The following is a 56,671-nucleotide window of genomic DNA, read 5'->3' as shown; positions in this document are numbered from 1 at the left end:
GACAGGCTGGCGAACGGGCCCAGGGCAACGCCGCTACGCCGACATCCGCACGAAATCCTGCTTCAAATGCTCCATGCGCTGGGGCCGCTGATACAGATATCCCTGCGCATACTGAATCCCGACCGCATGCAGCGCGCGATGCTGCACTTCGGTCTCCACGCCCTCCGCGATGATCTTCAGATCGTAGTGGTGCGCAACGGACGCGATCCCCTCGATCAACCCTGCGCTGCCGCCGTTCAGTTGCGACACGAACTGGCGATCGATCTTCACGTAGTCGAACGGAAAGCGCGACAGCATGTCGAGATTGCTGTGATGCGTGCCGAAATCGTCGATCGCGAACTGCGCGCCTTTTGCCCGCAGCGCATGGAAGATCGCGGTGGTCCGCGGGTTCTTCTCGAGCAGGATGCGCTCGGTCACTTCGAGCACCAGCGTAAAGCCCGACGGCAGCGCGCGGATCGCGTCCTCGACGACGGACACGAACCGCGTGCGCTCGAGATCCTTCGGCGCGATGTTGACGGCGATGCGCAGCGGTGCGGACGGCGTCAGCGCGGACAGCTCCGACACCGCTGTCCGCAGCACGAACTCGGTGATTTTCGGCAGCACCGTGCTCGATTCGACCTGCGGAATGAACGCGGCCGGGCTGATCGCCCCCCACTTGGGATGCTGCCAGCGCAGCAGCGCCTCGACACCGACGGTCCTGCGCGTGTCGACATCGACGATCGGCTGGTACACGACATGGAGTTCGTCGCGCCTGAGTGCGTTGCGCACGGCTTTCAGCAGCAGGCGGCGCGGCGCCATCGCCAGCAGGTAGGCCGCGATCATGAGGCCGTCCGCCAGCAGTGCGATCGTGATGCCGATCAGCCGATAGCGCTGCCGGACCTGCGACGCATGCTGTGCGGATGCGGCAACCTGCACCGTGAACGGCCAGTGAGGCGACACGATCCTGCTTCCGCCTGCGGGTTCCACGGCTGATTCCGGCGAAAACTTCCCGCGCTGATCGAGATGGCCCGATCCCGCGATCGACAGCGTCGCGGTTTCCGTCCCGTAGCGCGCGCCGTGCGCGAGCGCGTCGGCCACGTAGTCGCCTTCGATCAGGTAGAGCACACCCGCACCGGGCGCGGTGGCGTAGAACACGGGCAGCACCGGGATGCCCTGCTGGAACGGCGTCTGGCGCAGCAGCGTGACGAGCGTCGATCCGGGTTCGGGCTCGTGCGTGTATGCGCCGAGCGGCAAGTCGATCGACCCCAGTGCCGACGAGCACATGACGCGGCCGTCGTGCACCAGCGCGACGGCGCGCAGGTAGCGCAGGCGCGTGGCGATCTCGGCGAGCGTCCGGAAGACTGCCGGGCATGGCTGCCCGACGAGCGCGGTCAGCTCGTCCACATGTCGCAGGCGTGCGCCGTCGAGGATGCGGTCCACCGAGGCGACGATGTCGTCCGCGACGACTCGTTCATGCCGGGTGACGGTATCGCGCGCGTAGCGGTCGGCCAGCACGATCGCGCAGGCGGGCACGAGCACGCAAACGATTACTATGACGAAAAAGACGACTCGCGGCCACGCACCGCTGCGCTGGAAAACTGCCTTCGAGCCTGGCGTGAACGCCGACATTCCCGCGGTTGCCTTTGGTGTTGTGTATAGAAAGAGGCAAGTCGAACCGGTCGACATACGAACGGCGCGCACGCGTGATGCCCGGGTCGGGCGTTGGGCGCGCCGGTATCGCGATACGAGCGATTCTACGGTCGCGACGGGAGGTGCCGCAGCCCCGTTGCGATCGGCCATTCATTTCGGCGGCTTGCCTCCATGAACGTGCGCACACGGCGCAGGCAGGCGTAGCGGACCGAAAAAAACCCCGGCCGCAGGGTCGTGCGGCCGGGATGAAAGAACACCGTCTCTTGGCACGAGGATGGTGCGCCGCAAGTATAAGATGTGACGAGCTATTGCGAAATATTGTTATTCAACGATGCGTGTACTTTTGTGATTGTGTCTCAAAAAGAAACACTCTTGCGCGTCCGGAGCGTCGGGATGGAAAAAAATACCGTGCCCACGGTCACCGTGACCGATGGTGCAGCCGCAGCCGATGGCGGGTCGCTGTGGATCCGGATCGACGTGAACCGGCAGGCCCGTCACTACGTGCTCGACCGCGCGCTCGCTTCGCGCGGTACGCCGCGCTACAACACCGTCAGCGGTGAACACGGGCCGCTTTCGAAAGGTGAGCGAAAGGAATTGCTCGCGCTGCTGCGCAGCATTGCCGACCCTGCGATGTGGGCCGGCATGGTCGGCACGTTCATTCAGGTGCTGCAGGCGTCCGACGGCGAGTGAACGGTACGGCGCCGGCGCGTCGTGGGAGCCGCGATTCAGAAATCGTCGCGCATCTTGCGGAGCAGGTCGCCGCCCGACTGATGGGTGTCCACGGCGGTGAGGACATCGGTCAGGAACCACGGCAGGTTCAGTTGCGTATCGGAATCGCCCACGCATACGCGGATCGGCGGCGCCTTCGACGGCGAGCGGGTGTCGCGCATCGCGTCGCGGGACGGGACGCAGTTTTTCCCGTGCGCCTGAACGGGAGCCGGCCCGGCGCTGCCCGATGGCGCACCGGCGGCGGCCGGCAAGCTGAAGGCGGCCAGCAGGGTCAGGATGGCGGCAGCGGCAATGCGTTTCATGGGATTCTCCGGCGATGCCCGTTCGACCGCGCGGGCGGACGCGAGTTCGTCGGCGGCACGCCTGCGCGTCGCACTCAACCGCGCGCGACGTTCGCTGCCCGCGCCGGTTGCCGGCTGCGCCATTGCTGCGGCGATTCGCCGGTCCAGCGCCGAAAGGCGCGCGTGAATGCGCTGTGTTCCGAATAGCCGAGCAGCCATGCGACTTCCGCGAGCGTCAGCCGCGGATCGTTCAGGTGGTCGATCGCGAGCCGCCGCCGCGTGTCTTCGCGCAGGGTCCGGAAGTTGAGCCCGAGTTCGGCAAGCCGGCGATGCAGCGTGCGCGACGACACGTGCAGATCCGACGCGATCTGTTCGATGCTCGCGTCGCCTTGCGTCAGCAGGCGCGCGACGGCTTCGCGCACCGACTGTTCGAGATCGTTCGTCTGCCGCAGCTCGGCAAGCAGCGCGCCCGCCTGGCGCTCCATCATCTGCAGCAGCGCGTCGTCCGGCTGGCGCAGCGGTTGGGTGAGCAGGTGCAGCGGAAACGCGAGGCGGTTCACCGGTTCGCCGAACCGTACCGGGCAGCCGAAATAGTCGAGGTACGGTTGCGTGTCGCCGGGCGGCGGATGCACGAAGCAGACTTCGTCGGGCCCGTGACGCGTGCCGGTGATGTTGCGCGCGAACTGGACGATGGCCGTGAGCGCGACTTCGTCGACGAGCGGGCCGAGCGGCTCGGGTGCGTCGTGCCATTCGATCGCGACCGACGTCGGCCCGACCCGCACTTCCATGCGCGCGACGTTCGCGATCAGGTGCTCGTATTGCTGCCAGCGCGCGAGTGCGGCGCCGGCATCGCGGCACGCATGCAGCGCGTAGCCGAGCGCGCCGAGGTGGGCGGGCGTGATCCGCTGGCCGACATGCAGGCCGAGCAGCGGATCGTCGAGTGCGCGCACGGCGCTTTCGAGCAGGCGCCGCCAGTGCGCGCTCGCGTACAGCGTGAGCCCGCGGTCGTCCTCGGGCGGCCGCGCCTCGCCGAGCACGCGCGCCGCGTCCTGGCCCTGCTCGGACAGATAGTCGAACAGCAGCCGCACGTAGGTGCTCGAGTAGTAGATGCGCTGCGTCGATAGCGGGGAGGCGGCGGGCATGGCGGAAAGTGTCAAGTAATCGTCGGCAAGTGTCAACGCGGGACGACCCGCGCGCGGCCATACTGCCGGTCGGTTCTTGAGCGAGGCCGCGAACATGCCGACCGAATTGATGACGTGGCTCCATGCGTTCCTGGGTAACGACGTGGACTGGAAGCAGGTGCTGCTGATCGGCATGACGCCGGTCTTCCTGATCGCGTTCGCGATCGAGTATGCGGTGATGACGGGGCGCGGCCGCCGCGAGCCGTTTCGCTGGAAGGAGATCGTCGCGAACCTGTCGCTCGGTGCCGGTTATCAGGTGGCCGAAACGGTGATGGGGCTCCTGTTCACGGGAGCGATCTTCGCGTGGGTCTATCGGCACCGGCTGTTCGACGTGCCGGTGAACGGCGCGACGATCGTGCCGATCGTCGTCGTCGTCGAGTTCTGCTACTACTGGTTTCATCGCACGTCGCACCGCGTGCGCTGGTTCTGGGCCGCGCACGTGCCGCATCACAGCGGTGAAGTGATGAACTTCACGACCGCGATGCGGCAGTCGCTGCTGAACGCGTTCGTCGGCGTGTTCGTGTTCTACCTGCCGCCGGTGTGGCTCGGCATTCCGCCTGCCGTCGTGCTGTTCCTGCTCGCGGTCGATCTCGCGTACCAGTATTTCGTGCATACCGAGGCGATCGGACGGTTGCCGCGCTGGTTCGAGTACGTGTTCGACACGCCGTCGAACCATCGCGCGCACCACGGCCGCAATCCGCGTTACATCGACAGGAACTACGGCGGCGTGCTGATCATCTTCGATCGCTTGTTCGGCACGTACGTCGAGGAAACGGAGCCGGTCGACTACGGGATCACGCAGCAGATTCGTTCGTACAACTTCCTGGTATTGAATCTGCACGAATTCGTCGACATGTGGCGCGACGTGCTCGCGCCCGGGCCGGTCGTGCAGCGGCTGAAACACCTGTGGATGCCGCCCGAGTGGGAGCGGCCGGGGCATCGGCCGATCCACACGTGGAGCGTCGAGCGCAAGGGCGAGGAGTCGGGATGCCCGGTCGAAACGGCCGAGCGCGGGGCGTCAATGCGCATTACCCGTTCTTAGCCGATCCGTGGCGAGCGATTGCGGAAGTAAAGATACGCGAGGCCAAGCGGCGCAATAAAAATGGCCAGGTACCAGCACAGGAACATGGTCATGAACTTGACGGCGAGCATCAGCAATGCGTTCACGATGAACATGTTGCGTCCGACGATGTAGTTCACGACGCTTTCGTAGACGAACCGGGCGTACGGGTAGAGTAGGCAACTGACCGCCATGTAACTCGACACCAGCGCGACCAGCCCGCCCGGCATGGTTGATTTCCCGAAGCTGGACGCGAAGACGAACAGCACGGGAAAGATCAGGCTGAAAAGAAAGTGACGGATATAGTAGGCGCGCGTGAGTCCGCCGAACGAGCGTGTGAGGATTGAGTGCATGTCATTCCCGATCGAAATTCAGGGTAACGACCACGCGCGCCAAAACTTGATAGAGCGCGAACACCTATTTTTATTGACCGCGCGGTGTTCGCGACTGCCGGTTATCGGTATTGAAGCGTTCGTGTCTCGACGGAGTCGTAGTCACGCGTTTTGCATGCGGGCTTGAAGAGCAAGGCCGACGCAACGACGTGGCAACATGGCGCGGGATGGCTTCGGTGCAGTCTCCGGTAATCGGGCGTCACTGATACCCGTAACACTGCTTCAACCCCGTGTAGTCGTAGAAGTGACTGCCCGGTGCGATCTTCGCGCCGTCGCACGCGGCCTGGAAATCCGTCTCGCGCTCGTTGTACAGCATCTTCACGATGAGACGCGAGCCGTTGCGATACACGTCCCACTGCATGTTCGCGGCCATCGGCGACACCTGGTCGCCGCGCCACGGGTTGTTCGCATACGTGTACGTCTGCGCCTGCGGCGTCGGCACGAACACGTTCTTCAGGTTCATGATCGACGCGAACGGAATCACGATCTCCGCATGCGTGAAGCGCAGCTTCGCGGCGCGGGTCAGGTCGCCGCGCGCGATCGCATCGACTTCGCCGAAGAAATCGTCCTGCAGCACCTTCGCCATCCGGTACGTGACGGGGTTCGCTTCCTGGATACCGGGCCCCTTCTGGTAGTAATCCTCGGCATCCTGCAGATACGCGAGATACTGCGCCTGCTCCGCACCGATGTACTTCTCCATCGTGACGCCGCCGGTTTCCGCCGTCATCGCGGGCGCAACCTGCAGCAGGTTGTACAGCACGTTCACCGCGTCGACGGCCGTCGCGATCTTCGTCTTGCCGTCTCCCTTCAGCGTGTTGGTGAACTTGCCGTCCGCCGACGTGAACGCATAGGTCCCCGTGTTCGCGAACGTATAACCGTCGGTGCCGAACTTCGCGATGAACGCGGGCGACACGAGCGCGGACAGCACCGTTTGCGAGACGTCGGTCGCCTGCGGCGCGGCCTTGATCGCGCTAAGCTTCGCGGCGACCGCCGCGTCGTTCGCATAGGCCTGGTACGCCTGGCTTGCCCGGTAGGTCGCGTAGTACGGATCGCCCGTATCGGTCACGAGATCTGTGGCCGGCTTCAGCGCGTGGAAATACAGCAGGAAACGGTTGGTGCCGGCCGGCTGCGCGGCCGGCGCGTTCGCGGGGTAGCCGGACGGCGCGGGCGGCAGCGTGATGGCGGAGGCCAGCGCCGGCTGCGCGGCGACGAGCGACGCGGAGAAAAACGTCGAGCTGTCGACCGCGCGGTCCTGCCCCGAGTTGACGACGACGACCTGCCGGTTGCCGGCCGCGAACAGCGCGGGCAGCCGCTGCGCGAGGCGCACGGCGAGTTGCTGGTGTTCGCGGATGCCGGTTTGCGTGAGGTTGCCGTACCCCGGCGTCGAGATGCCCTGCACGCCATAACCGAGCAGCGCATTGGCCTTCATCATCGCGTACGTATCGGCCTTGAGCTGCGCGCCGAGCGCGGTCAGCGCGCCGTCGGCCTCGGCCTTGACCAGCATCGCGTAGATCGCGCCGTCGTACTTGAAGCCGGACAGCCCGCGCGAGCCGTGGCGCGCGACGAGCTCGGTATAGACGGGCGCGTAGCCGGCGGGCGGCGCTTCGTACGTCGCGGTGTCCTGCTGCGGACGGTACGGCGTCTTCGTCTGGTAGTAAGTCGCGGGTGCCGGCGTGGGCTGCGGTTGCGGCTGCGGCTGCGGTGCGGGCGTCGAGCCGTTGTCGTCGGCCGAGGCCGTGGGCGGTGTCGAATCGTCTCCGCCACAGGCGGCGAGCAGCAGGCAGGTAATCGCGACGGCGGCGGCGGTGCGGATCGGGCGTGTCATCGTGGTGTGCAACGGGCGGGACGATGCGGGTGCGCGTCGTCCCGTCTCCGGGAGGGATCGGTCAAGCCCGGAAGTGTTGCAAGCTACTTTGACAGCAGAATGTCAGGATTCGGTCGGGCGATCGTCGGTTTGCCGCCGGATCGCGCGAGGCCGGCCGCCGCCGGCCCGTGTGCGGCCGTGCTTCAGTGCAGGCCGGCCGATGCGATCGAGCGCACGGTGTCGGTGATGTTCACGCAGCGCGACAGCCCGAAGTGCTCGGCTTCGCGGCGCTCCGGTTCGCTGCTCGCAATCGCCACCGCGCGTTCGGGCGGGACGCCGAGTGCTTGCAGCGCGATGTCGAAAGGATGCTGATTCGATCCGGAGTCCTGCTGATTGGCGTCCGTGACGACGACCGAGAAACGATCGAGGTTCGCGCGGCCGAACTGGCCTTCGAACATGTCGCTGAGCCGGGCGGCCGGCAGCGTCGTGACGAGACCGAGTCGATATCCTTCTTCCGATGCCCGGTCGAGCCACTGGATGATCGCGTCGCGTTGATGGCGCGATTCGTGTGAATCCGGTGTTGCTTCGATTTGCGCGAATGCAGCGTCGAGACGGGTGACGATGGCTTCGATAACCACGGTGATTCCTCTTCAGAAACGTGATGATCCGTTCGCCGACGGGAATGCCACACACCTTAGCGTCGATCCGGAAAACGCGACCAATTAATATTTATATGCGACTCATACGATTCGACTAATGAATCATGGGGTGAACCAACGTGGGCGCGGGATGCGTGTCATGCAGTACGTTCCTCTTGAATTGCATCGCATCGACGGCCTTCGATGCGATGCACCGGCGTGGCGCACGAACTGAATGCATCGGGCATATGCATATGAAAAGACGGCATATCGAGCGATGCACGCCCGATATGCCGTCGTGGGATGCCGCGTGCGAAGCGGCGCGATCAGTGCAGCTTGATCGACGGCTGGTTGCGGCTTTGCAGCCAGTGGCTCAGCGACTGGAACAGCGCGCGCTTCACGCCGACCACGCTGAACAGGTGCTTGCGATACAGGAACTTGTACAGTCCGATCGCGGCGAACCCGTCGACGATCAGCGAGCGCGGACGCACGCCGATGTCGGCCTGGTACACGGCGCCCGCATGCCCGAGCGACACGACGGTGCCCGCATCGCGGAACGTGAAGCCGGCCACCGGCTTGCCGGCGGCGCGGCGCGCGAACGCGTCGACCAGGTACACGGCCTGCTGGTACGCGACCTGCGCGCGCGGCGGCAGGAACCCGCTCGCGCCGGCCGTCGGGCACGCGGCGCAGTCGCCGAACGCATACACGTGCGGATCGTCCGGCGTCTGCAACGTATCGGTCACGATCACCTGATTCGAGCGATTGAGCGCGATGTCGCCGATCTCCCGCAGCATCGCGGGGCCTGCGACGCCGGCCGCCCAGATCGTGATGTCGCTCGCGAGCCGTTCGCCGGTCGCGGTCGTCACGGCGTTTGCGCCGACTTCCGCGACGCGGGTATCGGTCAGCACGTCGACGTTCAGCGCGCGAAGCTGCGCGTGCATCTTGCCGGACAGCCGCGCGTCGAGCGCCGGCAGGATGCGCGGGCCGCCTTCGATCAGCCGGATGTGCACGTCGCGCGCGGACACCAGTGCCTTGAAGCGGTACGTCGTCAGTTGCTGGATCGCATGCCGCAAGGCCGCGGCCAGCTCGACGCCCGTCGCGCCCGCCCCGATCACGTTGATGCAGATCGGCACCGCGCGCCGCGCGGGTTGCTGCTCGGCCGCGTGATTCGCCTTCGTGCAGGCCGCGAGGAACTTCCGGCGGAAATCCTCGGCCTGGTCGAGATTTTCGAGCGGCAGCGCGTGGCGCGCCGCACCCGGCACGTTGAAGAAGTTCGTCACGCTGCCCACGGCTAGCACGAGGTCGTCATAGCCGAGCTCGCGCTGCGGCAGGATTTCCGTGCCGTCCGTGTCGTGCACGGCCGCGATCGTCGCCGTGCGTGCCGCGCGGTCGACCCGTTGCAGCGCGCCCTGCACGAAACGGAAGCCGTGGCGCTTCGCCTGCGCCGCGTATTCGATCGTGTGGGAGGCCGGGTCGCGATGGCCCGATGCGGCTTCGTGCAGCAGCGGCTTCCAGAAGTGCGTCGGATAGCGGTCGACGAGCACGACTTCCGCTTGCCCGCGGCGTCCGACCGTATCGCCGAGACGCGTGGCGAGGTGCAGGCCGCCGGCGCCGCCGCCGACGATCACGATGCGCGGCAGGCGCGGTGCGCGGCCAGTTGCAAGGTTGGGCGTGGTGTTGTCCATGTTGGGCTCCCGCTGAATGACGATTCGGATGACATTGCTCAAGAACCGACGATATAGTTTCGAACCTACGCGAACAATTTAATGTTTATAAGCGACCCATATGTATTCACTTATAGGAAAGACCGCGACGTTCCGGCAGCTGAAGGCGCTGGACATGATTGCGCGGCTCGGCAGCGTGTCGCGGGCGGCCGAGGAGCTGAACCTGACGCAGCCGGCCGTGTCGCTGCAGGTTCGCCTGCTCGAGGAGGCGGTGGGCGCCGCGTTGCTGCAGCGGGTGGGGCGCGGCGTGCAACTGACCGCGGCCGGCGAGATCGTGTCGCGCTATGCGCGCGAGATCCTGCATCTGTGGAGCGAGGCCGGCGATGAAGTGGCCGCGCTGACCGGCGATCTCGGCGGCACGCTGCGGATCGGCGCGATCACGACGGCCGAGTACCTGATTCCGCCGCTGCTCGTGAAATTCACCGCGACGCGTCCGCATGTGAAGACCTATTTCAAGGTCGGCAATCGCGACGACATCATCCGCATGCTCGCGACGCATGAAATCGATCTCGCGGTGATGGGCAGCGCGCCGAAGGAGCTGCGCACGCATGCGGTCGAGTTCGCGAAGCATCCGATGGTGTTCGTCGCGGCGCCCGGCCATCCGCTGATGCAGCGCAAGCGCGTCGCGCTGAAGGATCTCGAATCCGCCCACCTGCTCGTGCGCGAACGCGGCGCGGGGACGCGCTCGACCGTCGAGAGCCTGTTCAAGAACGCCGGTCACCGGTTCCATGTGGGCTCCGAACTGTCGAGCAACGAAGCGATCAAGCAGATGGCCGAAGCGGGGCTCGGGGTTGCGTTCCTGTCGTTGCACGCGTGTGCGCTCGAACTGCGCACCGGGCTGCTCGGGCAACTGCCGTTCCCCGGCAATCCGATCGAGCGCGAATGGTATGTGGTCACGCTCGCCGACCGCCGCATCTCGCAGGTCACGGGGCTGTTCCGCGATTTCCTGATTAAGCAGGGTGCGCCGGTGATCGACGGCGCGACGGTCGCGCCGCACGAGCGGCGCCGCAAGTAGGCAGGCGACGGTGGTCGGGCGGCCGTGCGGCCGGTCAGACGAGCCCGAAGTCGTCGTTGCTGTCGGGGATCGACGCGAGCAGCCGTTCGAGCCGGTACCAGCCGACGATGCGCAGGCACCAGGCGGCGATCGTCGTGCGGGCGGTGCGGGAGCGGGAGCCGGATGACGGGCGGGGGGCGGCGGAAGGCGAGCGCGCGATGAACGCCGCGGATCGAACCACGCATGGATGATGGGGCATGACGGTCTCCGTAGGTGTCGGATGAGGCCATCGTAAGCGCCGCCGCGGCGGCCGGCGCGCACGCAAGGATGGCCCCGAGCAGAAACGGATGATCTTTTTCTGCTCGACCCGGCCGCGCCGCCTGCCGGCCCGGCAAGCGGCCCGAAAACGCGTCACAATGCGCGATCGACACCCCATCCACGGGAGGAAGGCCATGAGCGATGCGATTCTCGCGGCACCGACGGACAACGGCGTCCCGGTCAGCCTGCGCTCCAGCCGCGGGTTCGGCTGGCAGGGCTTCGGCGCGTCGCTGCTGGACATCCGCGCGGGCACGTACCGGATTCCGGCCGCCGATCATCACCGGATCGGCGTGCATATCGGGTCGCCCGTTCGCGCGGATTGCGTGTGCGACGGCGAGCGCGTGTCGCGCATCCAGGCGCATGGCGACGTCGACGTGATTCCGGCCGGCCTGCCCGGCCAATGGACCGACAGCGCCGACTGCCGGATCCTCCATATCGCGCTCAGCGACGCGTTCGTGCGGCGCACGGTCGAGCAGCTCGAGCTGAAGCCGTCGCAGGGGCAGATCCGCCGCCGGCTGCAGGTGCGCGACCCGCGCCTGCAGCACATCGCATGGGCGATGGCCGCCGAACTCGAAGCGGAAGACGCGTCCGATCCGCTCTATGCGGAAAGCCTGTGCACGGCGCTCGTCGCGCGGCTGGTCGACGGCCGGCCGGCGTTCCGCGAGCGCCGCCGTACGCTCGCGCCGAAGGCGGCCGCGCGTGTGATCGACTATGTCGAAGCGAACCTCGAGCGGCGCATGACACTGGCCGAACTCGCGGCGCTCGTGTCGATCAGCGTGCCGCATTTCAAGGTGCTGTTCCGCGAAACGCTCGGGATGCCCGTGCACCAGTACGTCGTGCGGCGCCGGGTCGAGCGCGCGAAGGCGTTGCTGCTCGAAGGCCGGCTCAGCATCAGCCAGATCGCGCTCGAAGCCGGATTTGCACACCAGAGCCACATGGCGAACTGGATGAATCGCGTGCTGGGCGCGACGCCGATGGAGATCGCGCGGTCGGGGGCGCGTGGGGGGCTGCGGCTGGCGTACGACGGTGACGGCGGCGAGAGCGTGGCGTAACGGCGCGACGGCGCCGCGCGGGAGACGACGTGTCGAGTTGGGTTCCGAGGCGATGCTCCAACAGGCTGTCGGGCAATTGCCGCGCGCGCGTTCGGCCGGCGGCAGACCGCACGATGCGAAGCGACAGGCAACGCGCACGGCAACGGCCATCGATCCCCGTCATCTTTTCCTGCTGTATTCATCCTTCCGTGTGCGCCGTGTCGTCCGCGCCACCCGACAATCACCCCACCTTCATTCCCCCAGGAGCGAATCGTGTTCGTGATCTTCGGTGCATCCGGCCATGTCGGCCAGTCGGCCGTAACAACCTTGCGCAACGCCGGTCATCCCGTGCGCGCGGTGTTGCACGACGCCCGCCATCGTGAACGTTTCGCGCGGCTCGGCTGCGACGTCGCGATCGCCGAACTGACGGACGCGAACGCGATCGCGTCGGCCATCGACGGCGCACAGGCCGTGCAGCTACTGTGCCCGGTGCCCGTCGCGGACCCCGATCCGGCCGCGACGAGGACGCGCACGATCGACGTCGCGACCGCCGCGCTCGCGGCCAACCCGCCGCCGGTACTGCTCGCGCTGTCGGACTACGGCGCGGAGCGCGACGGCAATACGGGCATCACGCGCCTGTTTCATGACTTCGAGGCACGGCTGAGGACGATCTCGACGCAGCTGACGCTGCTGCGTTCGGCCGAGCATCTGCAGAACTGGACGCGCGTGCTGCCGGTCGCGCTCGGCACCGGCGTGCTGCCGAGCTTTCATCACCCGGTCGGCAAGGTGTTCCCGACCGTCTGGGCGCCCGATGTGGGCGTCGTGGCGGCGCGGCTGCTGCTCGATGCGCCCGAAGGCGGCAGCGGGCCGCGCATCGTCAGCGTCGAAGGGCCGACGCGGGTGAGCGTGACGGCGATCGCCGAGACGCTCGCGGCGGCGGCCGGCCGGCCCATCGTCGCGCATGAGCTGCCGCGCGACACGTGGACCGCGACGCTGTTGCGCGCGGGGCTGAGCGAACGCCATGCGCAGTTGATCGTCGATCTCTACGACGTGCACAACGCCGGGCAGATCGACGTCGAGGCGGGCGTGTCGGAGCGGCTTTACGGGACGACGACGCTGGCCGACGCGCTCGCGCAACTGGTGCGCGGGCACGCGCGGTAAAAGAAGCGGCGGCGACGCGCGCGGCGCATCACGCCGGCCGCCGCACCTTGTTCAGTACCGCATACGAAAGCGACCCGATCACGATGCCCCAGAACGCGGAGCCGAGCCCGAGCCACGTCATGCCCGACGCGGTCGCGAGGAACGTGATCAGCGACGCTTCGCGGTGATTCTCGTCCTCGAAGATCCCGTGCACGTTCGCGCCGATCGCACCAATCAGCGCGAGCCCCGCGAGGATCGCGACGAATGCTTTCGGCAGCGCGAAGAACACCGTGACGATCGTGCCCGCGAACAGCCCGCCGATCAGGTAGAACGCGCCGTTCGCGAGCCCGGCGACATAGCGGCGGCGCGGGTCTTCATGCGCGTCCTTGCTGGTGCAGAGCGCGGCCGTGATTGCCGCGACGACGATCGTGATCCCGCCGAAGCACGCGACCACGAGCGACATCACGCTGGTTGCCGTGATGATCGGTCGCGCGGGGGTGTGATAGCCGGACACGCGCAGGATCGTCATGCCCGGCAGGAACTGGCCGGTGAGGCTCACGACGACGAGCGGCAGCGCGAGGCTGAGCGTCGTGCCGAGCGTCCACTCGGGCGCGATGAAGATCGGGTGCGCGAGGCTCGCCGACACGCTGCCGAGATGCGTCATCCCGAGCAGCGTCGCGAGCGCGGCGCCCGTGAGCAGGACGAGCACGATGCTGTAGCGCGGCAGCAGGCGCTTGAAGATCACGTAGGCCGCGATCATGCCGAACGCGAGCGCGGGCTGTTGCGACGCTGCCGCGAACGCATGCGTGCCGAACGGCAGCAGGATGCCGGCCATCATCCCGCACGCGATGCCGCGCGGAATGTGGCGCACGAGCCGGTCGAAATAGCCGGTCACGCCGATCAGCAGGATGATCAGCGCGGCCGTGATGTACGCGCCGACGGCCTGGTTGAGCGTCAGTTGCGGAAACAGGCCGACGAGCAGCGCGGTGCCTGGCGCCGACCATGCGGTGACGACCGGCACCTTCAGCTTCCAGCTGGCGTACAGGCCCGACACGCCCGCGCCGATCGAGATCGCCCATACCCACGACGACACCATCACGTCGGATACATGTGCCGCCTGCGCGGCCTGGAAGAAAATCGCGAGCGGGCCCGCGTAGGAAATCAATACCGCGAGAAAGCCCGCGGTCGTCGCGGAAACGGACCAGTCGTTGCCGATCGCGCGGATCGCGCCGGGCGGAGTGTTCGGTTGCATCGTCGTGGGAAAGTGCGGCGCGCGGCCGGGAACGGAGCCGGGGCGAATGATTGTTGGAAGCCCCGGACGAGCCGCCATTCTGCGCATGGCCGCCGTAATTGGCAATGCGCGGGCGCGAGAGACGTTGTCAGATTTTCGTAAGGAAGGTATGGCGGGCGGACGAATCGTCGCCTTCGCCGCACGTCACGTACTGATCTGCAACACCTCGTCGACCACCGCCACCTTCACGCCGCTTCCCGTCGACAACGATGCGGTGCCCTGGTCGAACGGATGCACGGGCGTATCGGTCGGCGTCCACGCGTGGCGCGCCAGCAGCTCGCGATACCCGCCGCGAATCACGAAGCCGCCGCATTTGTGCGCATACGCGTCGCGGCGCATCCGGTAAGCGCGCGGCAGGTCGTACCACGGCAGCTTCGGCAGGTCGTGATGAACGAGGTGATAGTTGTTGTTCAGGTACAGCAGCCGCATCGCGAAGCCGGCTTCGTTGATCGCGATACGCGCCTTCGGATGCGGCGCGGCGCGATGCTCGTACAGCGAGCGGATCATCGCGATCGACAACGCGGGCCACGTGACCGCGAGCAGGTAGTACCACCATGGCACGCCGATCACCCATTGCAGCCACGCGAGCAGTGCGGCCACGCAGGCGACGTGCGTTGCCCACATCGGCAGATAGCGGAAATCGCCGCGACGAAACGATGCGCATGCGTCGACGCCCATCGCGGCGATGCTCAGCGGCGGCCCGGCGACGAAGCGTCCGACGAAGGTCTTGCGGGCGGCAGTCAGCACGCGGCGCCAGCGCGGCAGCTGCGCCCAGCGCTCGCGCGTGACGTAGTTCGTTTCGGGATCGACGCCCGGCACGGTCAGGTCTTCGTCGCGATGATGGTCGAGATGCGTGTCGCGATACAGCGTGTACGGATACCAGACCGTCAGCGGCGGATAGCCGAGCAGCTTGTTCACGCGCGCGGAGCGCGTCGGATGGCCGTGCAGCAGCTCGTGCTGCAGCGACAGATGCCACGCGCCGAGCAGGATCAGCGGCGGTGTCGCGGCCGCGAGCGACAGGGTGCCGTCGCGCACGAGCAGCAGCACGGCGAGCCAGCCGCCGTAGATCGCGACGACCAGCAGCCAGGTCGGCCACTCGGTGCGCGCGGTGAAGCGGGTGTCGAGCGCGGCAATCGCACGCGCGTGGTCGACGTCGAAGTATTCGGCCATGGCGTTGAGGCGGGATTGAACGGGGCAATGCGGGGAACGCGCGGCTGAACCGGTGCGCTCGGCCCGGGTGCGCGGGTGTCTCGCGGATCACGGTCGGCCTGTCCCGGATCGCACGCGGTCGCGATGCGCGGGCAGGCATCCGGACGGTACCGGGATCGCACCGCGCGGCCAACCAATCGATTCGCATTTGCTTATCGTCGCGTGGCCGATAAGCTTCGGGCTCGTCGTGCGGCGTTCGGCCCCCGTTTTGCGGGGATCGAGCCGGGTTTCGCGTCGCGAGCGCCGATGCGTAGAATGCCCGCATGAGCTCATGGATCGCTGCCCTGCCGATGTACAACGTGACGCCGCGCCACGACGCGCTGTGGCGCGCGCTGCTGCGCGACGCGCTCGACGCGTTCGCGAACGCGGGCGGCCCCGCCGATGTCGCGCTGCCCGACGAACCGTTCGACGATCTGCATGCGCTGTGGCGGCGCGACGATCTGCTGCTGTCGCAGACCTGCGGCTATCCGTACCGGATGCTGGGGTTGCGCGATGCCGTGAGACTGATCGCGACGCCCGTGTTCGACGTGGACGGTTGCCGCGGCGCGCACTACAGCAGCGTGCTCGCCGTGTCGGCGCGTGCGCACGCGGACGGCGCGACGACGCTCGCCGCATGCCGGGGGCTGCGGGCCGCATTCAACGGAGAAGATTCACACAGCGGGATGAATGCGCTCCGGCATGCGGTTGCGCCGCATGTGCGCGACGGGCGGTTCTTCGGGTCGGTGACGGCGTTCGGCTCGCACCTGAACGTGCTGCGCGCGCTGGCTTCGGAGGAAGCCGATTGCGCGGCGATCGACTGCGTGACGTTCGCGTACGTGCGCGACGCGCTGCCCGAATTGCTGGCGGACATCCGGATCGTCGGGATGACGGCATCCGCGCCGGGATTGCCGTTCATCGCATCGCGCGCGCTAGAGCCCACGCAGGTCGCCGCTTTGCGGGATGCGCTCGACTTCGCGGTGGCGGCCGATGCGCAACGGGCGCGCGTGCTGAGGCTGAAGGGATTCGAACGGCTCTCGCCGGGCGATTACGACGCGATTGCGCGGTTCGCTGACGACGCGGCCGCGCACGGCTATCCGGAACTGGCGTGATGCGGGGGTAATGCGACGGAATGCAGCGCGGCGCGCAACGGTGCGACCGTCCGCGCCGCTTTCCGTCACTCTTCGTCCATCAACCGGACCTTGACCCGCTTGCCCTTGATCTTCCCCGCGTTGAGCTTGCGCAGCGCGTCGCGCGCGACGCCGCGCTCGATCGCGACGTAGGTCGAGAACTCGGTCACGTTGATCTTGCCGATCTGCTTGCCGTCGAATCCGGCGTCGCCGGTCAGCGCGCCGAGCACGTCGCCCGGGCGGATCTTGTCCTTGCGCCCGCCGAGGATCTGCAGCGTTTCCATCGGCGGCGTCAGCACGCCGTCGTCCGCCGGCTTCAGTTCCGCGAGCGGATGCCATTCGACGTCGCGCTTCTGCGCCTGCTCGATCGCGCCGACGCGGCCCATCTCGTCCATGCTCGCGAGGCTCAGTGCCCAGCCGTCCTGGTCCGCGCGGCCCGTGCGGCCGATGCGGTGCACGTGCACTTCGGGGTCGGGCGTCACGTCGACGTTGATCACCGCTTCGAGCTGCGCGATGTCGAGCCCGCGCGCGGCGACGTCGGTTGCCACCAGCACCGAGCAGCTGCGGTTCGCGAACTGGATCAGCACCTGGTCGCGCTCGCGCTGGTCGAGCTCGCCGTGCAGCGCGAGCGCATGGAAGCCCTGCGCATGCAGCACGTCGAGCAGGTCGCGGCACTGCTGCTTCGTGTTGCAGAACGCGATCGTGCTCACCGGCCGGTAGTGGTTCAGCAGCTGGCCCACCGCATGCAGCCGCTCGTCCTCCGTCACTTCATAGAAGCGCTGGCGGATCTTGCTGTTGTCGTGGCGTTCTTCGAGCTTCACTTCCTTCGGGTTGCGCAGGAACTGCTGGCTCAGCTTCGCGATGCCGTCCGGATAGGTCGCGGAGAACAGCAGCGTCTGGCGCGTGGTCGGGCACATCCGTGCAACTTTCGCGATGTCGTCGAAGAAGCCCATGTCGAGCATCCGGTCGGCTTCGTCGAGCACCAGCGTGTTCAGCGCGTCGAGCTTCAGGTTGCCGCGATCGAGGTGATCCATGATGCGGCCCGGCGTGCCGACGACGATGTGCGCGCCGTGTTCGAGACTCTGCGCCTGCGGGCGCATCGGCGTGCCGCCGCACAGCGTCAGCACCTTCACGTTTTCCTCAGCGCGCGCGAGGCGGCGCACTTCCTGCGCGACCTGGTCGGCGAGTTCGCGCGTCGGGCACAGGATCATCGCCTGCACGTCGAAGCGGCGCGCGTCGAGGCGCGCGAGCAGCGCGAGCGAGAACGCCGCGGTCTTGCCGCTGCCCGTCTTCGCCTGCGCGATCAGGTCCTGTCCGGCCAGCGCGACCGGCAGGCTCGCGGCCTGGATCGGCGTCATGTCGACGTAGCCGAGCTGCGCGAGGTTCGCGAGCGTGGCGGGCGTCAGCGGCAGCGCGCTGAACGGCGTGGCGGTCGGCTGGGTCATTCCACGTCTCCGAGGTAGGGGCGGCCTTCCATCTGCTCGTAGACGACGTTGCCTTCGTCATCTTCGAAGCGTTCGAGGTAGTTGCGCGCGCCGCACAGCGGGCAGCGGAACAGCAGCCCCTGGCCTTCGTCCTTGATGACGACGTCGGACTGTTCCCACTGCGTGCCGCAGCTCTGGTTTCGGCAGGTAAACAAGGTCTTTCTCCAGCTGAATTCGGTTGAGGTGGCGCCCGGGCGGGCGCGGCAACGGCGGGCGGCGCTCGCGCGGTTCGGGCGCGGGCCGCATCGGGCGTCGCTTGGATTGCGTCGATGCGGATGATGGATCGGGCGGCGACGGGGTCGCGCGTGCCGCAATTCTAGCGGAAGCGAGCAGGCGAATGCGGACGATCGGCTGCGGGGGGGGCGGTTGCGGCCGGACGGCTGCGGGCGACCGCCTGCGAGCGCTGCGTGCAAGGACGGCGCGCACTCACCGCCCGTTGTTTCCGGAAAACAGCCCCCGATCGCCGCCCCGATGAAAAACGGCCGCCCCGGAGGGCGGCCGTGTCGTGCGGCGCAACAGCGCGCCGCGGTGCTCCGCGGCACCCGGACGCGTTACAGCGCCATGTCGGCCGCGGCCTTCGCCGGGCGGGCCGGCGCGTTGCCGGTGGCCTGCGACGGCGTGCTGAGATCGATCTTCGGCGGCGGCGCGAGTTGCAGCACGTCGCTCGTGTACGTCCATTCCTCGACGACCTTCGCCGGGCTGTCGTTCAGCTTCGTGCCGTAGCTCGGCACGATCTGGCGGATCTTCTGCTGCCACTCGGGCGTCGCGACCTTGTCCTTGAATACCTTCTTCATCAGGTTCAGCATGATCGGCGCTGCCGTCGACGCGCCCGGCGACGCGCCGAGCAGGCCCGCGATGCTGCCGTCCTGCGACGCGACGATTTCGGTGCCGAGCTTCAGCACGCCGCCCTTCACCGGGTCGCGCTTGATGATCTGCACGCGCTGGCCGGCTTGCCACAGGCGCCAGTCTTCCTTCTTCGCGTTCGGGAAGTATTCCTTCAGCGCGTTGAAGCGGTCGTCGTCGGACAGCATCAGCTGGCCGGCGAGGTACTGAACGAGCGGGAATTCGTCGACGCCCACGCGCATCATCGGTGCGACGTTGTGCAGGTTCGTGCTCTTCGCGAGGTCGAAGTACGAGCCGTTCTTCAGGAACTTGGTCGAGAACGTCGCGAACGGCCCGAACAGGATGATCTTCTTGCCGTCGATGATCCGCGTGTCGAGGTGCGGCACCGACATCGGCGGCGAGCCGACCGACGCCTTGCCGTACGCCTTCGCGAGATGCTGCTTCACCACGTCGGGGTTGTCCGTCACGAGGAACGAGCCGCCGACCGGAAATGCGCCGTAGTCCTTCGCCTCGGGGATGCCCGACGCCTGCAGCAGATGCAGCGCACCGCCGCCCGCGCCGATGAACACGAACTTCGCGTCGACCGACTGCGCCGGTTCATCCGAGTGCAGCTTGACCCACGTCACGTGCCACGTGCCGTCGGCGTTGCGCGTGATCTCGCGCACTTCGCTCGACAGCGACAGCGTGAAGTTGGGCTGCGTCTTCAGGTAGCCGACGAACTGGCGCGTGATCTCGCCGAAGTTCACATCGGTGCCGATCGGCGTCCACGTCGCCGCGACCTTCTGGCCGCGGTCGCGGCCTTCCATCATCAGCGGCACCCACTGCTTGATCTGGTCGTAGTCTTCCGAATACTGCATCCCGCGGAACAGCGGGCTCGCCTGCAGCGCTTCGTAGCGCTTCTTCAGGAAGCGGACGTTGTCGTCGCCCCACACGAAGCTCATGTGCGGCGTCGAGTTGATGAACGAATGCGGGTTCTTCAGCACGCCCTGCCTGACCTGCCACGCCCAGAACTGGCGCGAGATCTGGAACGACTCGTTGATCTCGATCGCCTTCGAGATGTCGATCTTGCCGTCCGCCTTCTCCGGCGTGTAGTTCAGTTCGGCGAGCGCCGAGTGGCCGGTGCCGGCATTGTTCCAGCCGTTCGAGCTTTCCAGCGCGACGCCGTCGAGGCGCTCGACCATCGTCATCGACCAGTCGGGCTGAAGCTCGTGCAGCCACACGCCGAGCGTCGAGCTCATGATGCCGCCGCCCACCAGCAGGACGTCGACCTTCTTCGTATCGGCGGCATGCGCGGACGATGTCGCGACGCACAGCGCGAGCGCCGACAGTATTACCCGTAACGTTTTGATCACAGCAGATCCCTTTTTCAACTTGAATGCATCGGTTTGCCAGGCCGCCCGGCGCGCGCATCGACCGCGAAAAACGCGGGTCCGGAGATCCGGATCGCGAATCCGGAATTCCGGATCGACGCGGCACGCCGTTGCATTTGCGCACACGAAGCCGTCGCGAAGGACACCTTCGGATCGGCTTCCCGCAGGCGGGCAAGCGCCTGCGTCACAGTGGCGCATGACACGCCCGGGCCCTTGCGGCAAGCCTGGGCGGAAGACGCTTCAGGCTGCGTGGAAAGGGGCCGCGCGCGACGCGTTTTTGCGGGGGCGGGACGGCAAGGGGCGCGTAATGTAACCGAACTCGTTTGCTGTGTCACAAACGAAAAAAGCCGTTGTTTTCGTGGGGTTTTCTGCGTGTCCGGGTTTCCGGAACGACGGTCGCCGGAACCGGGAAAGGTGTGGATAACCGCGGGGGATCGGGGAGGTCGGGACGTGGCGTTGCACCGCGTCCCGCTCAGGTCACGTCAGGTTGCGTCACTTCGCGAAATTGTTCCGGCAGAACTGCTCGTACCCCAGCGCCGAATTCGCGAAACCTTTCTGCTTCGCGAGTTCCCACGGGCGCTCGCATTGCTGCGTCTGTTCGCACCACGCATAGCCGGCCGACGGGATGCAGCCGTGCTCGTCGCGATCGCCGCCGACCATCGGTGCGGCGGCGGATGCCGACGACGGGGCCGGCGGCGTGGACGGGGCGGCACAGGCGCTCAGCGCGAGCGCGCAGGCCAGCGTGGCGGCCAATGACACGGAAGGGATGAAACGCTTCATCGGGTAGTGCTCCATGGGATCGGTTTCGGAGAATCGGGGGGGCGCCCCGCACGTTCGTCGCATCGTTCAGTCGCCGGGCACCGGCACCCGCGACGAGAACTTCACTTCGCGCAACGCGAGGCTCGACTGGATCGACGACACCCCGGCCTGCTTGCGCAACACACGCTCGACGAAGTCCGCATACGCGTCGAGATCGGCCGCGACGACCTGCAGCATGTAGTCGGCCGCGCCGGTGATCTTGTGGCAGGACGTCACTTCGTCGTGACGCCGCATCACGTCCTCGAAGCGATCGGAATCGTGGCCGGAATGCATGTTGAACGTCACCTGCACGAATGCGAACACGTTCATGCCGAGCGCGCGCCGGTCGAGGTTCGCCTGGTAGCCGGTGATCACGCGTTCGTCCTCGAGCCGCTTGCGGCGGCGCCAGCAGGGCGTGACGCTCAGCGACAGCTTCTCGCCGAGCGTCGCGTTCGACAGCGCGCCGTCGTCCTGCAGCAAGCGCAGCATGGCGCGGTCGACGCCGTCCAGTTCGACCGAAGCGCGATTTTTGCTCATTTCCGGCATTCCGTAGGCGGTTTTCTCAAAATTGTACGAAACGCGTGCGTGGAAAGCAAAGTTATTGCCGGATGCGGTCAATAAACTGTTGGCACCTTCACGGCAACGGTCAACCATGCTCACGGTCTACAGCAGCGATCACCAACTGCATCGCGGCGTCGAACTGAAGGACGGCGCGATCACCGATTCGTTCGAAAACCCCCTTCGCGCCGAAACGGTGCTCGCGCAGGTGCGTGCCGCCGGCCTCGGCGACGTGATCGCGCCGAAGCCGTTCGACCGTGCGCATTACGCGGCCGCGCACAGCGCGCGCTACGTCGATTTCGTCGCCGGCGCGTGGGACGAGTGGGCCGCGACGGGCCGCACCTGCCAGGCGCTGCCGCTCGTGTGGCCGGTGCGCGCGATGCCGGCTGCCGCGACGCCGCCCGCGTTCATCGACGGCAAGCTCGGCTTCTACGCGATGGACGCCGGCGCGCCGATCAACACCGGCACGTGGGATGCCGTGAGCGCGAGCGCGAACTCGGCGCTCACCGGCGCCGACCTGCTGTCGAGCGGCGCGGTGCGCGCGGCGTTCGCGCTGTGCCGGCCGCCCGGCCATCACGCGGGCCGCGAGTACATGGGCGGCTATTGCTACCTGAACAACGCGGCGATCGCCGCGCAGCACTGCATCGCGCAGGGCGCCGCGCGCGTCGCGGTGCTCGACGTCGACTTCCATCACGGCAACGGCACGCAGGACATCTTCTACGACCGCGCGGACGTGCTGTTCGCGTCGATCCACGGCGAGCCGCCGGTGTCGTACCCGTACTTCTCCGGCTATGCGCAGGAGCGCGGCATCGGCGCGGGCGAAGGCTTCAACCTGAACCTGCCGCTGCCGAAGGGCACGCTGTGGGACACCTACTCGGCGGCGCTCGACCACGCGGCCGCCGCGATCGCCGCGCATGCGCCCGACGCGCTCGTCGTGTCGCTCGGCGTCGATACGTTCGAGCACGACCCGATCAGCCACTTCCGGCTGCGCTCGCCCGATTACCTGCGCATCGGCGCCGCGCTCGCGCGGCTGCACCTGCCGACGCTGTTCGTGATGGAGGGCGGCTACATGGTCGACGAGATCGGCATCAACGCGGTGAACGTATTGCTGGGATTCGAAGGGCGTGCGTGAGCGCGCGGCACGACTTTTGACGCATGATGATTCGGAACACGAACGAAGCACGACACGGACGGAGACAACCATGAATCGACATCACAAGACGGCACTCGCGGCCGCGGCCTTGGCCGCACTGGCGTGCTCGTTGCCCGCGGCGCCCGCGCACGCGGACGAGATCGTGCGCATCGGCCACGTCGCGCCGCTGACCGGAGCGATCGCGCATCTCGGCAAGGACAGCGAGAATGGCGCGCGCCTCGCGATCGAGGAAATCAACGCGAAGGGGCTGACGATCGGCGGCAAGCCGGTCACGCTGCGGCTCGATGCGCAGGACGATGCGGGCGATCCGCGCACCGCGACGCAGGTCGCGCAGCGGCTCGTCGACGACAAGGTCGTCGGCGTCGTCGGCCATCACAATTCGGGCACGTCGATTCCGGCGTCGCGCGTCTATCGCGACGGCGGCGTCGTGCAGATCTCGCAGGCCGCGACCAACCCGACGTACACGCAGCAGGGCTTCAAGACGACCTATCGCGTCGTCGCGACCGACGCGCAGCAGGGGCCGGCGCTCGCGACGTATGCGGCGAAGAACCTGGGCGTGAAGACGGTGGCCGTGGTCGACGATTCGACTGCGTACGGCCAGGGGCTCGCGACCGAGTTCGAGAAGGCCGCGAAGGCGGCGGGGATGGCGGTCGTGTCGCGCGACGCGACCAACGACAAGGCGATCGACTTCCGCGCGATCCTGACGAAGATCAAGGGCGTGAACCCCGACGCGATCATGTACGGCGGAATGGACGCGACGGGCGGCCCGCTCGCGAAGCAGGCGCGCCAGCTCGGCATGCGCGCGAAGATCCTCGCCGGCGACGGCGTGTGCTCGACCGACCTGCCGAAGCTCGCGGGCCCGGCGTCGGACAACGTCGTGTGCTCCGAAGCCGGCATCGCGCTCGAGAAGATGCCGGGCGGCGCGGCGTTCGCGAAGCGCTACGAAGCGCGATACCACCAGCCGATGCAGGTGTATGCGCCGTTCTCGTACGACGCCGTCTACATCATCGTCGACGCGATGAAACGCGCGAACTCGACGGACCCGGCGAAGGTGCTGGCCGCGATGCCGGCCACCGACTATCGCGGCGTGATCGGCGAGACGCAATTCACGCCGCAGGGCGACCTGAAGCACGGTGCGATCTCGGTGTTCACCTACCGCAGCGGCAAGAAGGCGCTGCTCGATATCGTGAAGATGTAGCGACGAAGCCGGGGCGCGGCGCACCGCATGCGCGGTGCCATGCCTCGTCGCATTCAGGACGCCGCGGCGCGCGGGGCCGCGCGGGTCGATTCGGCATCGTGCACGATGTGCAGCTCGCGCGTGCGGATCGGCAGCGCGCAGTTCGCGTCGGCGAGCGTCTTGCGCACCTGGCGCGCGAGGCGCCAGCGCATCGCCCAGAACTGGTCGGTGTGCGTCCAGACGCGCATGTTCGCGACGACCGTGCTGTCGTCGAAGCGCATCACCATCACGTCCGGCGCGGGATCCTGCAGCACGTCGGGATCGGCCGCGGCCAGCGCGCGCAGCGCGTCGAGTGCGCGATCGATGTCGTCGTGCACCGATACTTCCACTTCGAGGTCGAGGCGGCGTGTCGGGTTGCGCGTGTAGTTGCGGATCGCGCTGCCCCACAGTGCGCTGTTCGGCACGTATTCGCAGATGCCGTCGGGCTTCGTCAGCCGCGTCATGAAGAGCCCCACTTCGTCGACGGTGCCCGCGACGCCCGTGCCGCCGTCGATATAGTCGCCGACCTTGAACGGCCGCAGCAGCAGAAGCATGATGCCGGCCGCAATGTTCTGCATCGTGCCCTGCAACGCGAGCCCGATCGCGAGGCCGGCCGCGCCGAGCACCGCGACGATGCTCGCGGTCTCGATGCCGAGCTGCGACAGCGCGCCGACGATCGCGACGATGCGCACGCCCCACACGGCGACGTCGCAGAGGATCGGCCGCAGCGTGCCGTCGACGCGCTCCTTGTTCGAAAGCACGCGGTTCAGCCAGTTGCCGATGCGTCTGGACAGCCACCAGCCGGCGACGAGCAGTGCCAGGGCGGTGCACAGCTTCAGAGAAAGGGTGGACAGTGCGTTCCACAGGAACGTCCAGCGTTCCGGGTGCAGTTGATCGAGCGACATGAAGAAATTCCGGGTTGAAGAAACGGTGCGCGACGCGCGGCGTGCCGGCTGTGGCCCGACAGGCTTGTACTCACGCGGGCAGCGTTCGACCGTACACGGGGCGCGATGGTTCGCGCGAATGGGTGGGGTCGAATGCCGCATGGCCGAAAAACCGAGATTTCGGTTTAGTACGAAGCGGCTTTTTCGGCAAATGAGACTAGTCCTATTCAGACGCGTCGATCATGCCGATACACTCGCTTTCACGTTGCCGGGTCGCGACGATCGGTCCTCCGCGATACCCGGTTCTTTCCCGATTTTTCATCGACAGACAGCGAGTGACGACGTCATGCGGTTAGACCTGCGTTTCCGTCTCGCACGCGAACAAGGTCAACCCGCGCGGCGCGGCGTTTGGGGTTTCCCGATGCGTCGCACGCTGCTGCGCGGTGTCGTCGCGGCGGCCTGTGTGGCCGGCGCAGCGGGGGCGGTGGCACACGCGGCTCACGATGCCGCGCCGCTTTCGCCCGCGACGGCCGACCTTGTCCACGTGCCTTTTTTCAATGCCGCGCGCACGACGTGGGGCGGCCTGCACGCATCGACGGCCGCGCCGCTCGACGTGGCCTACGCGTCGTATCTGCCGAGCGTGTCGTCGGCCGGCGACCGCGACGACCCCGTGGCGCGCTTCGGCGCATGCGTGGCCTACCGCGTGCTGTGCGACGCGGCGCGCGCTGCGGTCGAACGCGCGTATGCGTCGAGATTCCATTACGGTCTGGCGTCGGCGTTGCCCGCGACGGGCGAGCCGGCCGCGTTCGAGCGGCGCTCCGTCGATCTCGCCGCCGCCGAACCGTTCGCGTTCGCGCCAGCCGAATACGGCGCGCGTAGCGGTGCGATCGTCGGCAGCCTGACGGCGTCGCTGGCGCGCGCCGAGCTGCCGGCCGGCGTGGCCGCGCAGGTCGCGCGCATCGTCGCCGCGCGTATCGACCTGACGCAGCGCGGCGCACCCGGCGACACGTTCCACATCGCATACGAACCCGACGCCGGCGCCCGGCTGCCGGGCGGCGTGCGCGTGACGGCGCTCGAGGTTCGCCTGCGCGGCCAGCGCGTCGCTGGCGTGTGGTTTGCGCCGGATGCCGGTTCGCCGGGCGCCTACTACGACCTCGACGGCGCGCCGCTCGTCGGGGCGCGGTTTGCGATGCCGGTCAGCGCCACGCGGATCAGTTCGCACTACGGTGCGCGCGTGCATCCGGTCACCGGCGCGCGCCATGTGCATTCCGGCGTCGATCTCGCGGCGCCGTCCGGGCGTGCGGTTCACGCGTCGGAGCGCGGCGTCGTGACGTTCGTCGGCACCGAGCCGCGCGGCTACGGCAAGTACGTAGTGATCCGCCATGACGGCGGCTATGCGTCGTACTACGCGCACCTGTCCGCATTCGAGCCGACGCTGCGAACCGGCATGCGGGTCGTGCGCGGGCAGCGCATCGGCGCGGTCGGTCAAACGGGCACGGCCACGGGGCCGCATCTGCACTTCGAGGTTCGGCGGCACGACCGTCTCGTCGATCCGGTCGCGCTGGTCCGCGCGGGCGACGCGGCGAAGCTGCAAGGCGAGCGGCGCGTGGCGTTCAATCGCGTGGCGCGCGACGCGCGCACGCGCCTGGCGTCGGCTGCATGGTCGGAGCCGGTCGCGATGTCGACGCCGGCCGGATCGCAGGCCGGCTGAAGGTGCGCGACGGGCCGCCCGCCGTCGCGGGCGGCCTTCCGGATAACCGCTCGTCATGCGTAGCAACATCGCGTAAAGCGTACGCGGCCATTGCACGACCTATTGTGCAATCGAATGGCGTCAAATTTGCCGATTATTTTGAATTCCTTCCTGCGCCGCATTCGCGGTCTGCCCGAAAGCCGGTAAATTCAACCGTTTTACTTTCCTGCTTGCTTTGGACTGCTGTCGTTGGCGTTTGCCGCGATGCAGCAGCGCCGCGCAGTCCGTTGTTTCTTATTGCTGAATAAATCCGAAGCTGATTTCCTATATCACCTGTTCGCATCTTGCGATTATTTCGAGACAGGTGATATAACCCGTTTCGAGCACCGATTTGCAGCGATAACGTCACCAATAAATGCGAGCGGAAAAATGAAAAGAACGAGGCGCAACCTGGGTTTGGGCGGAGTGGCGATCCTGACCGGTGCGATGCCGGCAGGGGCTTATGCGGCATGTTCGGCCACCGCGCCGGGCAGCGGTGCGACGGTCACCTGTTCCGGTGCGAACATCCCGTCGGTCGTGGCCGCGACCGGCAGCACCGGCGTGACGATCAACATCGATGCGGGCGCGACGGGCAATTACGTGCTGACGTCCGCGCCGACACCGTTTTCCGTCGACACGTCGAGCGCGATCACCAACAACGGCAACCTGTCGATGTCCGGCAACGGCACGGGCGTCGCGAACCGCGGCGCGGTGCTGCTCGGCGTGAACAACGGCAACACGCTCACCAACGGCGCGACCGGCACGATCTCGACGACCGGCACCTACAACGACGGGATGGCCGCGAACGGCAACAACAATACGCTCGTCAACAACGGCACGATCACGACCACCGGCAACAATTCGTACGGGATGACGGCCGCGTGGGGGCAGAGCAACCCCGGCGCGTCGGGCAACCAGATCGTCAACACGGGCACCGTGACGACCTCGGGCAACAACGCGCGCGCGGCGTCGCTGCTCGGCGGCAACGGCACGATCACCAATAGCGGCACGCTGACGTCGAACGGCCGCGATGCGCCGGCCGTGTACATGCAGGGCAACAACGACACGCTGGTCAACAGCGGCACGATCCAGACCACCGGCACCGCGACGAGCGGCGGCAGCGTCGATGCGGTCGTGTCGAACACGCTCGGCAGTTCGTTCACCGCGACGATCACGAACCAGGCGGGCGGCAGGATCATCAGCAACAACGGGATCGGCGTGCGCTCGACCAACGGCGCGACGACGATCACCAACGCGGGGCTGATCCAGGGCGGCGGCGGCACCGCGATCCAGGGCGGCAACGGCAACGTGACGCTGATCCTGCAGACCGGCTCGCAGATCGTCGGCACTGCGAACGGCGGTGCCGGCACCAATACCGTGACGCTGCAGGGCACCGGTACGGCGTCGAATGCGTTCACGAACTTCCAGAGCCTGACGATGGCCGGCACCGACTGGACGTGGGCCGGCACCGGCACGTTCTCGACCGCGCTCGTGCAGAGCGGCACGCTGAACCTCACGGGCACGCTCGGCACGACGACGGCGTCGGTCGTCGCCACGGTCAACGCGGGCGCGACGCTGCAGGCGAACGCGGCGAACCTGCCTTTGTCGGTGACGGACAACGGGCTCGTGCGGTTCCAGCAGGATGGTGCCGGCACCTATACCGGTACGATCGGCGGGAGCGGCGCGGTGGAAAAAACCGGCGCGGGCACGCTGACGCTCGCGCCTTCCGCCGCGGGCGGCAACACGTATTCCGGCGGCACGACGATCACGCAGGGCACGTTGTCGGTTGCGGCCGACAATGCGCTCGGTGCTTCGTCAGGAAGCCTGACTTTGAACGGCGGCACGCTGCAGCTCGGCAGTGCGTTCGACCTGGCGTCGAGCCGCGCGGTGTCGATCACGTCGAACAACGGCACGATCGATACGCAAGGCTTCAACTCGACGATCGCGCAGAACATCACGGGCGCGGGTTCGCTGACGAAGCTCGGCAGCGGCACGCTGACGTTGAACGGTGCGAGCACTTATGCGGGCGGCACGAACGTGAACGCCGGCACCGTGATCGTCGGCGACGGCACGAGCGCGTCGGCGGCGCTGGGCGGCGGCGGGCCGGTGACGGTCGCATCGGGCGCGACGCTCGGCGGCTATGGCAGCGTGACGGGCGACGTGACGAACCACGGCACGATCTCGGTCGCGAACGCGCTCGCGAGCCTCGCAAGCGGCGCGACCGGCAATTTCGGGATCAACGGTAACCTGACCAATGCCGGCCTCGTGCAGCTCGGCGGCAGCGGCGTGGGCAACACGCTGACGGTGGCCGGCAACTACGTGGGGCAAAACGCGACGATCGCGCTGAATACGACGCTTGCCGGCGACGGTGCGCCGTCGGACAAGCTGATCGTCAGCGGCGGTACGGCGAGCGGCACGAGCACGCTGAAGGTGACGAACGTCGGCGGCGCCGGCGCGCAGACGGTGGCCGACGGCATCCAGGTCGTGCAGGCCACCAACGGCGCGACGACGAACGCGGGCGCGTTTTCGTTGTCCGGCGGGTCCGTGAGCGCCGGTGCGTACACGTACTTCCTCGCGAAAGGCGGCGAGGCGAGCGGCACCGGCAGCAACTGGTACCTGCGCAACACGGTGCCGCCGAAGCCACAGCCGTCGGTCGTCGAGCCCGGCCAGCCGACGCCGCCGGCCGAGCCGCCGATCACGCCGGCCGAAGGCACACCGGAATCGATCGTCGACGCGGTCGACCATGCGGGCACCGGCGGCAATCCGGAGCCGGTCTACCGCCCCGAGGTGCCGCTGTACGCAGAAGCGCCGGCCGTGGCGCGCCAGCTCGGGCTGCTGCAGATCGACACGTTCCATGATCGGCAGGGCGAACAGGGCCTGCTGGCCGAGAACGGTTCGGTGCCGGCATCGTGGGCGCGCATCTGGGGCGGCCACAGCGACATCAAGCAGAAAGGCGACGTGACGCCGTCATACGACGGCACGGTGTGGGGGATGCAGGTCGGTCAGGACCTGTACGCGGACACCACCGCGAGCGGCCATCGCAACCACTACGGCTTCTTCGTCGGCTTCTCGCGGGCGGTGGGCGACGTGAAGGGCTTCGCGCTCGCGCAGCCGGACATGGGCGTCGGCTCGCTGCAGGTCAATGCGTACAACCTCGGCGGTTACTGGACGCATATCGGCCCGGGCGGCTGGTACACCGATGCGGTGCTGATGGGCAGCGCGCTCACGGTGCGCACGCACTCGAGCGACAACGTGAACGGCTCGACGAACGGCAACGCGTTCACGGGCTCGGTCGAGGCCGGGCTGCCGATTGCGCTCGGCAATGGGCTGACGCTGGAGCCGCAGGCGCAGCTCGTATGGCAATGGCTGTCGCTCGACCGGTTCAACGACGGGGTGTCGAGCGTGGGCTGGAACAACGGCAACACGTTCCTCGGCCGGATCGGCGCGCGGCTTCAATACGCGTTCGATGCGAACGGCGTGAGCTGGAAGCCGTACCTGCGCGTGAACGTACTGCGCGCGTTCGGTGCCGACGACAAGACCACCTTCGGCGGCTCGACGACGATCGGCACGCAGATCGGGCAGACGGCCGGACAGATCGGTGCGGGGCTCGTTGCACAGCTGACGAAGCGCGGGAGTGTATATGCGACGGTCAGCTATCTGACGAATCTCGGCGGCGAGCACCAGCGCACCATCACCGGGAATGCGGGCGTGCGGTGGGCGTGGTAGCGCATCACCGGCCGGCCGGTGTTCATCGAGAACAGCCGCGAGAAGCCGCAGCGCGTGAAGTCGCCATCGGCGGAAATCCTGTGGAGCGTCAGTTCTCGGTCTAGTTCGGTTTCGATAAACCTGGGTGCTCGGCCCGCCGGATTCATGTCGGGCCCATGAGCGTGTCGGGCGAACGATCGCGTATCGGTGGCGGGGCATTGGATCGTTCTTGCCGGTCCGGCGTGCGTGAGCGAATCGCCACGCCGGGCAGCGTGGCGACAGAGCAGCGTTGCGCGGCTTAGCCGAGCGGCCAGTTCAGGATCGCGATACCGTCGTTGTAGTCACCGTCCGTCCCGTCTTCCGACCCGACCAGACCGAAGTAGGTCTTCTTGAAGATGTCGACCTGGCGCGAGCCGATTTTCGACGGCTTGCCGTTCGCCGTCACGACCACGCGCACCTTCCCCTTGCCGGAATTCACGATCTGCGTGTTCAGGTTCGCGTCCTGCGTGCCGGCGCCCTGGAACGTCGCGGCCGGTTTCGGGTTGTCGTCGACGAAGACCTCGATCGTCTGCTGTGCAGACGAATTGACCAGCGCGGTCACGCCGAACGCGATGTTCGGCGGCAGGTTGAAGAGGCCGTCGCGCTCGCCGCCGCCGGTCGTGGTGCCCGGCTGTCCGGGCTGCGGCTGAGGCGTCGCTTTCGAGAAGTAGTTGACCACCGCGCCGACACCGAACTTCGCGGCGGCGCCGGGCAGCACGCCGGGCGCACCGGCCCACGTCACCGTGCAGGCGACCACCTGCCCGGCCGCATCGGTCTTCACCTTGTTCTGCCAGCTGCCGACGTCGAAGCTGTACGGGATCGTCGCGATGTCGACGAACACGTCGTATTGCGGCAGCTTTTCGGCGAGCTGCGCGGTCATGAACTGGCGCATCCGGTCGAGCACTGCCTGATCGCCGTTGGCCTGTACGGCGGTTGCGTCGTTGCCGGCGAGTTGCAGCAGCGCGTACAGATCGTCATGGGTAAACGGTTGTGACATGTCGTCCTCGTCTCGATGAAAGGTCTCGCGTCGCGCGGCCGGCGAACGGATTTCGCCGCTGCCGCGCGCGGAGTACAGCAAGGGAACTGCAACTGACTGCTCGAATGAATGGATTCGCAATGTGTGGCCGGCCCCGTCGCCTTCGCAGGTTCGACAACGACGCGCGAGCTCTGCCGTGCCGCCTGGTGGTCAGCCGAGCGGCCAGTTCAGGAACACGATGCCGTCGTTGTAGTCGTCGTCGGTGCCGTCTTCCGAGCCGACGATCCCGAAGTACGACTTCTTGAACAGATCGACTTGCCGCGACCCGAGCCGCGACGGCTTGCCGTTCACCGTCACGATCACGCGCACGCGTCCGTTGCCGGAGTCGAGCACCTTGGTGCCGAGGTTCTGGTCCTGCTCGCCCGCGCCCTTGAACGTGGCGGCCGGTTTCGGGTTGTCGCCGATGTAGATGTCGATGGTCTGGTCGTTCGCCGCGTTGGTGAGCGCGGTGACGCCGAACTTGATGTTCGGCGGCAGGTTGAAGACACCGTCGCGCTCGCCGCCGCCGCTGCCGATGTTGCCCGGGGCCGGACCCGAACCGGTGCCGCCGCCTTCGCTGCCCGGGGTGCCCGGGTTGCCCGAAGTGCCGCCGCCCTGCGACGACGACTGCTCGGCCGTGCAGCAACCCATCGCGGAAATGCTCGCATACGACGTGATATGCATCGCGCTGCCGCGCACGCTTCTCCACTGGCCCTTCACGAACGTGACGCCGGGCCCGACTTCGATCGTCGCCACCAGCGTGAACGGCATGCGGCCGGTATTTTCCGGCACCTTCGACGAATAGGTGAAGGTGCCGTCCGCGACGACGCCGTTGTCGGTCGTGATCGCGAAATTGATGCCGGGAAAGTTGTTGCCGGTCGCATACGGCGTCGGCACGTTGAGGATGACCAGAAGTTTGCCGTCGCGAATGTCGGCATTCGCGATGTCGATGTGCAGGCCGGGAATGTCGACGTAGGTTTCGGACGTCACCACAGGCGCGCTGAGGATCGACGCTGAAAGAAGAGGCATGGATGTCTCCGGTGATCGGTGATGATGGGGTGACGCGGATGCGCCGCCCGTCGCCGAGCGACGCACCGGCTCGCCGGCCGGCCGGGCGATAGCCGCCCGGCGCGGCGAGCCGGCTGCCGATCGCGCGTCAGGTCAGCCGATCGGCCACTGGAGCACGACGATGCCGTCGTTGTAGTCGCTGTCGTGGCCGTCTTCCGACACGACGATCCCGAAGTTGACCGTGTACGGCGAGCCGTCCGCTTTCTTCCCGTTGATCGGCGCGAGGCGCGCGTCGGTGGCCGACGTCTTGCCGTTCACCGTCACCTCGAAGCGGAGCTTGCCGTTGCCGGAATTCAGCTTGGCTTCACGCGGGCCGTCGCGCGTGGTCAGCTTGTGATACGCGGCGGGCTCGTTGCTGTCGCCGATAAACAGCTTGATGTGCTGCTGCTCGGCGGCATTCGCGAAGAAAATCGCGCGGAAATCGGTATTCGGCGGAATCGAAAACTCGCCGGCGCGATTGGAAGACGTTTGAGAGTCGGCCATGCTTTCCTCCTGATGATTGGTGCATAAGGAATCGTGTCCCGTCGCGCAAACGTTTGCCGTTTGAAACGCGACGTGTCGAGCATGCCGAAAAATAAATAAAAAAATATTCGCCCGTGAATGGCAATTGTTCAGTAAATAGAAAATCAGGGTTAATCGATTTAATGAAGTGTGTGTAATTGACGATATTTCGATATATTCTCGAAACTATATCGGCGTGCGTATCGATTCTCTGAATGATGCGCGATTGCGCAGGGGCTGCGGGGAGAGGGCAATCGGGCTTCGGAGCAGGCGCTCGACGTTCGCATATGGCAGCGTGTCGTTTCAACATCAGCATCTCTGTCGTGGCCGCGCCCACCGGCCACCGTCGAACGCCCACACCGAAGCCCGATCGCAAGGGGGGCAGGGGTGCGGCACCGGTGAAGAGGATGGACCGACTCACTCCGAACATGAATAGGGCCTCACCGGCACCGCACCCGTGAAGCATATCGATCGGGAAAACCGCCGCCTATCGGACTAGACTGATTTTGCAGACGGCGCGATCGGATGATCGTGCGCGTTGCCATTGACACCGCCCATCCGTCTGTGATTTGATTTCGGCCATGCAAGCCGCCCAGTCCCTCTTCTCGCTACGACTACTAGCCCGTTTCTCCGGGCTGGGTCTGCGGCTGCGCGCTTTCCATCTGCTTCTTTCCTGAAGCGCCAGATTTCCCCCGCATCACCGACCTGGCCCCGGTTGTCGACCGGCGTCTGAGTTCGTCCTGCTTCCGAATCGCTCCGTCCCGGTCGTCAACCGTCAAGGCTGTCGTTCGCCGTACCGCTTTGCCGTTTTGCTGCGTTCTACCGTTTTCACCGCTGCGCGCGCAGCCAGTCACCACGACTGATGGCTGCCGCGCGGCGGTTTCCCGACAAACCGACCGAGGACCGAACATCATGATGCTGAAGAACCCCGCGACGAAGTACCGACCGTTCACGCCCGTCAACCTGCCGAACCGCGTATGGCCGACCCGCACGATCACGCAGGCGCCGATCTGGATGAGCACCGACCTGCGCGACGGCAACCAGTCGCTGTTCGAGCCGATGGACGCGACGCGCAAGATGCGGATGTTCAAGATGCTGGTCGCGATCGGCTTCAAGGAGATCGAGGTCGCGTTCCCGTCGGCGTCCGAGACCGATTTCAACTTCGTGCGCGAGCTGATCGAGGGCGGCCACATTCCCGACGACGTGACGATCGAGGTGCTCACGCAGGCGCGCGACGACCTGATCGAGCGCACCTTCGAATCGCTGCGCGGCGCGAAGCGCGCGATCGTCCACCTGTACAACGCGACCGCGCCGGAATTCCGCAAGATCGTGTTCGGCCTCGAGCGCGACGGCGTGAAGGAACTCGCGGTGAACGCCGCGCGCACGATCAAGCGCTTCGCCGATGCCGCGACCGACACGCATTTCACGCTGCAGTACAGCCCGGAAACGTTCACGGCGACCGAGCTCGATTTCGCGAAGGAAGTCTGCGACGCCGTGTTCGACGTGTGGCAGCCGACGCCCGAGCACAAGGCGATCGTGAACCTGCCGGCCACCGTCGAAGTCGGCACGCCGAACTTCTATGCGGACCAGATCGAATGGATGCACCGCAACCTCGCGCGCCGCGATGCGCTGATCGTGTCCGTGCACCCGCACAACGACCGCGGCACCGCGGTCGCGGCGGCCGAACTCGCGGTGATGGCCGGCGCGGACCGGATCGAGGGCTGCCTGTTCGGCAATGGCGAGCGCACCGGTAACGTCGATCTCGTCACGCTCGCGCTGAACCTCTACTCGCAAGGCGTCGATCCGGGCCTCGATTTCTCGCAGATCAACGAGGTCGCGCGCACGGCCGAGGAATGCACGCAGTTGCCGATCCATCCGCGCCATCCGTACGTCGGCGACCTGGTGTTCACCGCGTTCTCTGGCTCGCACCAGGATGCGATCAAGAAGGGCTTCGCGGTGCAGCGTCCCGATGCCGTGTGGGAAATGCCGTACCTGCCGATCGATCCGAGCGACGTCGGCCGCACGTACGACTCGATCATTCGCGTGAACAGCCAGTCGGGCAAGGGCGGTATCGCGTACCTGCTCGAGCAGAGCTATGGCGTCGTGCTGCCGCGCCGGCTGCAGGTCGACTTCAGCGCGGCCGTGCAGCGCCTGACCGACGACAGCGGGCTCGAGGTGACGAGCGCGCAGATCTGGTCGCTGTTCCAGCAGGAATACGTCGAAGGCGATGCGCCGCTGCGTTATGTCGGCCACGAGCTGACCGAGCGCGACGGCCGCGAGACGATCGTGCTGACCGCCGACGTGCACGGCGAGCGCCGCGTACTGCGCGGCGAAGGCAACGGTCCGCTCGACGCGCTGATGCATGCGTTGCGTACGCCGCTGCGCATTCAGCACTACGAGGAGCGCGCGTTGTCGCAGGGCGCCGATGCGAAGGCGATCGCGATCGCCGAACTGTCCGGCACAGGCGTACGAGGCAGCGCGTTCGGCGTGGGCATCGACGCGAACCTGACGACCGCGTCGATCCGCGCGGTGATCGGCGGCATCAACCGCGCGTATGCGCGCGCGGACGAAGCGGCGCAGGCGACGTTTTTTGCCGCGCAGCCGGCGGTGAAGGCCGTCGCGTAAGCGGGGGCCTGGCGGCCGCGCCGGTGGGGTCCGGCGCGGCCGTGTCGTCGTGCGTGCGGGTGCCGCCGCTCGGGTCGCCGAGCGCCGCACGCAGCTCCGCCTTCATGAAATCCACCCACGCGCGTGTCTTCGCATCGAGATGACGGCGCGACGGATACACCAGAAACACGCCCACGTCCTGCGCCCGGTAGTCGGGCAGCACGCGTACCAGCGCGCCTGAACGCAGCCCGTCGTCCGCGACGAATTCCGGCAGCAGGCCGATTCCCGCCCCTTCCCGCACTGCGATCGCAAGCGATGCCGCGACGTCGGCCGTCATCGCCGGCTCGATCACGACCGTCTCCGAATCCGCGCCGCGCGACAGCGTCCATTCGCGCGCCGGGTAGGCCGGCGCGACCAGTTGCAGGCAGCGGTGCCGCACGAGCGCGCGCGGCGTGTCCGGCATCCCGTGCTGCGCGACGTATGCGGGCGAAGCGCACAGCACGCTGCCGAACCGCCCGACGTCGATCGCGACCTGATCGGCGCTCGGCAGGCTCGGCATCGCGATCACCGCGACGTCGTAGCTGTCGCGAATCAGGTCGGGCACCTGCGGCGCCAGCGTCAGGTCGACGCTGACGTCCGGACAGCGCGCCTGGAAGCGCGCGACGAGGGGAATCACGAAGCGGTTCGCGATGCTCGCGCTGCAGTGCGCACGCAGCCGGCCGTGCGGATGCAGCCGTGCGCCGTGCGCTTCGCGTTCGCTCGCGTCGACGGCGAGCGTGATGTCGCGTGCGCGGGCCAGATAGCGTTCGCCGGCTTCGGTCAGGCACATCGAACGCGTCGTGCGGTTCAGCAGCCGGATGCCGAGATGCGCCTCGAGCGACGCGATCGTGCGGCTGACATGCGCGGTCGTGAGATTGAGCCGCTTGCCGGTTTCGGTGAAGGTGCCCGCGTCGGCGAGCGTGACGAAAACCCGCATGCTTTGAATCAGATCCATCGGCGGGGCGGGCGCGTGGCGCCGGTGTCGTGCGATGCCGCTACTGTAGCGAGCGGCCGGTCGCGCCGCGCGCGCAGGGCGGCGCTCGATCGTCGCAAAACGGACAGCGGGACGGTGCGGTTCAGCGCCGCGGGAAGTATTCGCTCGGCGGCACGCCGAGAGCCTTGCGGAACATCGCCGCGAACGCGCTGGGGCTGTCGTAGCCGTGTTCGAGCGCGAGTTCGAGGATCGGCGTGCCGGCCGCCAGACGCGGCAGGCTCAGCAGCAGGCGCGCATGGCGGCACCACGCACCGTGCGTCATGCCCGTTTCGCGCTTGAAGGTGCGAGCGAGCGTGCGTTCGTTCATGTGGGCGTCGCGCGCCCACGACTGCAGCGTCACGGCCGACGACGGTTCGTTGATGAGCCGCGTGCACAGCGTGGCGAGCGCCGGATGGCGCGGCATCGGCACGTGCAGGGACAGCAGCGGCGCGATTTCGATTTCGTCGAGGATCAGCGCGAGCACGCGACCCGCGCGATGCGCGAGGTCGTAGTCGGCCGGCAGTTCGCTCGCGGTCACGATCAGCTCGCGCAGCAGCGTGCCGACCGCGATCACACGGCATTCACGCGGCAGGCTCGGCCGTACCTCGTGCGCGACGAACACGGTGCGCATCTGCACGTCGCCCGCCATCCGGATTTCGTGCTGCGTGCCGCCCGGCACCCAGACCGCGCGCCCGGTCGGCACGACCCAGCTGCCGGCGTCCGCATGCACGAGCATCACGCCGGAGATCGCGTGAATCAGCTGGCCATGCCGGTGCGAATGCGGCGGGTACGCGATGCCGGCCGCCGCATCGGACGCGACGACGGCGATCTGCTTGTGCTTGTCCTTGCGCTCCAGCGCGCTGAAAAATTGATCCACGTGTCCTTTTCTCGACGACGAATGCGCTTTGCGCGCGAGATCGACCGAATGGGTCGAAATTACCATAGGCCCATCGTTTGTTCGACTGCCCTTGCACGATGCCCGCCTCGTCCCGTCCTCCGGTTTTCTTCCGTTCGTCCGCCGCCGCCGCGTTGCTGAGCGCCGCGACGCTCACCGCCTGTTCGGTCGGCGATCCGTATCGTCCGCCCGCAACCGATACGGTGCGTACGGCCCCGTTCGACGCGGCGGCCGATGCGCCCGTCGCGTCCGGCGGCGCGCTGCCCGACCGCTGGTGGCAGCTGTTCGACGATCCGACGCTCGACGCACTCGTGCGCGAAGCGCTCGCGCAGAACCGCGATCTCGCGGTGGCCGCGGCGCGCGTGGCGCGTGCGCGGGCCGTGCTCGACGAAGCGGGCGCCGCGCGGTTGCCCGACACCACCGCCGGCTTCGGCGTCGACTACGGCAAGCACGCGCCCGACCAGATCGTCGCCAGTGCGAAGGGCACCGATGCGCATACGCGCGGGGGTTTCGCGCCGTCGTTCGCGGTGTCGTGGGAAGTCGATCTGTGGGGGCGCGTCGGCCATCTCGTCGATGCCGCGCGCGCCGATTCGGAAGCCGTGCAGGCGGCATCGGATGCGATGCGCGTCGCGGTGGCCGCCGAGACGACGGCCGCGTATGCGCAGGCGTGCGCGTACGGCGAGCGGATCGACGTGGCCGAGCGCTCGGTCGCGATCGCAGACCGCCTCGCCGCGCTGACCGCGCGGCAGCGTGCGCATGGTCTCGTGTCCGATCTGGAGGTCGCGCGATCGCGCGCGTTCGCCGATGATACGCGCGCCGAACTGTTGCCGCTCGCTGGCGCGCGCCGCGCTGCGCTGTACGAACTGGCCGTGCTGACCGGACACGCGCCCGGCGCGATTCCGGACGCGGCTGCGCGTTGCCGCGCGACGCCGACGCTCGCGCGGCCGTTTCCGGTCGGCGACGGCGCCGCGCTGCTCCGGCGCCGGCCCGATCTGCGCGAAACGGAGCGCCGGCTCGCCGCGTCGAACGCGCGGATCGGCGTCGCGACGGCCGAGCTGTATCCGTCGATCGTGCTCGGCGGGTCGGTGAACTGGCTGTCGACGACCGGCGATCCGTCGTCGCTCGGCGACAAGTACGCGATCGCGTGGGGCGTCGGGCCGCTGATCACCTGGCGTTTCCCGAATCTCGCGGCGAGCCGCGCGCAGCTCGCGCAGGCCCGCGCGGACGATGCCGCCGCGCGGGCATCGTTCGATGCGCAGGTGCTGCGCGCGCTGAAGGAAACCGAGCAGGCGCTCGCACGCTATGGCGCCGAGTGGCGCCACAAGGCCGCGCTCGACACCGCGCGCGCCGAGCATGCTCGCGCTTACCGGCTCGCCGAACTGAATTACGACGCGGGCGCGCTGGATTTTCTCGGCGTGCTCGACGCGCAGCGCAGCCTCGTCGCGGTCGATGCGGCGCTGGCCGCGTCGACGCAGCAGGTCGCGCTCGATCAGGTGGCCGTCTTCAAGGCACTGGGGGGCGGCTGGCAGCGCTAGCCGGCCGTTCGTGAATCCGCACGCACTCAACCAATCCGATTCCCATCATGAGCACCACAGCCGTACCCGAGAAATCCGCCCGTTTCGCACGGCGCCACTGGATCGCCGTCGGCGCCTTCGTCACCGTCATCGTGCTTGCCGGGTTCGGCTGGCGCTGGTGGACGGTCGGCCGCTTCATCGAGCACACCGACGACGCCTACGTACGCGCCGACATCGTGACCGTCAGCCCGCGCGTGGCCGGCTATGTCGCACACGTGGCCGTCGACGACAACCAGCCGGTGAAGCGCGGTGACGTGCTGGTCACGCTCGACGATCGCGACTATCGCGCGAAGCTCGACGATGCGCAGGCGGCCGTCGCCGCGGCCGAGGCGACGCTGCAGGCGGAGGAAGCCGCCGCCGCGACGCTCGACGCGCAGGTCGGCCAGCAGCGCAGCGTGATCGCGCAGGCGCAGGCCGACGCGGCCGCCGCGCGTGCGGAAGCCGCGCGGCGCGATGCCGATGCGGTGCGCTACAAGCAGTTGCTCGCCGAGGCGGCCGCCAGCGGGCAGCGCTGGGAACAGGCGCACGCCGATGCGCTGAAGGCGCGCGCGGAACTTGCCCGCGCGAGCGCGGCCGTGCACGCACAGGACGACCAGCAGACGGTGCTGCGCCGGCGCCGTGCGCAGATCACGGCCGCGATCGAGCAGGCGCGTGCGCGGCTCGCGGCATCCCGCGCGAAGCTCGCGCTCGCGCAACTGGATGTCGAGCACACGGCGATCCGCGCGACCCGCGACGGCACGATCGGCCAGCGGGCGGTGCGGGCAGGCCAGTACGTCGAGGTCGGGATGCCGCTGCTCGCGGTCGTGCCGCTGCGCGACGTGTACGTCGTCGCGAACTTCAAGGAGACGCAGCTCGGCGCGATGCACGACGGGCAACCGGTCGAGATCGACGTCGATACCTACTCGGGCCGCACGCTGCATGGCCGCGTGCTCGGGCTCGCACCGGGCTCGGGCGCCGAATTCGCGCTGTTGCCGCCCGACAACGCGACCGGCAATTTCACGAAGATCGTGCAGCGCGTGCCCGTGAAGATCCGCCTCGATGCGCCGCCGTCCGGCCTCGTGCTGCGGCCCGGCATGTCGGTGATCGCGCGCGTCGACACGCGCGGCGCGCCGGGAGCCGGATCGTGACGGCCGCAACCGGGCAGCCCGGGCAGGCCGCGCACGACGAAACCGTCTCGCTGCGCGCGTGGGTCGCGGTGCTCGGCGGTGTGTTCGGCTGCTTCATGGCGGGCATGAACGTGCACGTGACGAACGCGTCGCTGCCCGACATCCGCGGCTCGCTGGGCGCGAGCTTCGAGGAAGGTTCGTGGATCTCGACCGCGTACCTCGTCGCCGAGATCGTCGTGATTCCGCTCACCGGCTGGCTCGTGCAGGTGTTCTCCGCGCGCCGGGTGCTGCTCGTCGGCGCGACGGGATTCCTCGCGTTCTCGATCGCATGCTCGGTCGCGCCGACCATCTCGTCGATGATCGTCGCGCGTGCGTTGCAGGGCGCGTTCGGCGGCGTGCTGATTCCGCTGTCGTTCCAGTTGATCGTCACCGAGCTGCCGCCGTCGAAGCATCCCCTCGGCATGGCACTGTTCGCGGTCGCGAACAACGTTGCGCAGGCGGCGGGGCCGTCGCTCGGCGGCTGGCTCACCGACATGTATTCGTGGCGCTGGATCTTCTATCTGCAGATTCCACCCGCGATCGCGCTGATCGCAGCGATCGCGTGGGCGATCCGCCCGGTGCCCGTGCAGTTGTCGAAGCTGCGTCAGGCGGACTGGTTCGGGATCGCGACGATGGCGCTCGGCCTCAGCGCGCTGCAGATCGTGCTGGAGGAGGGCGGGCGCAAGGACTGGTTCGCGTCCGACCTGATCGTCGAGCTGTCGATCGTCGCGGTGGCGGGGCTCGTCGCGTTCGTCGCGATCGAGCTGCGGCGCAAGGAGCCGTTCATCAACCTGCGGCTGCTCGGCCGCTACAACTTCGGGATCGCGAGCCTGATGCAGTTCCTGTTCGGTGCGGTGGTGTTCGGCGTCGTGTTTCTCGTGCCGAACTACTTCGCCGAGCTGCACGGCTACAGCGCGCGCGACATCGGCCTCGCGATGATCCCGTACGGGATCGTGCAGTTCGTGATGTCGTTCCTCACGCCGCCGCTGATGCGCCGCACGAGCCCGCGCGCGACGATCGTGTTCGGCTTTGCGCTCGTCGCGGCCGGCTGCCTGATGAACATCCACCTGACCGCCGACGCCGCGTCGAACGTGATCGTGCCGTCGCTCGTCGTGCGCGGGATCGGGCAATCGCTCGTCGTGATCGCGCTGTCGGTGATGGCGGTCGACGGGATCGAGAAGGCGCAGCTCGGCTCGGCGTCCGGCGTGTTCAACATGGTGCGCAACGTCGGCGGCGCGATCGGCATCGCGGTGGCGAGCCAGATCGTCGTCGAGCGGCAGAAGCTGCATGCGATGCGGATCGGCGAGGCCGTGTCGCCGTTCTCGGACGCGTTTCAGGAACGCATGGCGATGCTGGCGCGGCTGCTTGCGCGCATGCACGTGCCGCGAGCCGACGCGTTGCCGGGTGCGTCGACCGGCGGCGTGCACGAACTGGCGCTCGCGCTCGTGAACCAGCGCGTGATGCGCGAGGCGCTGCTGATGGCGTACAGCGATACGTTCCTGATCGCGGGTATCGCGATGGCCGGATGTACGGCGGCGGCGTTCGCGTTGAGGGCGAAAAAGAAAGCGTGACGGATCGGGCGCCCGACTGGGAAGCCTGACATACCTGACAGGCGATGACTTCCCGCAATGGGCGTATCGTGCATGCGGCGCGCGCGAGGTCGTTCTCCCGCGCCCATCACCATGAGGAGCGTGGCATGTCGAAGGACGATTCCCTGCGGGGACAGATCAAGGAGCAGGCGCAGGACGCGGATCGCCACAACCTGGCGCGGCCCGCCGCGAATGGCGCGCTGTGGGCGCGCGGCCTCACGACGCAACGGGTCGCCGACCTGTTCAGGACCCTGCAGGGGTTGCAGGGGCACTGGGTGCAGTTGCAGAACGAGGTCAACGCCGGGAATCGCTATTTTTACGGCGTGCAGAACGGCAGCGTGACGACCGAGGAAGGCAAGGCGCTGATTCGCTGGATCGCCAACGCGGTCGTGAGCGCCGCCGGCGATGCGAAGTTCGACTTTCCGCTGCAGCAACTGCGCTTCACCGCCGACATGGGGTGGCTCAAGCTTCAGCGTGTAGAGGGGCGTGTGATGGTGTTTTCGCGGCCGTAGGACGGCCGCCAACCGTCCACTGCCCACCGTCGATCGGGCGGCGCGGGAAGCCGCTTGATCACGAGCGAGTGGGGATGTCGCCAGAGCGCGCGCCGACCGTCGACACGATCAAGCACGCCAGATGCGGGCGACCGAGCCGCGTGGTCACGGGCCGGATGCTCTTTATCGCGGCTTCGGTGTGCACATGTGCGTGGTCCGGCAATCGGACGATACGACGGTTGCCGCGCCGTCCGGGTGCGCGCGTCGGCCGACGAGATGCCGAAGATCCACGGCCACCTCGTCGAGTACGGGCCGCCAGTCGGCGAATGCCTGCTGCCGATACAGCACCGCGCCCGGATAGAACGGGCTGTCACGCCGATCATGCTGCCAGACCCAATGCGGATTCGCATCGAGCAGCACCCACGTGGACTGGCCGAGCGCGCCGCTCAGGTGCGCGACCGACGTGCAGACGGTGATCACCAGATCGAGTGCGCCGACGAAGGCTGCGGTGTCGTCGAGCGTCTTCCATTCGCGTGTCATGTCGATCACGTCGAACCCGGCCGCTTTGGCGGCTTCGACGTCGTGCTGCGTGCCCGGTTGCAGCGAGTAGAACGCGACGTCCTTCTGCATGCCGGCGAACGCATCGGCATAGCGCTCGAGCCCGACCTGGCGGAAGCGATTCCGCTGAGGGTCGAGGCTGCCCGTCCACGCGAGGCCGACCTTCAACCGCTTTTCGCCGGACAGCGCGTGGCGCCACGCGTCGGTGGCCGCGGCATCCGCACGCAGGTAACGCGCGGACGTGGCGAAGGCATCCGCATCGACGCCAAGTCGCCACGGGATGCTCGTCAGCGGCAGTTCGTAGTCGAAGGGGGGCAGATGTTCGATGCGGGTGCCGGTGTCGAACACGTCGGCGTGATCGCCGAGGCTGCGCTCGATCAGCGCGCCCATCTGCGGAATGGCATGCCACACGAGCCGCCCGCCTTCGCGACGCACGCGCTTCGCGAGCAGCGGAACGAAGCGGCTGAACTGCAGGACGTCACCGATGCGCTGTTCGTCCCATACGAGCAGCGTCTTTCCGGCAAGCGATTCGCCGCACCAGCGCGGCCGCGCAAACTCGGGCAGCGTGTCGCGCAGTTCCCCCGCGCCGTGCCGGTGCGCGTCGTAATCGGCCCATCCTGAAGCGAAGTCGCCACGTGCGAGCCGGAGAAGCGACAGGTTGTAGCGATGTGTCGAGTCGTGCGGATCGAGGACGCACGCGCGTTGCGCGTACTGCTCGGCTTCTTTCCACCGTTGCGCTTCCTTGAGCGCGGCGGCCGCGTTGCCGGCGGCCAGCGGGCAGTCCGGTGCGAGCGTCACCGCGCGGGTGGCCGCACGCAGTGCGCCGTCCAGGTCGAAGCGGTTCAGGCGTGTGATGACCGCGTGGGTCCACGCCCGCGCGTCGTGCGGGGCGTCGTCGAGTGCGCCTTCGATGAATGCGTGTTCCAGATCGGGATCGCCGTCCGACAGCCGGATCGCGAGCGCGAGATTGTTCTTCAGCGACGGCCACGCGGGCGCGAGCTCGAGCGTCCTGCGATACGGCACGATCGCTTCCGCGTGACGCCCGGCCATCTGAAGGGCATACCCGCAATTGAACGCCGCCGCCGGTGATGCGGGATGCTGTTGCCAGTGCATGGCCGCGAGCTCGGCGGCACGTGCGGGATCGCCGCGCTCGATCAGCGTTTGCGTGGCGGCGGCGACGGACTCGTCGAGCCTGCCGGGCGCGGCCTTCGCGTGGTTCGATACGGCGTGCGCGGCATCGCCGACTTCGTTCGGAAGACGAGGAATGTCGGCAAGCGTGGGCATGTCGTGCGGGGTGATCTGCATGTGAGGTCGCTCCGGAAAGCCGTCGCGCGTCGGAGGCGATCGGCGGCATCGTGAATCGAGGGAGGCTGACGAAACTTCGCAATGCGGAGCAGGTTGCCGGATGACATCGCGAGATGTCGCGCCGGTTGCGGCGGAAGACCCGGTGCCTCGATGCACTCCACTTTAGGCGGCGGCATCCGGCAATTGAATAGGACAAGTTCTAAACAAGTTGATATATGAATCGAACTCGTACTGAACGAGTGCGCGTATCGCCGGACGGCCCTGTCGGGAAAGCGCGCGTAGGCCCGGTCTGATTCATGCGTGCTGCGGGATCGATGACCGACCTCTCTGACGGAGATCCGTGTCGTCTGCGCTCTTGACGAGACAGGCGGCCGGAACGCTCCGCCTGCGATCGATCGGGCGCGCAAATGATGAACGATGCGCAGGCGTGCGATGCCGAGCGGTGAAGTCGCATGAACGTCGACGCGAGCGTCGCGCACGTGGCCGATGAAATCTTGCGGAATAGGACCAGGCTGATTGTGCGGGCGCCACCTGTTCTTCGACAATACGCAGGTCGGGTGACCGCATGGTATGTGCCCGACACCTCGTATCCGAAGCATGTCTTCGTTCAATGCGCTGCCCGGTTTCGGGCAGCGTCTTTTTTTCGGCGGTATGGGCGCGCCGATCGAACCGACATCGCGATGCGTGGCGCGCGGACAGGCGCGGATGCGTTGCGGCGACCGGAGGGCTCGGCCGCTTTTCGTTTGCATCGGAATCGTTCCAGCGTGCGATTGCTGACGTGCGTCGACCCATCGCAGAATCAGTCTGGTCCGATTGGTTGTGACGATCATTCAGGCTAAATTGAACAGGTGTGGTGTCGGTCGGGCTTCGGCGGCGACCGTTGGGCCCGGTCGCAGTCATGCTATTCATTGATAGCGCTACTCCCAACGCTGCCTCATGCGAGCGCCGAGGATTTCCGGTGCCACACGCTTCATTCGCAGGTGCGGTGGCCTGCGTGATGCAACGGCGCGTGCGTTGCCGAAGGCGTTCTAGCGGCAGCCGGAGCGGGCCGCCGAACACACCTTTTCCGTCTACGCCGACAACCGTCAGACAAAATCCTGGATACCCGCGAGGCGGGATTGCCCCGCAGATCGCACGACGCTCACGTCGTCCGCAAAATCAGACCCGACTGATTTTCCGCGGACCCGGCTTCATCGACAATCGGGGTTCTGCGGGCCGGCGCGCTTCCGCGCGTGCCGGATTCTGGAGGTATGTCCGTTTGGCGGCCGGTCTCTTTGACCGGTCGCTTTTTTCTTCCCTGTCCACTATCGAGGAGCACGATCGCGATGCCGGTCGACCGCCTGATTCCTGAAATCCTGTTCGGCTTTACCGGTCTGATGGGCATCATCAATCCTGTCGGCATGGCGTTCGTGTTTCTCGAGCGCACGCAATCGCTGACGGAGACCGAGCGTGCGACGCTGTCGAAAAAGCTCGCCACCAACGTGTTCTTCACGCTGCTCGTGATCTTCTTCATCGGGGCGCCGGTGTTGAATTTCTTCGGGATCTCGATGGAGGCGCTGCGAATCGGCGGCGGCTTCGCGGTGGCCGTGGCCGGCTGGTCGATGCTCAACGCGCCGGACGTACCGGGCGGCGACAGCGCCACGCATGGCGACGATTTTCCGAGGCTGATGGCGCGCGCGTTCTTCCCGCTCACGGTGCCGCTGACGATCGGCCCCGGCTCGATCGCGGCCGGCATTGCACTGCACGCGAACCGTACGCGCACGGTCGCCGACTATGTGGCGTCGGGCGTGGTGTCGGTGGCGGTCGCGGCGCTCGTCGCGTTCGCGATCTGGCAGATCTACAGCCGCGCGACGACGCTCGCGCGTTATCTCGGCAGCGAGGGGACGAAAGTGGCGATGCGGGTGTCGGCGTTCCTGCTGCTGTGCGTGGGCGTGCAGATCATGCTGACGGGGCTGGCGGCTTTCGCGCAGATGCTGGGTGGCCAGGTGAAGTGACGCGGCGATAGCGCGCGTGCGTGCGGTGGGTGGAAAGAAGCCGGGCCGAACCATGGAGGGTTCGGCCCGTTGCGTTACAGCAGTTTCGCCTGAACGCGCGCGATTCCCTGCTGCGCACGGGCTTCATCGAGATGGACGCCCGGCGCGTCGCCCACGCCGACCGCGCCGACCGCACCGATCACTTCGTCGCCTGCTCGCCGCCTGCGTCGGCATCCGGCGCATTGCGCACCGGCAGCGCGACACCGCAATGCGGGCAGCACGGCTCGTCGCCGATGGCCGGCCGCGTGTTGGCGCGCGTGCGCTCCAGTGCCGATGCAACCAGCTCCGCGCCCATGATCCCGGTGGGAAACGCAATGATCCCGTAACCGAGCAGGATCGCGCACGACGTGATGAGCCGGCCGAGCGGCGTATGCGGCGTCAGATCGCCGTAGCCGGTCGTGCTCATCGTCACGGCTGCCCAGTACACGCCCACCGGAATGCTCGTGATGCCGTTCTCCGGCCCTTCGATGAGGAAGATCAGCGTGCCGAGGATCACCACCAGCACGAACATCCCGCCGATGAACACGAAGATCTTGCGCCGCGCGCGGGTCAGCGCGCGCATCAGCATCTGCCCTTCCTCGAGGTAGATCGACAGACCGAGGATGCGGAACACGCGCAACAGCCGGAGCAGCCGGACGTCGATCAGCGCATGCAGGCCGGGGAAGAAGAATGCGAGGTAGGTCGGCAGGACCGACACGAGATCGACGATGCCGAAGAAACTGCGCGCATAGGCGGCCGGCTTCGGCGCGGAAAGCAGCCGCACCAGATATTCGACGGTGAACAGCAGCGTGAACGCCCATTCGGCCGCATAGAGCGCGTGGCCGTACCGTTCGTGCAGGTCGTGCACGCTGTCGGCCATCACGACGAGCACGCTCGCGACGATCAGTGCGAGTACCGCGATGTCGAGGTTGCGAAGGAACGTGGGGCGGCGGGCGCAATGCGCGGCGGCGTCGCGCAGCGCGCCGAAAGTGGACTGGATCTGCGTCATCATGCGCCGGAGTTTACGGCGCGCATCCGGCACGGCCAATCGGACCTGTCCGATTTCGGCGTCGCGCTTGCCGCTGCGCCGATCGAGCTTCACGCATGTCGCGCGTTCATCTGCCGGCACGTCGTGCGGCCCGGCTGGCCGCGGCGGTGATGCGCGTTGCCGCTGCCCCTCGACCGGCGCGCGTTACTGGCCGAAGCGATCCGCCACGGCGTCTTTCAGCCGCGCGGCGGTGATCTCGCCCATGTGCGATTCGACGAGGTTGCCTTGCGCGTCGAAGAAGAGCGTCGTCGGCAGCCCGCGCGAGCCGTACGCTTTCATCGCGTGCAGCGTGCGATCGAGCAGCACGTGATCGAACCGCAGCCCTTTCTGTTCGAGGAACGCGCGCACCGTTTGCGCGTCTTCGCCCTGATTGACCATCAGCACCGTCATTCCCGGATGATCCTGCTGCGCTTGTGCGAGGATCGGCATTTCGCGCTGGCACGGCGGGCACCACGTCGCCCACAGGTTCACGACGATCGGCTTGCCCGCGAAGCGTTGCGCCGGCACGGGCGTCGCATCGAGCGCTTCGAGCTGCAGCGCGGCGAGCGGCGGCGCGCCGTGCTGCAACGTGGCCAGCGTCCCTTGCGCGATGCCCCATGCGGCGAGGCCCGCGAGCATCCCGGCCATCACCGGGCGACGCAGCGCGGGCAGGCGGCGCAGGCGCCAGCCCGCGAACACGATCGCGGCCGCGACGCCGATGCGCCAGTCGAAGCCGCCGTCGCCGAGCGCGACGATCGAGCGCGGCGCGGCGGCGTACTCGCGCCACCACTGCGCGACGTAGCCGAACCGCGCGGCGAGCAGGCCGAGCAGCAACGTATCGAGGACGAGGCTCGATGCGGTCTTGTGATGTCCGTCGGGCGGCCGGCGCTGGAGGAAACGGGCGACGAGCCACGCGAGCAGCGCGGCGACGGCTACCGCGACGACGCGGATCGAGAAGGGACCAATGCTCAGCATGTGAAAGGGCGGGACGTATTCGAGCGGGGCTGGAGAAGGGATTGTCCGCCATGGCGGCGAAGCCGTCGACGGTCGTGCGGCGATTCGACAGGTCGCCGCGTATGGGGTTCCCGTCGCGAACGTAACGGTGCGTTGCGAATGCGACGGAGGCGTCAGGCTCGGGACGCCGTGATTTTCATGCATCGGGCTGCAAATCAGACCGGTCCGATGGTCAGCGGAATCGCGTTCGTCAACAATACCTGTACCGGTCCGGAGTGGTGTCCGCCGGTATCCCGGACAGGGATCTCTCCTTGACGGCCGCCCCCTCCCCCCGGGCGGCCGATTTTTTTTCTTCATGCGTGCGGGTGTGGCCGCGAACCGACCCCGATCGGCCGATTCAACGGAATGGCACCGCTGCCGGATGTGCGCACCGGGCGTTCACTCGCGCATTGCACGCCGCGCGGCTGGTGACGGACGAGCGATTTCGATGGAAGACGCACATCGACGGAGCCGGCGCGAACGCGCCGCCGCGTCATGCGTGTGCGTCGTAAAGCGTTGCGACGAAATCGACGAACGCACGCACCTTGGGCGGCACGTGCCGGGATTTCGGATACAGCGCGTAGTAGCGGCGCTTCGCCAGCGTGTGGCCGGGCAGGATCGGGACGAGCCGCCTGTGCGCGATGTCGTCGCGCACCGTGTGGTGCGTGAATGCGCCGATGCCGAGCCCGGCGATCACGGCCGCATGCAGCGCGGTGATCGCGTCGATGCGCAGCGGGCCGTCGAGCCGGACGGTGACGGGCGCGCCCTTCGGCGGCGTGACGCGCCAGCTCGTTCGGTCGTCGCTGCCGCTGTAGGCGAGCAAGTCGTGTTTCGCGAGCTGCACGGGTGTGCGCGGCAGGCCGCGACGCGCGACATAGTCGGGCGACGCGACGAGAATTTCATCCGATATCGCGAGCGTTCTCGCGACGAGGTCGGAATCCGGCAGGCCGCCGCTGATGCGCAGCGCGACGTCGAACCCTTCGCCGATCAGGTTGACGAAGCGGTCGCTGCACGAGACGTCGAGCTGGATGTCCGGGTACGCGCGGCGGAATGCGGGCAGCCACGCGGGCATTTCCAGCGTGCCGACCGACAGCGGCATGCTGACGCGCAGCACGCCCGACGGCTGGCCGGGTGAGTCGGTCACGTCTTCCGATGCCGCCGCGACGCGCTCCAGGATGTCCACGCACGCGTCGTAGTAGCGCTCGCCGGCCGCCGTCAACGAGAAATTCCGCGTGTTACGGTTGACGAGTTGCACGCCGAGGCTCGCTTCGAGCAGCTTCAACTGGCGCGATACGGTCGAATGGGTCGTGTCGAGGCGATCGGCTGCGGCCGAGAATCCCCTGGATTCGACCAGGCATCGATAGACGCGCATCGCGAGCAGTTGATCCATGGCGGGTTCCGATGCGTGGTCAGGACGGTTTCCGGATTCGCCGCGCCGGCCCGGGCAGGCGCGGCATGGCGGGCGATCAGCGCAGCGGCAGCGCGAGGATGTCGGCGGTCGTCTTGACGTCGCCGAACGTGTCTTCGATCTCGGCAAGCGCGGCACGGTGCAGCGTGTCCTTGTCGATCGATTCGCCGTTCGCGCGGACGATGGCGCGCGTGGCGGACGCGTCGGATGCTACCACGACGTTGTAGCCGAGCGGCGCGGCATCGCGGGCGGCACCGGCGACGCACGCGTGCGTCATCAGGCCCGCGACGACCAGCGTCTTGACGCCGTCCGCCTTGAGGCGCTTGTCGATATCGGTGCTCGCGAACACGCTGACCGTTTCCTTCTGCACGACGGTGTCGTGGGCACGCGGCTTCATCTCCGGAATGAACTCGACGGTCTTGCCGCCAAGCGCGAACAGCGGCGAGCCGGCCAGCGCGATGTGCTGCACCTGGTAGACGCGCATGCCGTTGCGGTCGGCGAAATCGATCAGCCGCTTCGTGTTGGCCATCGCCTGTTGAACGTCGGCGATCGGCATCTTGCCGTTCAGGTATTCGTTCTGGAAATCGATGACGACGAGCGCGGTCGTCTTCGGATCGAGATGATCGATCGGCTGCGCACCGGCCATCGCGCGGATCGTCGGTGTGGCGGGCAGGCCGGCGGCGGCTTCGGCGGTCGGCAGCATGGTGGCGGCCGATGCGATTACCGCATAGCGGGCGAAGCTGCGAATCGAGAAGGAAAACATGAATGTACTCCTGAAGAAGTGTCGAGTGGTTCGAACTATAGGGAGATCGGGTCGAGATCGCGTCTGCGCGAGGGGAACATCTTCTGTGCAGATTCCGTGCAGATCGAGAATCGTGCGAGGCCAGAGGGGAACAGGACGGAACGGGCAGCCGGTGACGCGAACAGCACATCAGGCGGCCGTTCGTCGATGCGTCAGGCGATGGTAAGACGCCGCGTAGTCCGGGTCATTCGGCCCGGGCCGATTCAGGCGGGTATTTGCGTAGGACGAGGCTTGGCGCGTATCGGAAAGCGGGCAGGCGCGAGCCCGGGCGACGCGGCCGCCGCGTAACGGCGCGACTGTATGCTCGTGCTGCTGCCCGTCACGGGCGGTTTCCCGATGCCGCCTCGCCAAGCCGATACGCGGTGAAGAACTCGTACCACGGCGACCCTTGCGCGACCGGTATGTCGAGCGCGGTCGTGCGCTGCTTCAACGCGCCGAATACGTCGTTGATACGCGCCGTCTGCCCCGCATCGTTGAACGGATAAGGCCGCGCGCGGCCGGCCGCGAACGCGCCGTACGCGATCGCGAGCAGGCGCGCGCGGTCGTCGGTCGACGCGATCGATCCGTTGATCGCTTCGGCGAAGCGCGGCCGGTCTTCGGTGCGCGATCCGGCGAGGCACAGGTACACGATCGCCGACAGTTCGTGCAGATCCTTCACGCGCAGCAGCTCCGGCAGCCGCGCGACGATCCGCTCGACCGGTTCGTCGCGCAGCGCATCGCCGAAGTCGAGCACGGCGCTCATCGGATTCGTGTCCGTTTTCAGGCGATCGAGCGGCGGTGCGGCCGACGTGCCGGCGCCGTCCGGTGCTGCAGCAGCCGCAGACCGCAACGCGTCGGCCACCTGCTGCGTCCATTCGGGAAAGATCATCCGCACGTTGCCGAACTGCTCGCCGCCTTCCGCCGCCGGATTCCATCGATACACGATCGTGCCGCCGCGAATGAACGGCGAATACAGGTGCTCGGGCGTTTGCGGCAGCGGCCGCCGGTTGACCGGCAGCCATGCGAGCGTCAGCCAGTCGTAACGGCCGGTGGCGGGGACCGAAGGGCTCGAACTCGCGACGACCTGCCACGTGCCGCGATTCGCATAGCGGCGCCGCGCGTCGGGCACCGCGACGGTCCGGCCTTTCGCGGTGTCGAAGTCGGTCGTGCCGGTCACGTTCGTGCCGCTGTCCGCGGCCGGCGCGATGGTGGAGATGACCCACGATGCGCCGTCCGCCGAACGGTAGTCGGACGGCTTCAGCGTCGCGACGTCGTGCACCATGCGCGTTTCCGCCGCGACGGGGCTCGGGGGGAGGTTGGCGGGCGCGGCCAGGATGCTCGGCATCGGATGTCCTCGGAATCGGGTGCGTATCGTCGAGCGGGGACGACACGCGGCGGCTCGGATCGTTCGGGTAGTTGTATGTCACTGTAGAACGTCGCGGCCGTAAACGGAAACCGGCTGCGCGGCGCAGCCCGTTTACGCGTTGCGCCGCTTCGGCTTGCCATGCGCGTCCTGGGCCGGCGACGCATACCGGGCGGAAGCGCACATGACCGACACGACGGGCATCGCCGAACACGGGACACAGGTCGCCGGCAATGGATCGGCGGGCCGGCAAGCCGGGGCACGATCCGCAAAACGCTCGCGATGTCGACCGTCGGCGACGCGCTGGCGGCGATCGTGTCGGCCGCGCGCCCGAACGCCGCCGCGCCTTTCCTTTCACTCTGCTAGACTTTTTCGCTCATCGCTGCCATCCGGGCTGCGCCATGCCCGGTTTATCCTCGAATTCGGCCTGACCGATCGCCACTATTTCGGCAACGCGCAGTTCGACGGGACGCTTGCGTACCGGCAGGGCATCGGTGCGTTCGGCGCGCAGGACGACAGCCTTGCAGGCGACGGCGACCAGACCTACCGCTACAAGATGGCCGTGCTGGACGCGAACCTGTCGGTGCCGTTCGCGATCGGCAAACAGCCGTTCCGCTATGTCGGCACGTTCCACGGCCTGTACACGGGTAACACGCTGCACTACATCGACGACCTGACGATCGGTAGCCGCTACACGGTGCGCGGCTTCGACGGGGAAACGATGCTGGCCGCAGCACGCGGGTTCTACTGGCGCAACGAGCTACAGGCACCGATCGGGCAAACCGGGCAGGCCGTCTATGCGGCATCGACTACGGCCGCGTGTGGGGCCCGCAGCCGGTCACACTCGTCGGCACGCAACTGGCGGGTGCCGTGATCGGCGTGAAGGGCAGCGTCGCGACCCGATTGGGCGCCTACGGTTACGACCTGTTTGCCGGTACACCGGTCTACAAGCCGTCCGGATTCCCGACGGCACGAGTGACAGTGGGTTTTCAGGTCACCGCACAGTTCTGATGACGGACACACACTCCGATACCCGGCCTGCTATCGACGGAGAGGGCACTGGCCGGGATCGTCGCGATCCCGGTCAGCGCGGTCGCTTGTGAGTATCGGAACCCCGGAACTGTCGTAGCCGCCGACGCGTAAAGAAGTCACTTTCCCTGGGTGCACGCATAGCGACCGTCGTGAAAACTCCTCGCCAAACCGATTGCCTACATTTCGTCATTTAGCTAATATTCGAAACGTTCAACCCATCCCGAACCCATGGACGACGTCACCCGCATCAGCGCACTGGCCAACGAAAGCCGCCTGGCCGTGATGCGCTGGCTCAAACAGCCGCGCAAGCATTTTCCGCCGCAGCCGCACGGCGACTTCGACGAGCTCGGCGTGTGCTGCACCTACATCACCGACAAGCTCGGCATCGCGCCGGCCACCACCACGCGCCACATGCGCATCCTCGCGGATGCCGGGCTCGTGCAGGCGACCCGCGTCGGCAAGTTCACGTACTACAAGCGGATCGACGGCGCGTTGCAGCAGCTCGGCCGCGATCTCTCGCAACTCTGACTCCTACCGAGGCAACCGACATGGACGAACTTGCATTGCTGGCCGACGCCGACCGGCGTGCGCACGCGTATCTGGCCACGACGAACGAACGGCGCGCGTTTCCCGACGCGGCCGCGCTGGCCGGTCTCGCGGCGTTCGACGAGCCGCTGCCCGATACGGGCCGCGCCGCCGCCGACGTGCTGCGCCTGCTCGACGAACGCGGCACGCCCGCGACGGTCGCGTCGAACGGCCCGAACTACTTCGGCTTCGTGATCGGCGCCGCGCTGCCGGCCGCGGCAGCGGCCGAGCGGCTGATGCTCGCGTGGGACCAGTGCGCGTCGTCGTATGCGAATTCGCCGGTCGCCGCGACGATCGAGCGCCAGGCCGCCCGCTGGGTCGTCGACGTGCTCGGGTTGCCCGAAGGCAGCGCGGTCGGCTTCGGCACGAGCGCGACGGCCTGCACGCTCGTCGCGCTGGTGGCCGCACGGCGCGCGCTGCTCGCGCGCAAGGGCTGGGATGTCGACGCGGACGGCCTGATCGGCGCGCCTGAAGTGAAGGTGGTGATTTCCGAGCTTGCGCACATCACGGTGAAGAAGGCGCTGCGCGTGCTCGGCTTCGGGATGAAACGCGTCGTGGTCGCGCCGGTCGACGCGCACGGCCGTATCGACCCGGCGCAGTTGCCGCCGCTCGACGACATGACGATCCTCTGCGTGCAGGCCGGCGAAGTGAACACCGGCGAGTTCGATCCGTTCGCGGCGCTGATTCCGCCCGCGAAGGCGGCCGGTGCGTGGGTGCACGTCGACGGCGCGTTCGGCCTGTGGGCCCGCGCATCGTCGAAGCGCGCGCTGACGGACGGCATCGACGGCGCGGACAGCTGGACGACCGACGGCCACAAGTGGCTCAACACGCCGTACGACGGCGCGATGGTGATCTGCCGCGACGCGGCCGCGCTCGCGACCGCGATGAACAGCGACGCCGTCTACCTGAGCGGCGCGCAGGACGCGCAGAAGAACCTGAATCTCGAATTCTCGCGGCGCGCACGCGGCATTCCCGTGTGGGCCGCGTTGCGCTCGCTTGGCCGCGCCGGCGTGGCCACGATGGTCGAGCGGCATTGCGCGCAGGCCGCACGGATCGCGGACGGCCTGCGAGCCGCCGGCTACGACGTGCTGAACCGCGTCGTGCTGAACCAGGTGCTCGTGCGGGCCGGCACCGACGACGAAACGGCGGCGATCCTCGCGGCCGCGCAGGCGTCGGGCGACGTGTGGTTCGGTGCGACGGTGTGGCAAGGGCGGCCGGCATTCCGGATCAGCGTATCGTCGTGGCGCACCGAGGACGCGCACATCGATCGTCTCGTCGCATTGCTGACGGAGCTGCGCGGCACGCATGTGCGCTGAGCGTCATGCATGGTCGGTTCCCGAGACGGTTGCGGTTGCAACCTTCAGGCACTCGATGAAATGCAGCGCGGCGACCGTCGGCAACGCATGCCGCCGCATCACGATCGCGGCCGTCGGCGCAGGCATCGGCTCGGCGAGATCCAGCGCGACGATGCCGCGTGACTAGCGTTCGACGTCGGCGAGCGTGTAGGTGCAGACGATCGCCGAATACGAGCCGGTGGTGTTCGATGCGAAATGCGTCGAGCGCGTGCGGCGGGCAACAGCTGCCGCCGGCTGTCCGTACATGGAGATGTGCAGCGGCGCGGGGCACGACGCGGTGAACCTGTCGTTCGTCGCGCCTTCCGCGACGGTGTTCGTGCCATGCAAGGCCGGTTTGAATCACACCGAAGCGGAAGATGCCGATCCGGCGCACCTCGCGCAACGCGCGACGGTGCTGGCGAACCTGCTGGCCGATTGCGCGCGCTAGCTGTGCGCGACAACGGGGCACGCGGCGCATCCGCAAGCGTGAAAATATCGGACAATGGCCGCTGCGCGCGCCGCGCCGGCGCAGCATCCGACCGAAACATTCACACTTGCGAGATCCCCATGTCGACCCCCTTCCCCCGGGAACTGCTGAAGGCCGCCGATATCGCGAAGATGGAACCGACGCGCGCGGTGCATTCGCTGAATCCGAATGCCGTGCGTCTGAAGCGACAACTCAGCGACCTGACCGGCCTGACGCAATTCGGTGTGCACCTGCTCACGCTGATGCCCGGCCACGAATCGGCCGAGTATCACCGTCACCTGTACGAAGAAGAGTTCGTGTACGTGCTGTCCGGCACGGGCGCGGTCACGATCGGCGAGCGCACCGATGCAATCGGGCCCGGCGATTTTCTGGGCTTTCCGCGCGGCGGCGAAGCGCATACGGTGCAGAACACCGGCGATGCGCCGCTGGAGCTGCTCGTCGGCGGGCAGCGGCTCGAACACGACGTCTGCGAGTATCCGCGAATCGGCAAGCGGCTTTATGTCGCCGGCGAACTCGAAGCGTATGTCGATTTGCCGAAGCAGCCGTAATGGCCAAGCGCGTATCCAGCATCCATTCCGCATAAAAACTGAATCAATCGCCTTTTGTTTAGATAAACAAAATAAAAATTCGTAAAAACACGGGGTAGAGAAAACACGATCATTTGGGCACGCTTGTGCCCGTTGTCCGTTCGTGGGTGTCGGTATGTCCGACCTGTCGGCGCGTCTTTTTTCGGGCAGTCGAATGCGGAAATAAGTACACGTGCCCGGCATTTTCGACCGATCGATCGCGAACGCATCCAGTCGCAAAAGATTCCTGATCAAAAGCTCAGTAGTTCGAACCAACAGCTTGATTCAAGAGCGAAACGGAGACAGGCGATGCCGAGGAACTGGGGGTTGGGAACGGCGCTGCTGGCGCTGTGCGTCGCGGTGACGTCGTGCGGCGGCGACGCGGATTCGCCGTCGAGCGCGAGCCTGTCGAACATGGCTCAGGCGCAGGGCAATCGAGACGGCAACGGAAGCGGAAACAGCAGTAACGGCAACAACGGAAACGGCAACAACGGAAACGGCAACAACGGAAACGGCAACGACGGCAGCACCGCACCGGAAAAGAACGCCGACATCCGCGTCGCGCAATACGTCAATCCGTTGATCGGCACCGACTACGCGACCGACCAGCCGGCCGACCCGGTGGGCTCCGGGCTGGGCGGCGGCACGTTCCCGGGGCCGACGCTGCCGTTCGGGATGATGCAATGGAGCCCGATGACGCCAACCGCGCAATACGACGGGAGAAAAGGCGACGGCTCCGGTTTCTCCGGCGGCTATTGGTACGGCGACACGTCGATCACGGCATTCAGCGTCCTGCACCTGAGCGGCACCGGCTGCTGGTCGAACGGCGGCTACCTGAACGTGATGCCGCAGCTTTCACCCGGCGACGCCGGCACGGCGGCCGCCTTCGACCATGCGAACGAAACGGCGCAGGCCGGCTACTACGGCGTCACGCTCGCCAACGGCATCAAGGCCGAACTGACGACGACATTGCGCACCGGGTTGGCGCGCTTCACCTTCCCCGCGCTGAAGCAGGGCCAG

The 56,671-nt window shown here is 67.3% G+C and carries 48 protein-coding genes and 2 pseudogenes (1 of these 50 running past the window's edge); 22 read left to right on the top strand and 28 right to left on the bottom strand.

Features of this window, described 5'->3' with window-relative positions:
* Window positions 1–33 precede the first annotated feature (33 nt).
* A complete protein-coding gene (locus HWX08_RS19115; RefSeq protein WP_244122723.1) occupies window positions 34–1,608 on the bottom strand; it encodes an EAL domain-containing protein in 1,575 nt (524 codons plus the stop codon).
* 318 nt (window positions 1,609–1,926) lie between these two features.
* Between HWX08_RS19115 and HWX08_RS19110 the strand changes: the two genes are divergently transcribed.
* The gene (locus HWX08_RS19110; RefSeq protein ID WP_244122722.1) at window positions 1,927–2,319 is read left to right on the top strand and encodes a hypothetical protein; all 393 of its coding nucleotides are present in this window, start codon (window positions 1,927–1,929) and stop codon (window positions 2,317–2,319) included.
* Window positions 2,320–2,354: 35 nt separating this feature from the next.
* On the opposite strand, the gene HWX08_RS19105 is transcribed toward HWX08_RS19110, so the two are convergent.
* A complete protein-coding gene (locus HWX08_RS19105; protein ID WP_174920200.1) occupies window positions 2,355–2,660 on the bottom strand; it encodes a hypothetical protein in 306 nt (101 codons plus the stop codon).
* 74 nt (window positions 2,661–2,734) lie between these two features.
* Window positions 2,735–3,781, bottom strand: a complete 1,047-nt coding sequence (locus tag HWX08_RS19100) for an AraC family transcriptional regulator (protein ID WP_174920202.1) — start codon at window positions 3,779–3,781, stop codon at window positions 2,735–2,737.
* Between the two features lie 94 nt (window positions 3,782–3,875).
* On the opposite strand from HWX08_RS19100, the gene HWX08_RS19095 reads away from it, so the two are divergent.
* Entirely contained in the window at window positions 3,876–4,862 is a 987-nt protein-coding gene (locus HWX08_RS19095) for a sterol desaturase family protein (protein ID WP_174920204.1), read from the top strand.
* Here the strand turns inward: HWX08_RS19095 and HWX08_RS19090 are convergent.
* From HWX08_RS19090 to HWX08_RS19075, 4 genes are all read right to left on the bottom strand, one after another.
* On the bottom strand, window positions 4,859–5,233 hold the full coding sequence (locus tag HWX08_RS19090) for a hypothetical protein (protein WP_174920206.1): 375 nt from the start codon (window positions 5,231–5,233) through the stop codon (window positions 4,859–4,861). The two genes, HWX08_RS19095 and HWX08_RS19090, sit on opposite strands and share 4 nt — an antisense overlap.
* Before the next feature lie 238 nt (window positions 5,234–5,471).
* Window positions 5,472–7,097 carry a histidine-type phosphatase gene (locus tag HWX08_RS19085; protein ID WP_174920208.1) on the bottom strand — a complete coding sequence of 542 codons (1,626 nt, stop codon included), beginning with the start codon at window positions 7,095–7,097 and terminating at the stop codon, window positions 5,472–5,474.
* A 182-nt stretch (window positions 7,098–7,279) separates the two neighbouring features.
* Window positions 7,280–7,714 carry an HAD family hydrolase gene (locus tag HWX08_RS19080; RefSeq protein WP_107310709.1) on the bottom strand — a complete coding sequence of 145 codons (435 nt, stop codon included), beginning with the start codon at window positions 7,712–7,714 and terminating at the stop codon, window positions 7,280–7,282.
* A 326-nt stretch (window positions 7,715–8,040) separates the two neighbouring features.
* The gene (locus HWX08_RS19075) at window positions 8,041–9,399 is read right to left on the bottom strand and encodes an NAD(P)/FAD-dependent oxidoreductase (RefSeq protein ID WP_174920210.1); all 1,359 of its coding nucleotides are present in this window, start codon (window positions 9,397–9,399) and stop codon (window positions 8,041–8,043) included.
* A gap of 100 nt (window positions 9,400–9,499) precedes the next feature.
* Here HWX08_RS19075 and HWX08_RS19070 point away from each other — a divergent pair, with 100 nt between their 5' ends.
* A complete protein-coding gene (locus HWX08_RS19070) occupies window positions 9,500–10,453 on the top strand; it encodes a LysR family transcriptional regulator (protein ID WP_174920212.1) in 954 nt (317 codons plus the stop codon).
* 34 nt (window positions 10,454–10,487) lie between these two features.
* Here the strand turns inward: HWX08_RS19070 and HWX08_RS19065 are convergent, their stop codons facing one another.
* Window positions 10,488–10,691: a hypothetical protein gene (locus tag HWX08_RS19065; RefSeq protein WP_069258968.1), complete on the bottom strand. Its 204-nt coding sequence runs from the start codon at window positions 10,689–10,691 to the stop codon at window positions 10,488–10,490.
* A gap of 193 nt (window positions 10,692–10,884) precedes the next feature.
* On the opposite strand from HWX08_RS19065, the gene HWX08_RS19060 reads away from it, so the two are divergent.
* Together HWX08_RS19060 and HWX08_RS19055 are read left to right on the top strand one after the other, a co-directional pair.
* Window positions 10,885–11,802 carry an AraC family transcriptional regulator gene (locus HWX08_RS19060; RefSeq protein WP_174920214.1) on the top strand — a complete coding sequence of 306 codons (918 nt, stop codon included), beginning with the start codon at window positions 10,885–10,887 and terminating at the stop codon, window positions 11,800–11,802.
* A 252-nt stretch (window positions 11,803–12,054) separates the two neighbouring features.
* Complete coding sequence (locus HWX08_RS19055; protein WP_174920215.1) at window positions 12,055–12,942, top strand: NmrA family NAD(P)-binding protein; 888 nt, start codon at window positions 12,055–12,057, stop codon at window positions 12,940–12,942.
* A 28-nt stretch (window positions 12,943–12,970) separates the two neighbouring features.
* On the opposite strand, the gene HWX08_RS19050 is transcribed toward HWX08_RS19055, so the two are convergent.
* Window positions 12,971–14,173 carry a benzoate/H(+) symporter BenE family transporter gene (locus HWX08_RS19050; protein WP_174920217.1) on the bottom strand — a complete coding sequence of 401 codons (1,203 nt, stop codon included), beginning with the start codon at window positions 14,171–14,173 and terminating at the stop codon, window positions 12,971–12,973.
* A gap of 183 nt (window positions 14,174–14,356) precedes the next feature.
* Window positions 14,357–15,382: a fatty acid desaturase gene (locus tag HWX08_RS19045; RefSeq protein ID WP_174920219.1), complete on the bottom strand. Its 1,026-nt coding sequence runs from the start codon at window positions 15,380–15,382 to the stop codon at window positions 14,357–14,359.
* 302 nt (window positions 15,383–15,684) lie between these two features.
* On the opposite strand from HWX08_RS19045, the gene HWX08_RS19040 reads away from it, so the two are divergent.
* Window positions 15,685–16,509: a phosphate/phosphite/phosphonate ABC transporter substrate-binding protein gene (locus HWX08_RS19040; RefSeq protein ID WP_069258973.1), complete on the top strand. Its 825-nt coding sequence runs from the start codon at window positions 15,685–15,687 to the stop codon at window positions 16,507–16,509.
* A 65-nt stretch (window positions 16,510–16,574) separates the two neighbouring features.
* On the opposite strand, the gene dbpA is transcribed toward HWX08_RS19040, so the two are convergent.
* From dbpA to HWX08_RS19015, 5 genes are all read right to left on the bottom strand, one after another.
* Window positions 16,575–17,972, bottom strand: coding sequence for an ATP-dependent RNA helicase DbpA (dbpA, locus tag HWX08_RS19035; protein WP_069258974.1), 1,398 nt, complete (start codon window positions 17,970–17,972; stop codon window positions 16,575–16,577).
* Window positions 17,969–18,166, bottom strand: a complete 198-nt coding sequence (locus tag HWX08_RS19030) for a hypothetical protein (protein ID WP_059604979.1) — start codon at window positions 18,164–18,166, stop codon at window positions 17,969–17,971. Before HWX08_RS19030 ends, dbpA begins: the two co-directional genes overlap by 4 nt.
* Window positions 18,167–18,562: 396 nt before the next feature.
* Entirely contained in the window at window positions 18,563–20,206 is a 1,644-nt protein-coding gene (gene mqo, locus HWX08_RS19025; RefSeq protein ID WP_069258975.1) for a malate dehydrogenase (quinone), read from the bottom strand.
* A 510-nt stretch (window positions 20,207–20,716) separates the two neighbouring features.
* Window positions 20,717–21,004 carry a hypothetical protein gene (locus HWX08_RS19020; protein ID WP_069261054.1) on the bottom strand — a complete coding sequence of 96 codons (288 nt, stop codon included), beginning with the start codon at window positions 21,002–21,004 and terminating at the stop codon, window positions 20,717–20,719.
* Window positions 21,005–21,070: 66 nt separating this feature from the next.
* On the bottom strand, window positions 21,071–21,559 hold the full coding sequence (locus HWX08_RS19015) for an Lrp/AsnC family transcriptional regulator (RefSeq protein WP_174920223.1): 489 nt from the start codon (window positions 21,557–21,559) through the stop codon (window positions 21,071–21,073).
* A 115-nt stretch (window positions 21,560–21,674) separates the two neighbouring features.
* Here HWX08_RS19015 and HWX08_RS19010 point away from each other — a divergent pair, with 115 nt between their 5' ends.
* Window positions 21,675–22,712, top strand: coding sequence for a histone deacetylase family protein (locus HWX08_RS19010; protein WP_174920225.1), 1,038 nt, complete (start codon window positions 21,675–21,677; stop codon window positions 22,710–22,712).
* A gap of 70 nt (window positions 22,713–22,782) precedes the next feature.
* Window positions 22,783–23,931 (top strand): branched-chain amino acid ABC transporter substrate-binding protein, encoded by a 1,149-nt coding sequence (locus HWX08_RS19005; protein WP_174920227.1) that lies wholly within the window; start codon window positions 22,783–22,785, stop codon window positions 23,929–23,931.
* A gap of 53 nt (window positions 23,932–23,984) precedes the next feature.
* Here HWX08_RS19005 and HWX08_RS19000 read toward each other — a convergent pair whose 3' ends face one another.
* On the bottom strand, window positions 23,985–24,854 hold the full coding sequence (locus tag HWX08_RS19000) for a mechanosensitive ion channel family protein (protein WP_069258978.1): 870 nt from the start codon (window positions 24,852–24,854) through the stop codon (window positions 23,985–23,987).
* A gap of 325 nt (window positions 24,855–25,179) precedes the next feature.
* On the opposite strand from HWX08_RS19000, the gene HWX08_RS18995 reads away from it, so the two are divergent.
* Window positions 25,180–26,544, top strand: coding sequence for a M23 family metallopeptidase (locus HWX08_RS18995; protein ID WP_174920326.1), 1,365 nt, complete (start codon window positions 25,180–25,182; stop codon window positions 26,542–26,544).
* A gap of 408 nt (window positions 26,545–26,952) precedes the next feature.
* Window positions 26,953–30,288 (top strand): autotransporter outer membrane beta-barrel domain-containing protein, encoded by a 3,336-nt coding sequence (locus HWX08_RS18990; protein WP_244122721.1) that lies wholly within the window; start codon window positions 26,953–26,955, stop codon window positions 30,286–30,288.
* A gap of 277 nt (window positions 30,289–30,565) precedes the next feature.
* Here the strand turns inward: HWX08_RS18990 and HWX08_RS18985 are convergent, their stop codons facing one another.
* The 3 genes from HWX08_RS18985 to HWX08_RS18975 all read right to left on the bottom strand — a co-directional run bounded on the left by HWX08_RS18985 (window position 30,566) and on the right by HWX08_RS18975 (window position 32,872).
* Window positions 30,566–31,303: a fucose-binding lectin II gene (locus tag HWX08_RS18985; RefSeq protein WP_174920229.1), complete on the bottom strand. Its 738-nt coding sequence runs from the start codon at window positions 31,301–31,303 to the stop codon at window positions 30,566–30,568.
* Between the two features lie 189 nt (window positions 31,304–31,492).
* A complete protein-coding gene (locus HWX08_RS18980; protein WP_174920231.1) occupies window positions 31,493–32,350 on the bottom strand; it encodes a fucose-binding lectin II in 858 nt (285 codons plus the stop codon).
* Window positions 32,351–32,482: 132 nt separating this feature from the next.
* Window positions 32,483–32,872, bottom strand: a complete 390-nt coding sequence (locus tag HWX08_RS18975) for a fucose-binding lectin II (RefSeq protein WP_069258982.1) — start codon at window positions 32,870–32,872, stop codon at window positions 32,483–32,485.
* Window positions 32,873–33,805: 933 nt separating this feature from the next.
* Here HWX08_RS18975 and leuA point away from each other — a divergent pair.
* Window positions 33,806–35,515 (top strand): 2-isopropylmalate synthase, encoded by a 1,710-nt coding sequence (gene leuA, locus HWX08_RS18970; protein WP_174920328.1) that lies wholly within the window; start codon window positions 33,806–33,808, stop codon window positions 35,513–35,515.
* On the opposite strand, the gene HWX08_RS18965 is transcribed toward leuA, so the two are convergent.
* Complete coding sequence (locus HWX08_RS18965) at window positions 35,433–36,488, bottom strand: LysR family transcriptional regulator (RefSeq protein ID WP_174920233.1); 1,056 nt, start codon at window positions 36,486–36,488, stop codon at window positions 35,433–35,435. The two genes, leuA and HWX08_RS18965, sit on opposite strands and share 83 nt — an antisense overlap.
* 121 nt (window positions 36,489–36,609) lie before the next feature.
* Window positions 36,610–37,383 carry an AraC family transcriptional regulator gene (locus tag HWX08_RS18960; protein ID WP_174920234.1) on the bottom strand — a complete coding sequence of 258 codons (774 nt, stop codon included), beginning with the start codon at window positions 37,381–37,383 and terminating at the stop codon, window positions 36,610–36,612.
* 98 nt (window positions 37,384–37,481) lie between these two features.
* Here HWX08_RS18960 and HWX08_RS18955 point away from each other — a divergent pair, with 98 nt between their 5' ends.
* From HWX08_RS18955 to HWX08_RS18940, 4 genes are all read left to right on the top strand, one after another.
* Window positions 37,482–38,936, top strand: a complete 1,455-nt coding sequence (locus HWX08_RS18955) for an efflux transporter outer membrane subunit (protein WP_174920236.1) — start codon at window positions 37,482–37,484, stop codon at window positions 38,934–38,936.
* 47 nt (window positions 38,937–38,983) lie between these two features.
* Complete coding sequence (locus HWX08_RS18950; protein ID WP_174920238.1) at window positions 38,984–40,102, top strand: HlyD family secretion protein; 1,119 nt, start codon at window positions 38,984–38,986, stop codon at window positions 40,100–40,102.
* Window positions 40,099–41,691, top strand: coding sequence for a DHA2 family efflux MFS transporter permease subunit (locus HWX08_RS18945; RefSeq protein ID WP_174920240.1), 1,593 nt, complete (start codon window positions 40,099–40,101; stop codon window positions 41,689–41,691). Before HWX08_RS18950 ends, HWX08_RS18945 begins: the two co-directional genes overlap by 4 nt.
* A gap of 125 nt (window positions 41,692–41,816) precedes the next feature.
* Window positions 41,817–42,221 (top strand): peptide ABC transporter ATPase, encoded by a 405-nt coding sequence (locus HWX08_RS18940; protein ID WP_174920242.1) that lies wholly within the window; start codon window positions 41,817–41,819, stop codon window positions 42,219–42,221.
* 162 nt (window positions 42,222–42,383) lie between these two features.
* Here the strand turns inward: HWX08_RS18940 and HWX08_RS18935 are convergent, their stop codons facing one another.
* Window positions 42,384–44,063: a tetratricopeptide repeat-containing glycosyltransferase family protein gene (locus tag HWX08_RS18935; RefSeq protein ID WP_244122720.1), complete on the bottom strand. Its 1,680-nt coding sequence runs from the start codon at window positions 44,061–44,063 to the stop codon at window positions 42,384–42,386.
* Window positions 44,064–45,388: 1,325 nt separating this feature from the next.
* Between HWX08_RS18935 and HWX08_RS18930 the strand changes: the two genes are divergently transcribed.
* The gene (locus HWX08_RS18930; protein ID WP_069258984.1) at window positions 45,389–46,057 is read left to right on the top strand and encodes a MarC family protein; all 669 of its coding nucleotides are present in this window, start codon (window positions 45,389–45,391) and stop codon (window positions 46,055–46,057) included.
* 178 nt (window positions 46,058–46,235) lie between these two features.
* Here the strand turns inward: HWX08_RS18930 and HWX08_RS18925 are convergent, their stop codons facing one another.
* The 5 genes from HWX08_RS18925 to HWX08_RS18905 form a co-directional block, all read right to left on the bottom strand.
* Window positions 46,236–47,087: an ion transporter gene (locus HWX08_RS18925; RefSeq protein ID WP_174920244.1), complete on the bottom strand. Its 852-nt coding sequence runs from the start codon at window positions 47,085–47,087 to the stop codon at window positions 46,236–46,238.
* A 180-nt stretch (window positions 47,088–47,267) separates the two neighbouring features.
* Window positions 47,268–48,077 carry a TlpA family protein disulfide reductase gene (locus HWX08_RS18920; RefSeq protein ID WP_069258985.1) on the bottom strand — a complete coding sequence of 270 codons (810 nt, stop codon included), beginning with the start codon at window positions 48,075–48,077 and terminating at the stop codon, window positions 47,268–47,270.
* Window positions 48,078–48,588: 511 nt separating this feature from the next.
* Window positions 48,589–49,485 (bottom strand): LysR family transcriptional regulator, encoded by an 897-nt coding sequence (locus tag HWX08_RS18915; protein WP_174920246.1) that lies wholly within the window; start codon window positions 49,483–49,485, stop codon window positions 48,589–48,591.
* 76 nt (window positions 49,486–49,561) lie between these two features.
* The gene (locus tag HWX08_RS18910; RefSeq protein WP_174920248.1) at window positions 49,562–50,266 is read right to left on the bottom strand and encodes a cysteine hydrolase family protein; all 705 of its coding nucleotides are present in this window, start codon (window positions 50,264–50,266) and stop codon (window positions 49,562–49,564) included.
* A gap of 358 nt (window positions 50,267–50,624) precedes the next feature.
* The gene (locus tag HWX08_RS18905; RefSeq protein ID WP_174920249.1) at window positions 50,625–51,629 is read right to left on the bottom strand and encodes a hypothetical protein; all 1,005 of its coding nucleotides are present in this window, start codon (window positions 51,627–51,629) and stop codon (window positions 50,625–50,627) included.
* 433 nt (window positions 51,630–52,062) lie between these two features.
* On the opposite strand from HWX08_RS18905, the pseudogene HWX08_RS18895 reads away from it, so the two are divergent.
* The 3 genes and pseudogenes from HWX08_RS18895 to HWX08_RS18885 form a co-directional block, all read left to right on the top strand.
* Window positions 52,063–52,658, top strand: a pseudogene (locus HWX08_RS18895) (ShlB/FhaC/HecB family hemolysin secretion/activation protein); the annotation flags it as partial.
* Between the two features lie 249 nt (window positions 52,659–52,907).
* Entirely contained in the window at window positions 52,908–53,207 is a 300-nt protein-coding gene (locus HWX08_RS18890) for an ArsR/SmtB family transcription factor (RefSeq protein WP_107310757.1), read from the top strand.
* A 20-nt stretch (window positions 53,208–53,227) separates the two neighbouring features.
* On the top strand, window positions 53,228–54,580 hold the full coding sequence (locus HWX08_RS18885) for a pyridoxal phosphate-dependent decarboxylase family protein (protein ID WP_107310758.1): 1,353 nt from the start codon (window positions 53,228–53,230) through the stop codon (window positions 54,578–54,580).
* 3 nt (window positions 54,581–54,583) lie between these two features.
* Here the strand turns inward: HWX08_RS18885 and HWX08_RS18880 are convergent.
* Window positions 54,584–54,763: pseudogene (locus HWX08_RS18880) on the bottom strand (LysR family transcriptional regulator); the annotation flags it as partial.
* 7 nt (window positions 54,764–54,770) lie between these two features.
* Here HWX08_RS18880 and HWX08_RS18875 point away from each other — a divergent pair.
* The 3 genes from HWX08_RS18875 to HWX08_RS18865 form a co-directional block, all read left to right on the top strand.
* On the top strand, window positions 54,771–55,046 hold the full coding sequence (locus HWX08_RS18875; RefSeq protein WP_244122719.1) for a M20/M25/M40 family metallo-hydrolase: 276 nt from the start codon (window positions 54,771–54,773) through the stop codon (window positions 55,044–55,046).
* 119 nt (window positions 55,047–55,165) lie between these two features.
* Window positions 55,166–55,633, top strand: coding sequence for a cupin domain-containing protein (locus tag HWX08_RS18870; RefSeq protein WP_069258994.1), 468 nt, complete (start codon window positions 55,166–55,168; stop codon window positions 55,631–55,633).
* Window positions 55,634–55,960: 327 nt separating this feature from the next.
* On the top strand, window positions 55,961–56,671 hold the start of the coding sequence (locus tag HWX08_RS18865) for a GH92 family glycosyl hydrolase (protein WP_174920251.1). Its footprint extends 1,791 nt past the window's final position; the window shows 711 of its 2,502 coding nt (coding positions 1–711); its start codon is at window positions 55,961–55,963; its stop codon lies off the right edge, out of view.

The organism is Burkholderia metallica, assembly GCF_902832845.1.
Classification (GTDB): Bacteria; Pseudomonadota; Gammaproteobacteria; order Burkholderiales; family Burkholderiaceae; genus Burkholderia; species Burkholderia metallica.
Note: the sequence above shows the minus strand (reverse complement) of the source record. Positions and strands in the feature narration are given on the sequence as shown.

What these genes read in the sequence shown, in the direction of transcription:
- HWX08_RS19115 (WP_244122723.1), bottom strand. Translation starts at nt 1,608, where the DNA reads ATGTCGGCGTTCACGCCAGGCTCGAAGGCAGTTTTCCAGCGCAGCGGT.
- HWX08_RS19105 (WP_174920200.1), bottom strand. Translation starts at nt 2,660, where the DNA reads ATGAAACGCATTGCCGCTGCCGCCATCCTGACCCTGCTGGCCGCCTTC.
- HWX08_RS19100 (WP_174920202.1), bottom strand. Translation starts at nt 3,781, where the DNA reads ATGCCCGCCGCCTCCCCGCTATCGACGCAGCGCATCTACTACTCGAGC.
- HWX08_RS19095 (WP_174920204.1), top strand. Translation starts at nt 3,876, where the DNA reads ATGCCGACCGAATTGATGACGTGGCTCCATGCGTTCCTGGGTAACGAC.
- HWX08_RS19090 (WP_174920206.1), bottom strand. Translation starts at nt 5,233, where the DNA reads ATGCACTCAATCCTCACACGCTCGTTCGGCGGACTCACGCGCGCCTAC.
- HWX08_RS19085 (WP_174920208.1), bottom strand. Translation starts at nt 7,097, where the DNA reads ATGACACGCCCGATCCGCACCGCCGCCGCCGTCGCGATTACCTGCCTG.
- HWX08_RS19075 (WP_174920210.1), bottom strand. Translation starts at nt 9,399, where the DNA reads ATGGACAACACCACGCCCAACCTTGCAACTGGCCGCGCACCGCGCCTG.
- HWX08_RS19070 (WP_174920212.1), top strand. Translation starts at nt 9,500, where the DNA reads ATGTATTCACTTATAGGAAAGACCGCGACGTTCCGGCAGCTGAAGGCG.
- HWX08_RS19065 (WP_069258968.1), bottom strand. Translation starts at nt 10,691, where the DNA reads ATGCCCCATCATCCATGCGTGGTTCGATCCGCGGCGTTCATCGCGCGC.
- HWX08_RS19060 (WP_174920214.1), top strand. Translation starts at nt 10,885, where the DNA reads ATGAGCGATGCGATTCTCGCGGCACCGACGGACAACGGCGTCCCGGTC.
- HWX08_RS19050 (WP_174920217.1), bottom strand. Translation starts at nt 14,173, where the DNA reads ATGCAACCGAACACTCCGCCCGGCGCGATCCGCGCGATCGGCAACGAC.
- HWX08_RS19045 (WP_174920219.1), bottom strand. Translation starts at nt 15,382, where the DNA reads ATGGCCGAATACTTCGACGTCGACCACGCGCGTGCGATTGCCGCGCTC.
- HWX08_RS19040 (WP_069258973.1), top strand. Translation starts at nt 15,685, where the DNA reads ATGAGCTCATGGATCGCTGCCCTGCCGATGTACAACGTGACGCCGCGC.
- dbpA (WP_069258974.1), bottom strand. Translation starts at nt 17,972, where the DNA reads ATGACCCAGCCGACCGCCACGCCGTTCAGCGCGCTGCCGCTGACGCCC.
- HWX08_RS19020 (WP_069261054.1), bottom strand. Translation starts at nt 21,004, where the DNA reads ATGAAGCGTTTCATCCCTTCCGTGTCATTGGCCGCCACGCTGGCCTGC.
- HWX08_RS19015 (WP_174920223.1), bottom strand. Translation starts at nt 21,559, where the DNA reads ATGAGCAAAAATCGCGCTTCGGTCGAACTGGACGGCGTCGACCGCGCC.
- HWX08_RS19010 (WP_174920225.1), top strand. Translation starts at nt 21,675, where the DNA reads ATGCTCACGGTCTACAGCAGCGATCACCAACTGCATCGCGGCGTCGAA.
- HWX08_RS19005 (WP_174920227.1), top strand. Translation starts at nt 22,783, where the DNA reads ATGAATCGACATCACAAGACGGCACTCGCGGCCGCGGCCTTGGCCGCA.
- HWX08_RS19000 (WP_069258978.1), bottom strand. Translation starts at nt 24,854, where the DNA reads ATGTCGCTCGATCAACTGCACCCGGAACGCTGGACGTTCCTGTGGAAC.
- HWX08_RS18995 (WP_174920326.1), top strand. Translation starts at nt 25,180, where the DNA reads ATGCGGTTAGACCTGCGTTTCCGTCTCGCACGCGAACAAGGTCAACCC.
- HWX08_RS18990 (WP_244122721.1), top strand. Translation starts at nt 26,953, where the DNA reads ATGAAAAGAACGAGGCGCAACCTGGGTTTGGGCGGAGTGGCGATCCTG.
- HWX08_RS18985 (WP_174920229.1), bottom strand. Translation starts at nt 31,303, where the DNA reads ATGTCACAACCGTTTACCCATGACGATCTGTACGCGCTGCTGCAACTC.
- HWX08_RS18980 (WP_174920231.1), bottom strand. Translation starts at nt 32,350, where the DNA reads ATGCCTCTTCTTTCAGCGTCGATCCTCAGCGCGCCTGTGGTGACGTCC.
- HWX08_RS18975 (WP_069258982.1), bottom strand. Translation starts at nt 32,872, where the DNA reads ATGGCCGACTCTCAAACGTCTTCCAATCGCGCCGGCGAGTTTTCGATT.
- leuA (WP_174920328.1), top strand. Translation starts at nt 33,806, where the DNA reads ATGCTGAAGAACCCCGCGACGAAGTACCGACCGTTCACGCCCGTCAAC.
- HWX08_RS18965 (WP_174920233.1), bottom strand. Translation starts at nt 36,488, where the DNA reads ATGGATCTGATTCAAAGCATGCGGGTTTTCGTCACGCTCGCCGACGCG.
- HWX08_RS18955 (WP_174920236.1), top strand. Translation starts at nt 37,482, where the DNA reads ATGCCCGCCTCGTCCCGTCCTCCGGTTTTCTTCCGTTCGTCCGCCGCC.
- HWX08_RS18950 (WP_174920238.1), top strand. Translation starts at nt 38,984, where the DNA reads ATGAGCACCACAGCCGTACCCGAGAAATCCGCCCGTTTCGCACGGCGC.
- HWX08_RS18940 (WP_174920242.1), top strand. Translation starts at nt 41,817, where the DNA reads ATGTCGAAGGACGATTCCCTGCGGGGACAGATCAAGGAGCAGGCGCAG.
- HWX08_RS18935 (WP_244122720.1), bottom strand. Translation starts at nt 44,063, where the DNA reads ATGCAGATCACCCCGCACGACATGCCCACGCTTGCCGACATTCCTCGT.
- HWX08_RS18930 (WP_069258984.1), top strand. Translation starts at nt 45,389, where the DNA reads ATGCCGGTCGACCGCCTGATTCCTGAAATCCTGTTCGGCTTTACCGGT.
- HWX08_RS18925 (WP_174920244.1), bottom strand. Translation starts at nt 47,087, where the DNA reads ATGATGACGCAGATCCAGTCCACTTTCGGCGCGCTGCGCGACGCCGCC.
- HWX08_RS18920 (WP_069258985.1), bottom strand. Translation starts at nt 48,077, where the DNA reads ATGCTGAGCATTGGTCCCTTCTCGATCCGCGTCGTCGCGGTAGCCGTC.
- HWX08_RS18915 (WP_174920246.1), bottom strand. Translation starts at nt 49,485, where the DNA reads ATGGATCAACTGCTCGCGATGCGCGTCTATCGATGCCTGGTCGAATCC.
- HWX08_RS18910 (WP_174920248.1), bottom strand. Translation starts at nt 50,266, where the DNA reads ATGTTTTCCTTCTCGATTCGCAGCTTCGCCCGCTATGCGGTAATCGCA.
- HWX08_RS18905 (WP_174920249.1), bottom strand. Translation starts at nt 51,629, where the DNA reads ATGCCGAGCATCCTGGCCGCGCCCGCCAACCTCCCCCCGAGCCCCGTC.
- HWX08_RS18890 (WP_107310757.1), top strand. Translation starts at nt 52,908, where the DNA reads ATGGACGACGTCACCCGCATCAGCGCACTGGCCAACGAAAGCCGCCTG.
- HWX08_RS18885 (WP_107310758.1), top strand. Translation starts at nt 53,228, where the DNA reads ATGGACGAACTTGCATTGCTGGCCGACGCCGACCGGCGTGCGCACGCG.
- HWX08_RS18870 (WP_069258994.1), top strand. Translation starts at nt 55,166, where the DNA reads ATGTCGACCCCCTTCCCCCGGGAACTGCTGAAGGCCGCCGATATCGCG.